The organism is Okeania sp. SIO1H4, from assembly GCF_010672695.1.
GTDB lineage: Bacteria > Cyanobacteriota > Cyanobacteriia > Cyanobacteriales > Microcoleaceae > Okeania > Okeania hirsuta.
The window spans coordinates 1-50035 of the sequence record NZ_JAAHGB010000055.1 but is presented as its reverse complement, the minus strand read 5'-3'; the positions used below and the strand labels follow the sequence as shown (position 1 = coordinate 50035).

Below are 50035 nucleotides of genomic sequence, written 5' to 3'. Positions count from 1 at the left end.
CCATTCTCTGTCTACAGTCTTTTTAGCAGATGTGATCAACTGTTTTTGAAGTTCAGCATTAGTGGGCTTCTTTTCTTCTGATTTATACTTTTGTTGGCAGCAAGCTAGGCTATCGTTCCAGACGACGTTGGGTTTTATTCTTCAACCCAACTTACACCTACATCCTCATAACTTCTGACTTGCGCGTAGCGCCATATCACCCCTTCATAGATATCGCTGACGATCTTTCTACAGAATACTCTGATTCCATCAAATCTTCCATAACAGCAGTTTCAAATTTAATTGGCCTCAACTGCACCGCACAAGCTTTTAACTCTGGTTGCCCAGACTCAGGACAAACTTGAGGATGAGTCAAAGCATTTGCCTCTGCTTGATTTGCCCATAGTGCCCCCCAGTGCATCGGCACAAATACAGTGCCTGGAGTAATAGCTTTAGTCACTTTTGCTGGAAATCTTGCTGCACCTCGTCGCGATCGCACCTCTACCCAATCATTTTCCTCAATCTCTAACTTCTGAGCATCCTTCGGATGAATTTCTATAAAAGGCATCGGGTGCATTTTTCTAATTTTATCAATGCGTCCTGTGCGTGTTTGAGTATGCCAATGACCATATAAGCGCCCTGTTGTCAACACAAAAGGATAATCAAAATTTGGTGGTTCTGCTAAACCTTGAGAGTAAAATGTAGCAAACCGTGCCCTGCCATCAGAAGTATTAAATCGGAAATCAGTATACAGACGCTCCTGAGATACTCCACTACTATCAGGGCAAGGCCACTGAATCGGACCTTTTTCCCGTAATTGGTCGTAGGTAATATCAGTTTGGTCGCAAGGGCGATCGCGTGTCAACTCAAGAAATTCAGCTCTCACTGCTTCCGAGTCAGCAAAATCAAACTGATTTGTAAATCCTAAACGGCGACCCACCTCTGCAAAAATTTCCCAATCTGCTTTTGCTTCTCCCAGGGGTTCGCGGAATGCAGTACACAAAGTTACCATTCGCTCCGAGTTTGTCATTGTGCCTGTTTTTTCTCCCCACTGAGCAGCAGGTAACAACAGATGAGCATATTCCGCTGTTTCAGTAGGATAATAAGCATCCTGATAAACAGTAAAAGGCGATCGTAACAAAGCTGCCTTAGTCCGCTCTAAATCTGGCATACTCACCGCTGGATTAGTCGCTGCAATCCACAAACAACCTAATTCTTGACGTTCTAAAGCCGTAATCATCTCCCAAGCAGTACGACCAGGAACAGCAGAAATTTGCCCAGGAGTCAATCCCCATAACTTTTCCAAATCAGCCCGATGTTGGGGATTTTTCACCACCCGATAACCAGGCAAAATATGAGCCAATCCTCCTGCTTCCCTACCACCCATAGCATTGGGTTGACCAGTCAGTGAAAACGGTCCTGCACCCGGTTTACCAATATTACCTGTCATCAAATGCAAATTAATCAGAGTACGGACTTTTGCCGTCCCCTCAGAGGACTGATTCATCCCCATTGACCACAAAGATAACACTTGCTTTGACTGACTCCAATAACGAGCTGCCGTTTCCAAATCATCCAAACGAATACCGCAGTGGCGTGCAACTAGATCGGGTGGGGAGTGACGAATCACATCAGTGTATTCAGGAAAACCAGTCGTACATTCATCAATGAATGTAGGATCGATCGCTCCCCAACGCATGAGTAGATGAGCAATACCGTTAAGTAGATCGATATCCGTACCTGGTCGAATAGCCAAATGCAAATCTGCTACTTCTGCTGTTTTAGTACGACGGGGGTCTACCACGATCATTTTCACTTTCCTATTTTTCTTGTGGTAAACCCGCAGACGATTAAATACAATGGGGTGACATTCAGCTGTATTAGTACCGATTAAAAATGCACAGTCTGTTTTTTCTAAATCGTCGTAGCAACAGGGGGGACCGTCAGAACCAAAACTTTGAATATATCCCGATACTGCCGAAGACATACACAGACGAGAGTTAGCGTCAAAGTTATTAGTTCCCAGACATCCTTTGAGCAATTTCTGAGCTACATAATAATCCTCTGTTTGAAACTGACCAGACCCGTACATACAAATTGCATCTGGTCCTTGGGTGAAGCGTACAGTTTGAATCCGATTAATAATCCGATTAAAAGCTTCCTCCCAAGTAACGCGACGGAAGGGTTCATCTAGAGTATCACGCATCATTGGATATTTGAGGCGACTTTTATCCAATGATTCAGCAACAGTGGCACCTTTTACACAAACTTTGCCTTGACTTGAGGGATGAGAGCGATCGCCCCGCACTTGCCAAATGGGATTACCTTTGCTATCTCGATTTGTTGCTTTTCCAGGAATTGCTGGCGGTAATACATCTAAGCCACAGCCAACTCCACAATAAGGGCAAAGAGTTTTGGTAGGTTCCATAGTTTACTTTAAGAATAATTTTATTGGCAGACGAACAAGTTAAATTCAAGCGAATATCATTTACATTTGGATGTTAAATAATTTAATTTTGTATTCCAGCAGAAGTTATTCTGCTGCTAAACTTTCCCTGATTTTTTGCTATTTATAATTAATATAATATAATACTTAATATCAATATTTAAGTTTTATGATTGTGAATTTAATTTTTGTTTATTATTGAAGACTTTATGAAAAATTATCTGTCACATTGGATACGTTTTAATACAGTTTTAAAATCGTAGGTTTTGTCATTGAACAAAGAGTCACAAAACGTTTACCCTACCTAAATTTTTTCATTGATAAATTTTAGTAAAAACCTTTAGTAAAAACCAAAATTTACTAATTCAGGCTGAAATAATATTATATTCAGTTGAATACCGGTACTTTGATATTCTTTACAGCGAAAATGCCTTCAAAGTTAGTAGGGGCAAGGGAAATACGTTGATCTGGCTAAAAATGGCTCAAACCTAGATATATCAGGAAAAAGGTTTTTTCAATGTAAAACCTAGACTATATAAGGGTTTGATGCTGTTATTAACATATTTTTTGCCAAAGTACCGATACTTATACATAATTAGGAATAGGGAGCATTTTATATTATTTGTCCCCTCTGGGCAGGGTCAATTTATTGTCACACTTAGAAAAATTGATGGGGAGATGGGGAGATGGGGACCCACCCCTAACCCCTTCTAGGAGGGGAATTTGGGGATATGGGGAGATTCTTAATATTTGCACAATTAAATGTATTTCATATCCATATAAATATTCTCTGACGAGAATGAATTAATCCTGCCCCCCTCCAGGGGAGCTACGCTAATAGATAATTACTTATAATAAAGTTTTTGTTTGTAGTTGGGCTTGAGCCTGTGCAATACTTAATATGAGAGCTAGAGCAAAACTACGAACTTGATGATAACTGTTCTACCGTAAGCATAGCTCCCCCGAAGGGGGCACATGATATTAACAGAAAATCAGGACAAGAGTAGGAAAAGTAATAAACCTGCCACATTCCCTAATCAGCAGAGCTTAACTGCAACTAAACTAAATGAAATAAGTGGGCATTAGTCTTCAGCAAACATAGGAACAGATTCTAGATTCACTTTCTCTTCATCCTCTTCATCCTTATGGTGCTCGGCAAATGAACCCTCTGGCTCTTTCAAGAAGAAAGCACACAGGAACGCCACAATTATTGACATTACACCAAGAACTTCAAAGAAAATTCGATTACCAACAGCACCTTCAGGCAACAGACTAAAAGTAGTCAGATAAACCACCGCACCTACGTTACCATAAGCACCAACATTACCAGCAATTTGACCTGTAACTCGGCGCTTAATTAAAGGAACTATAGCAAAAGTAGAACCTTCAGCAGCTTGCACAAAGAAAGAACACATCATAGTAAGTAACACAGCAGCAGGTAGCCACCAACCTCCAGTTACACGACCAAATGTGAGATAACCAATTCCCATCCCTGCGGTCAATACCGTCATTGTCAACTTGCGACTACCAAGTTTGTCTGAAATTAAACCACCACCAGGACGAGATGCCAAGTTCATAAAAGCATAGCTAGCTGCTATCATCCCTGCCACAGCTTTATCCAAGCCAAAAGTATTTTCAAAGAAAGCAGGAAGCATAGAAACTACTGCTAACTCAGAACCAAAGTTAACAAAATAAGTAAGTTCTAAAATTGCTACTTGAGAAAACTGATAGCGGTCAGCAGGAGGATAACGCTTATCACCTGCCATCAACTCTTTATTAGCTGCCCAACAGTTATAAGTTTGGAAACCATACAAACCTAAGAGCAATAGCCAGACAATAGAAAGTTGACCTTGAGATAGGAAACCAACTTTACTCAATCGCCAAGCTAGTAAACAAAGAACTCCTGTTAAAGGAAGATTCATCAAAATTAGGAAGATAAAATCTTTCTGGGTTGTAACTTCTAAACCTGTGGCACGCTTAGGCTTTTTATACACCTTACCAGGAGGAGTATCTTGAACATTGAAGAAATAAAACGCACCATAAAGTGCAGCTATAATACCTGTCAGAGCGATCGATAACCGCCAGTTTAATATCTCACCGCCACTAAAAGTTAACACAGCAGCTACAGTAGGAAGGGTAAAAGCAGAAGCAGCAGAACCAAAGTTACCCCAACCACCATAAATACCTTCTGCCAAACCTATTTCTTTAGGGGGAAACCATTCAGCGACCATGCGGATACCAATAACGAAACCAGCACCAACAATACTCAGTGCCAAACGACTGATAACTAACTGGCTGAAATTCTGTGCAAGGGCAAAGCCTATACAGGGAATAGCTGCATACATTAGTAGCAGCGAATAGGTAATTCTTGGTCCGTATTTATCTAACAACATCCCGATGATAATTCGGGCAGGTACTGTTAGTGCAACGTTACAGATAGCAATAGTTCTGATTTGAGAAGTTTCTAAACCAAAGTCTGCTTTTAATGATGTTGCTAATGGGGCTAAGTTAAACCAAACAACAAATGATAGAAAAAAAGCAAACCAAGTTAAATGGAGTATACGGTAACGGCCCCGAAAAGACCAAAGTTCTGTTAACATATTTTGTTGAATTACAATTATTAAGGCTATATAAGGTTACAAACAAAGATTAATTTCGCTGACAAGTGTAACTAAAAATAATCTGAGGCAGTTATGAAATTTGTGAATTAAATTAGTACCAGAGTGAGGTGTTAGTTTAAAGCGAACAATTAAATTTTTTTCTGATAACATAGTAGGTTGGCAAAAATTATAATTTATGTATTTTGCAGATTTTTCAGCACTTTAGCATCAAAAAGTTTCTTACTTTCATCGCTATCAGTGTAATTTTTAGTTAGTAGTGAATTATATATAAATTTCTACCTAACACCTACTATGTATTACCTCAAACCAAAGACCTATTTGGTTAACCATTGGTTAACTTGAACTACACCATTGGGAGTTAGTAGCACTAAATATTCTGCTGTTGGTTTGTTCTCATCAATAATACTAGAGTTAGCCAATTTGGCTAGAGGAGTTTCCCCAATGTACTCGGAAGCTGCTTTATTTATATGTTCATACTTGGCAACCATTCCTGCAGAGTTAATTGTGACTCGATAGGCTAAATTTTCAGAAAAAGTTGGATATTGTTTCCAAGCTTGGTCGATCTGGTTGTACAGCATTGAGTTTAATTTCTCAAGAGTATTTGAGTCAGTAATAACTTTTGGTGCTGCTTGAGTTTCTGGAACTGCTGCCATAGTTACTTGAGTTTCTATGGATGAAGTTTCTGCAACAGGTACTGTATTAACTGCTGAGACTGACTCGGTAGTATCAACCGCGGAAGAAACAACAGAAGTTGATGGAGCAATAGTAGGTTTTGATGTGGGTGCGCTGGCTACAATAGTAGGAGTATCAGTAGTGGATGTAACAACTATTGTTTCTTCTGCTTCTTGTTCTTGTTGTTGAGCATATTCTGCGAGAGAACTCTGCCAACTATTGACATAAGAACCAGCAAATAGTGTTAACCCGACTACAGACAGAATTTTCAGACCTAGAGACTTTGCAGTTTCGGATGAATTGTTAGAAGCATTAACTGTAGTAGACATTGTTGAGATTCTCCTTAATTGTTATTGTGCTTTGAGTGTAATAAATAAATTTTGGCTGTGAGACTAAATTTGAGAAACGCTATTTAAGCTTCTCCGGTCTTTATTTGTAAGATTTCTGATAGACTTTTGAAACACCCTTGATTGAAAACTTACTTTGGTTTAGCACCAAAATTTTCAATTAGTAAATTTCGTAAAATAGGTTTGAGGTCTTCACAGGGAATACCTTTTTGAACGCAACTGCCTAGTTTAGCATCTTTGCCAACTGTGCCTCCCATGTACAGGTCAACACTATCAACCATTTTGCCATTTTTGCGCGCTTTAGTACCCATTAAACCAATATCTGCAACCTGTGGCTGTCCACAAGAGTTGGGGCAACCAGTCCAGTGAATGCGTACTGGTTTTGGGATGAACAGTTCAGCCTCAACTTCCTTTGCCACTGCTAGGGCGCGACTTTTGGTTTCAATCATAGCAAAGTTACAAAACTGTGCCCCTGTGCATGAAACTACAGCCCGAGTTAATGGTTGAGGATTAATGGAAAATTTTTCTAGGAGTGGTTCCCCAAGGAATGGTTCTATTCTAGACTCAGGAACATTAGGAATAATAACATTTTGTTCCACAGTCAGCCGAATTTCTCCATTGCCATAAACCTCAGCTAGCCGTGCTAGGTCAAACATATTGTCAGCATACAGCCTACCAACCGGAATGTGCAACCCAATATAATTTAATCCTGGTTGTTTTTGTTTGTAAACCCCGATGTGGTCGCGTTTTTCCCAGATAATTTCGTCTTTTGGAGCTTCTGTCTCTAGAATTTGCCCCATTTGTTGCTGAACTTTTGAGCGGAATTCATCTAAACCCCACTCATCTATCAGCCACATTAGCCTTGATTTTTGGCGATTTCCTCGGGAGCCATTATCGCGAAATACTTCTAGAATAGCTCGACAGATGGCAACAACTTGATTTGGTTCTACCCAAGCATTAAGGGGTATAGCTGCTGCACAACGTTTGGCCGAGAAAAAGCCACCAACTAGAACATTAAAGCCAAATTTATCGTTTTTGTAGGCAGGAACAAAAGCAATATCATTTATTTCCGCATGGACAGAATTATCACGGCATCCGGCGATCGCTATATTGAATTTCCGTGGTAAATTGGTAAATTCTGGGTTGCCTTTGCTGTTGCCAGTAATCATGTCTTGGACTTGCTGAACTAACTCGCGGGTATCGTAGAGTTCATCAGCATCTATTCCGGCCACTGGGGAACCTGTGATGTTGCGTACATTATCCATGCCTGATTGAACGGTGGTTAAACCTACTTGTTCAAATCGATGGAAGATGTCTGGGATATCTTCTATCCTAATTCCCCGCAGTTGCAAGTTTTGTCTGGTGGTGATGTCGGCGCTGCCGTCTTCGCCGTACCGTTGGACTATTTCTGCCAAGACTCCCATTTGTTGACTGGTGATGAATCCATTTGGCATCCGCATCCGCAACATAAATTTGCCTGGAGTTACTGGTCGGAAGAATACACCTAACCATTTTAGTCTGTGGTCGCGGTCAGTTTTATCTATTGCTTCCCAGCCAATATTGGCAAATTTTTCTAGTTCTGTTTTCACTGCCAGACCATCTTTTTCTGCTTTAAATTTCTCAAATTTATTTAGTTTTTGTTGGCGTTCTACTGTGCCAGTCATCTATAACTATCCTCATTGGTAGGCAATCTCATAAATTTTCGGAAAATTAACTGTAAGATGCTTGAATTGACCCAATTACTGATTTTTTTGAGCCGACAACTAGAAAATCAAAATGTTTAAAATTTCTGCATCTGTTGTCACCATCTCATGTCAAATTTTTATTAATTTGTTGCTGACTAATGTAAATGAGTTTCAATTAAATATTCGTATTATTTGTTACAAAATATATACTTTTATGAATTTTATGTATTATTTAAATGCATTTATTGCATTTTAGCTGAAAAAGAGATATAGGGATAAAGCCTACTAACTGTTCCATGTTTTTTGTGCTGTAATTCAAGGATGTGGGTCAGCTTAGAAATCTAGAAACTACAAGTCAGTCGTCATTATTAATCAGACAAACAGCGAAATAGCCAAATTGTAAATATACAGAACTTTTTAGGGTGCTCAAGCGCACTTTAATAACAGTGGAAGGAAAGAGCGCGGACATAAAATATCTTTACCCCCAATATCTCCTGGTTGCAACAGATTGCAAGAAAAAGAACAACGCTTCCGTCTAGCTTTTGACGATGCACCTATTGGTATGGATCTGGTATCACTAGATGGAAATTTTTTCGAGGTTAACCATGCTTTGTGCGAAATGATAGGTTACAGTGAAGCTGAATTGATCCAGTTAACTTTCCAAAAAATTACTTATCCTGACGATCTAGCTGTTGACCTTGCCTTTGTGCAGGAACTCTTAGAAGGAAAAAAAAGCAAATATAATATGGAGAAGCGCTATATTAGCAACGAAGGTCATATTGTCTGGATAATTTTGAGTGTTTCTCTAGCAAAAGATCCATCAGACGAACCTCTGTATTTTATTGCTAAAATTCAAAATATTACTCCCCGCAAGCAAAATGAAGCTCAACAGCAAAGACTAATTACTCAGCTAAAAATCAGTAACCAAGAACTAGAAGATTTTCCTTATGTAGCTTCCCACGACTTGCAGGAACCACTACGGAAAATTCAGACCTTTGGCGATCGCCTCAAAGCTAAATATGGGGAAGTGTTGGATGAAAAAGGGCTAGACTATCTATAAAGAATGCAGAGTTCTGCCAACAGGATGCAAATTCTAATTAGGGATTTATTAGACTTCTCACGCATTACGACCAAAGGGCAACCCTATGTACCTGTAACCCTTTCTCAAATATTAGAAGAAGTGTAACTGCCTAGCTAGTAGTAATAGAGGTGAGAAAAAAAGATACATCACCAAGTAAGGCCCTAGTAATAACTTCCAACAAATTCAAACTATGGTTAGAAGCAGTAGAAAGAAAAGAACCGATATTGGCAAATGAAACCGCAAAATCAAAGGAGCGAAAGCCACCTGAATTTTTCTGCTTACACTTGATCATAGGCAAATCACGCTCTGCTTGATGATTGGTAAAGGGAACATCCGGTTCTGTCAGAAACCGTAAAACATCACCCTGAAAATTAGAAAGACGCAACAATTAAGTTATCACCAACACCTCGTTTCACCCGTCCTCGATTACCTTTGCTAGTCAGGGGTGATTCAGAGCAATGAAAACTCAGCCCTCGTTTGATGATTTGCTCATACAATTGAGTCAGACGAGAAACTATATTTTTAGGAATACCCTTGGGATAGCGATGTTTGTAATTACAAGCTAAACGTAACAACTTGTTGATTGACTTAGCCCAAGATTCTTGCTCTATTTCTTCTAGAGCTTTGAGTTATCGAAGATGATAGCCATTATACAAAGCGTGATTAACATCTTGGAGTTGATCATACGGCTTCCAGTGGTCATGGACTACTACACCTTTGATATCAGCCAATATTTCTATGTCTTTACGTTTACCACCAACTCGATACCAGGTTTCTGTTTCAGTTGAAACCACGTGTAACCAATTGGTTTTTCCTCCAATCCTGAATCCCGTCTCGTCTAGATGTTTAACTGATGCTGCTTTGAGTTGGGATGCAATCTCACTGACTACAGGTTCTATGATTTTGGCAAGTGTTTTTGTTGTCTTGGCTATTGTCCCTGGTGTGATTCGACAACCAAACAAATCCCACAGCACTTCACTCAATCTGTCTTCGGGAACAAAATGTTGATGATTTAGATACGCTGCAACTGCTTTAATTCTTACTCCATACTGTACTGGTGCTGTCACAGATTCTGGAAAACTTCCTTGTATCTGTGCCCCACATTCTAGACATTCTTTCACTGCTACTCTGTGTTCTGTGACAATTATTTCTGGCTCTGGTATATCAAATACTTGTCCCTTGATGATTTTTTTGACGGCTACAACCCCCAGTTCACATCCACATCTCTGACATGACCATGGTGTTGGATGTTCTACTATTTCCTTTGGTTCTAATACTTGCTCTAATCTCTGCCCTGGATGACCTTTGTGTCCTGCTGATGGTCGCTTCCCTTTTTCTGTTAAACTTTTTGTCCGTATTTTACTTGACTTTTTGAGTCCATAACTTGATGGTGGCTTTGAACTTGTTTGACTATCTAACCCCAAACGCCTCTCTAGCTCTGCTATCCTTTCGGGCAGTGCCAGATGTTCTTTCTCTAGGCTCTTGATTTTTTGATCTTTTTCTTCTGGACTCATAGTTCAAAAATACCATATTTTTTCCCTCATGTGAATATTCCTTGCTTTCCTACCTGGGCAGTTACGAAGAAGTTATTGAGGACTTAGAGAACCGCATTGAACAAACAAAAGCTCAGGTGGAAATAGAAGAATTACTTACTATTCAGGCCGACTCGATACAAATGCGACAATTTTTCCAAAACTTAATTGGCAATTCACTTAGAATTTAATATACCAGAAAATCACCCCATTGTCAAGGTAGAAGCAATTTTACAGTCGGAAACTAATCAAGTTCAAATTATGGTATCCGACAATGGAATTGGTTTTGAGGAAAAATATTTATACCTTTCCAACGCCTGCATAGCAAGCAAAAATATCAAGGCACTGGTATAGGACTGGCAATATGTCGTAAAATAATAGAAATACACAATGGTAATATTACTGCTCGTAGTATCCCTAATCAAGGAACTACTTTTGTGATTACTTTGCCTATTGAACAAAGTTTAGATAAGCAAAATGAGCATATCTAAGTTGAATAAAACACCAGTACCAATTCTCATGGCTGAAGATGATGAGGACGATCGTCTCTTGGCAATGGAAGCTTTTGAGGAAAGTAAATTACTTAATAAATTATATATTGTTGAGGATGGGGAAGAATTATGAGATTTTTTATATCATCGAGGTGCTTATACAGATATCACAACTTCACCTCAGCCAGGAATAATTTTTTAGACTTATATATGCCAAAATAAAGATGGCAGAGAAGCTCTCAAAGAAATTAAAGCTGACCCTAATTTACGTTTAATTCCTATTGTAGTTTTAACTACTTCTAAAGCAAAAGATATCTATACTTATTATCAATTAGGAATTAGTTCATTTATTGTCAAGCCAGTAACATTTGAGGGATTAATAGCAGTCATTCAAGGTTTGAGTAGATATTGGTTTGAAATTGTTGAACTCCCTGCTCGAAAATATTGAATCTGCTGGAGCAATTTTTCCGCCTAGTATTTCCTGGGAAAATTATATGTATTATAAATTGCTTTATGTTGGCTATAATGACAATTGTCTACCTGAATATAACGATAATTCAGAGTATATAAATTCAAGCAGATTTTTATGCAAAAATACACTATTAATCTTCTCTTAATAGAAGATAATAAAGATGATTTTATTGCCATCGATGACATCTTGTCAAAAGTAGAGTCATCAAACATATCCCTGGATTGGAAAAATACTTATGAAGAGGGATTAGCTGCAATAGAAACAGGAGAATATGACGTTTGTTTGCTTGACTATCGTTTAGGAGAAAAAGACGGGATAGAATTACTCAAAACAGCAATAGAACTTAATTGTCAGACACCAATTATATTCATCACAGGTCAAGGCGATCGAGAATTAGACCTACTGGCGATGAAAATTGGAGCAGCAGATTATTTGAATAAATTAGAAATTCGAGAATATACATTAGAGCGAGTAATTCGTTATACAATTGAAAGAAATAAAAATTTAATTGCCCTCCAAGAAAGTCAAGCAAAACTACAAGAAGCACAAAAAATTCCTCATTTAGGTAACTGGGAATTCAACCTAAAAACACAGAAAATAACTTGGTCTGATGAAGTATTTCGGATTTTTGGTCTGAGTGGGACTCAAAAGTCACTAACTTATGCAGAATTCCTCCAAATGTTCGTTCCCGAAAGTAGAAAGTTGTGGGAGGAAAATATGGCTTTAATATTAGAGAAAACACAAAAATGTGAATGTGAATATGAAATAATTCGCCCGGACGGAACACTGAGATATCTTTATACAAAGACGACTTTAATCACAAATAGTAACTTAGAATCAATCGGCATATTTGGCACAATTCTAGATATTACAAAGCGCCAACTGGCCGAATTAGAAGTCAAAAAAATCAGAAAACAAGAGCATTTATTAAGTCTGGTGATTGACAGAATTCATCAATCTTTAAACTTAGAGGAAATATTAGAAACGACAGTAGAGTCGGTGCGAGAGTTTTTGCAGTGCGACCGGGTACTAATTTACCGTTTCTTACCAAATGGTCATGGTGTGGTAGAAAAAGAATCTTTAGCACCAAATTGTCTTTCACTGTTAGGAATGACAATAGTCGATCCATGTTTTCGCAACAGCAATATTTTAGAACGTTACAAACAAGGATATTTTAGTATTATTCATAATATTAATCAATCGGGGATGCAACAATGTCATATTGATATGCTCAGGGAACTTCAGGTGAAAGCAAATATAGTGCTACCTATCCTAATTACAAACGAAACTAAAAACAAAAATCATACTGACAACTCAGAAATTAATGTCTGGGGATTATTAATAGCTCATCATTGTCGAGAAAATAGACAGTGGGAAATATCGGAAACCGATTTATTAAGACGCTTGGCAGCTCAGACAGCGATCACTATTCAACAAGCTCAACTTTATCAACGCTTAGAAAAACTTAATCAAGAATTAGAAGCAATTGCATATATTGATGATTTAACAGGAGTGTTTAACCGTCGTCATTTTGAGCAAAAATTTAAACAAGAATGGAAAAGGTTGGCGCGAGAACAAGGTCTCATCTCAATTATTATGTTAGATATAGACTACTTTAAACCTTATAACGATACCTACGGCCATCAACAGGGAGATAAATGTTTGCAACAAGTAGCTAAAGCTATTCAAACGACAGTGAAACGCCCTGGAGATTTTGTCGCCCGATATGGTGGAGAAGAGTTTGTAGTTGTGTTGCCAAATACTCCCATGGAAGGAGCACTTAAGGTGGCAGAAAATATCAGAACAGAAATTGAAGCTTTAAAAATTCCTCATCAAGCTTCAGCAACAAGTCAGTGGGTGACAAGTAGCTTAGGAGTTGCAGATACTAATTGCTCAAAAACATCTAATCCAGAGAGATTGCTAAAAGCAGCAGATACAGCTCTCTACAATGCTAAAACTTCTGGCAGAAACCGCATAGGGATTTATTATATATCCATGGAAAGTCTAGAGAAACAACAGCAAGAAATTAATTTAGTTACACAACTACGAGATGCTTTAAGAGAAAACGGTTTTTATCTGTTTTCACAAGCAATTGTCCCATTGCATGAAGGTGTACAAGCAAGACTTTATGAAGTTTTGCTTAGATTTAGATATCCTTCAGGTAAAATTGTTTCACCAGCTACTTTCCTACCAGTAGCGGAGCGCTATCATCTAATGCCAATAATTGACCGTTGGGTCGTAAAAAATCTACTATATTTCATGTCTTTGCATAAAATTGATAATTCACACCGAGATTGTATTTTTACTGTTAATCTTTCTGGTGCTAGCATCAACGATAGCCATTTTTTAGAATTTATCGAACATCAATTTGCCTGTTTTGAAGTGCCTCCCCAAAAAATTTGTTTTGAGATTACTGAGACCATAGCTATTACTAATTTAGATAAAGCAGCAAAATTTATTCAGTCTCTCAAACAAGTTGGTTGTAGTTTTGCTTTAGATGATTTTGGCAAAGGAATGTCTTCTTTTTCTGATCTCACAAACTTGCCAGTAGATTATCTCAAGATTAACGGGATGTTTATTAAGAAGATGGAAAAAGATACTGTCACTCAAGCAATAGTAGAAGGTATTCATCATATTGGCAGGGCAATGAATTTAAAAGTAATAGCTGAATATATAGAAACAGAGTCAATTCTCAACAAAGTCAATAGTTTAGGAATAGATTATGGTCAAGGCTTTTATCTTGACAAACCCAGCGCACTTTTGTTTTCTGTTTAAGAACTATTCAAGAATGATAAAAATTAGTTTTTCAGTTTGGTGTTCAAAGGAATTTATTTATAGAACCCATTTGGAATATTAGCCCGCGGTATGTGCTTTTGGCTGCCGTCCGACCCGAAGACCGAATCAGGTGGAACATTTTTTTAGACCGAATGGCAGCGGATTTGATATAATATCAAATACGTTTAATACCAATTTGATAAATGTTTGCTACAAATAGTTAGCCTATTTCTTAAGAGTCAGGAGTCAGAATGAATTGCTTCAATATACTTAAGGTAAAGTATAACAATAAATACTACTTATTGCAATAATTGTGACACGAACACTTTAACCAGAGCTTGTTGATTAAGTCTAAAACCTTGATATGTAGATGCTTTAGCCTTTTTTCACAACAAAAAGTGCAAGCTTATAGAGGCGAAAAGCTCAAAATGTGAAGATATTCAACAGACAAAGGCGAAAAAAATTCCGATAACTTTTCCTTCTAAATACTCTGTAATTATCATGTATACTGGCTTATAAATTCCGATTGCTAACTTCTTAACACCTGAATCTTGACTTCTACTTTCACCAAAATACTTTTTCAGTAAAGCCTAACTATTGTATTTTATCAAGATTTCTGCTATTGAATTACCAATATAAGCACCTCTTCCAAAAAATAGAAAATTAAAGCATAGTTCTCAGGGGACGAGGGTTTGAAGGATGAAAGTAGTCTTTTAGACTTTAGCTAAATTAGAAAAAAAGTAGTATAAAAATGAGAATAAGGAAAAAATACTATGAGTAAGCAACATTGGTTAGATATAAGTGAATATGTCTGCCTAGCAGGTTCAGTTTTAGGAACCATTGCTTCAGTTACTTCTGGACAGGCAATATACACAGCAGCACCTTTGACTTTGGCCTTGTCTGCAAGTGTAGCTAATAGAAAGCGGCTAGATAAATTGCAACAACAAGAACAAAGAGTGGCGCTTACAGATATTCAGAAAACCTTCTTAGAAGATGTGGATAGAGTTGATAGTCAGACATTTAAGTTGCAAGAAAAACTGAATCTTCAAACTGAGGACCAAGAAAAGAAATTAGAAGTAATAACAGAACAGCTGAATCAAAAATTAGTAGCTGAAAGGGAAACCTTAGAGCAGCAAACTCAGCAACAAAGGCATAAATTACAAGAAGCTATAGAGTCAATACCAACTGAACTACAACAACTCATTCAACGTTTAGAACCATTAGAACGTCAGCAGAAAGAAATAATCAGTCAACGCTTACCTTGGGCAGTTTCAGCCATTGAGGAGTTACAAGATAGAGCTGCTGCCATAGCACCCTTAGAAAGTAAATTTGGTCATATTAGTAGAAATCTGCAAATTTTGAATAATCGTGTTGAGAGTCTGCCTCAACCAGAGTTTTTTGGTAAAATTGAAACAGCTATTACTTCAGTACAAAAGCGACTTGATTTGAATCCTGTCAATTTTCAAGGTGCAGTGCTAACAGATGCAGATTTCAGTGGTATTTATCTCAAAAATGCAAAACTAATAGATGCTAACCTCAGTGGTATTAACTTGGGTGGTGCTTGTTTAAATAATGCCAATCTTACAGATGTTAACCTCAGCAACGCTAATTTAATAGGTGCAGATTTGGCAGTTGCTAATCTAGCCTATGCAAATTTGAATCATGCTGAACTTGGTCAAGTTGATTTGTCTGGTGCTAACCTCAGTGGAGTAGATTTATCCTCAGCTAACCTCAGTGGTGTTAATCTTTCGTCTGCGAATCTCACAGATGCAGATTTAAGTAATGCTAACCTCAGTGGTGCAAACCTAACTCACGCTAACCTCAGTGGAGTTATTCTCAGTGATGCAGATTTAAGTAATGCTAACCTAACTAATGCTAACTTGTCTCATGCAGGGTTAAATAATACTAATCTCAGTCATGCAAATCTTTGTGCTGCACAATTGTGGTGTGCTGATATAAGTGATGCTGACTTAACTGGTACATTCATAGATCAAAACACTAAATTAGACAAAGAAACTCAAGAGAAATTGCAAAGAGCAAGTCATAAAACAAAGAATCAAAATCTTCGTAGTTATGGCACGAAAGTAACTAATATTAATCATAATGGCGTTCATCTGATGGGTCCTAATTTTTTGGAAGGAAAATCAAATGATAGCATTGTTCAACCTTCAATTATTGATACAAAGTGAGTCCTCCGATATCATCTCTCTTTGAATAACCACAATCAGAAATTTAGGGAGTAGGGAACAGGGATAATTCGTGATCAAAAACCTTCTCCCTTTAAATCTTTAAGCGTTGAAATTTTACTATTCCCTATTCCCTTTTCAGAGCTTCCTACTGACCAATGTTAAATTAATTTTGCACAGGTACTTATAATCTTTAGACATCTCCAATAATAAAACATAAAATCAATTATCCCACTCTTACTCATCAATTATTTCTCCCTACTCCCTGCTCCCTACTCCCTACTCCCTCTTTTGGAGGAGATGTCTTTTATATCATGTCCGGTTGAATAGTGATAAATAAATAACTACGGAGCAGTCAGGAGTCAGGAGTCAGGAGTCAGGAGGGAAGAAAGAAGAAGAACAGGAGAAGAAGGAGAGAGTTTTCTTATCACTAATTATCCGGATATGATATTAGATATTAATACTCTGGGGAATTTGAGAAGGCAGCAAATACCTATACTGTGGGCGATTAAAATTGCGCTGCTCAATAGTTGCTTCAACCTGGTTCAGATTTTCCTGAAACTTCTCCAGTAGAGGTTTCACCTTGGAATCAGTAAAATGATTTTTTGAATACTCACCCAGTTTCGTGTAATAGACAGACCCCAGTAAATATGTGAGATTCAGTTGTCCTTGTGCCTGCTCTAGAGGTGGCAGCAGATCCAAATAATCTTGCTCGCTTACTTCACCTTTGAGAATTGAACTAGGCAAATAACCAGCTAATGGAACCGCCGGAGCATAAGACATTATATCTTTCTGGGGAAAATTAACAGCAGCGTGTTGAGCACTAGCAGTAAAAATAATTAACGTCACAGCATTAATCAAATACTCTAGTGTCCTAATACCTCCATCCTCACCAAAATCAGGTACACGAGCACCATCAAAAGCCATAACTTCACCTGCCCAAGCTTGTAGTCGCCGATCTGCCTGAACTTCTTCATCTCTGGAATAATAAAGACTCAGATAATCTGAAACCCATTGATGAATAGCATCCCACAGCAACAGAGCATCATCGCGATAAGGATAAACAGGAAGTAAATTAGAATCGTCAACGCCCCGCTGCTTCAGTTGCTCCGGTAACATAGCTCCATTAAAACCATAACTCTGTAACCCTAACACCGCCAAAACACGAGCGTTATCAATAGTAGATGACAGTAAACTATCAACTCCACCCTTGGGAGCAATTAAAATTCCCTGAGCACCATCGTTAATTGCTAAAGTACCTTCAAAGTGAGGACGCAACAGCAGACTTAAGCAATGATTTTGGGGGAGTTGGCGATGGGTAGGTGGAATAAATGATCCCACAAATAAATGAGTTCTCCCTAAATGACTGACTGCCTCGTGAAAGTTAGCATCTACTATCTCTACAACTGTTTTAGCAAATAACCAAGCATACTTAGAAGAGTTGGGGGTAAAGATGGGGTTATCTGCTCCTGGAGTTTGACCGCATTGAATAGCTACAGGACGTAATTTACGGTTTGGGTCTGAACCTTTTGGCACTGCGAATAAAGCTAGAGGAGCATAAATATACTTTTGGTATTTATTAGGATAAGTACCATTAAGAGCACCTGCCAAAATTTTATAGTCTGCTAGATAGAGTCGCCCTTCTTTTCCTGCTGCTGCTAATGAATCATCATTACCCATAACTTCCTGATATTGAGTCTCCGTCACCGGAAAACGTTCGTCAAGACTTGATACCTGCTCAATCATTAGGGGGTTATAACCTGCTACTCGCATATAAGCAAACACTTCATCTTCTTCAAAAGTATAAGCGATGCTTGGTATACCTCCTGTTTCTGGAAATAGCTCTTTATAGGAGAAGAGCTTTTGATAATCTTCAAGACTGGTTGCATGACCTTCTGGACTTCCTTCCTTTAATACTTTTACAGCTTCCTCCAAAATATCTTTAAGTACTGACAGACCATTTTCCCTGAGGATGGAAACAAACAGGTCATCTATTTCATGAAAATCGTCAGGTATTCCTTGACTCAACAATTGTTGAGTTAATAATAATTGTTGATTCAACAATAATTGGAAAAAAAATGGTATGATTTTATTATCCTCTCCAATTTTTATTGATTTTATTTGCTTATAGATTACTTCTAAGATATATTTAATTACATCGTCTCTTACCCCCTTATTTCCTTGGTTTCCTCGGTTTGTAATTACGATATTCACAAATAGAAGACGTATACTCTTTACCAATAATAAAAACCATTCTTTAGAAGGTTTTTCTCGTTCTGGTAATTCATTCACCATTGCCACAGGAGGAATGTGGTTATAGTTATATTGATATTCTTGTTTGGCTACTTCTAAATTATGATTTACTGATGAACTTGTGGTATCCGTCGGACAGTTAGTCATGTTTAATAAATGCCTTTTGGTAGAAATTAGGTATAGTTTATCAAAAAAGAAGTCAGGAGTTAGGACTCAGTAGCAAATAAAGATTCTGCTTCCGATAATACCATTAGAAGTAAATTTCTCACAATAATTCTGACTCCTAACCCCTCCCTTCAAAATTAGGTAGTAGTCTACAAGTAGTGATGTTTGCTCGAAAAAGTCAAGTAGTCTGAAAAACTATTCCTTGAAAACCTCTAATATCAAATCCGGTTAAACAACTCACTATCAATTGAGTAGTCGTAGGGGCAATTCGCGAATCGCCCCTACATTAGAAGATACTAAACCTATACATTCTACTATTGTCAAGAATTTAACACTCAACTGCCTACACACCTCATGTATAACCCTCTAGATGCTTAGATTGTTTGTGCAATTAAACGGACATGATATAAATTAGGGATATTTTCTGTTCCCTGTTCCCTTTCTCTACATAAAATCCATATATACAGGACTACCCAAAATTAAATATATTTCTGCAATAATAATCCCAACTTTTCTTTAGTTGTAGCAGGTACTTTATCCAAAGGAGTCAAAATAGCATTTTTCAACGCTGAATGAGAATCAGAAACAAACTGATTTTGACTCAATCTCCGGACAGTTTCCTGAATAACTTTTTGAGCATTCTCCCCATTCTTCTTTACATTATTAACCACCATTTCTATAGTTACGCTTTCATGTTCTTCATGCCAACAATCATAATCTGTAGACAGAGCTAAAGTTGCATAAGCTATTTCTGCTTCTCTTGCCAACTTTGCTTCTGGTAAATTTGTCATCCCAATAACTGTTGCGCCCCAACTACGATATAAATTTGATTCTGCTTTGGTAGAAAAAGCAGGTCCCTCCATACATAAATAAGTGCCACTACGATGCACATTTATATCCGATAAATTCAAACTTTCCGCAGCATCTGCCAGCATTTTTGCTAGTTGAGGACAAGTAGGATTTTCAAAAGTAATGTGCCCTGCTATTCCTTCACCGAAAAAAGTAGATATCCGACCTTTTGTCCGGTCAATGAACTGGTCTACTACTACTAAGTCTAGTGGTTTAACTTCTTCTTTGAGAGAACCAACTGCAGAAGCAGAGATTAAATATTCCACACCCAGACTTTTCATACCATAGATATTGGCGCGAAATGGTAATTCAGATGGTAATAAAGCGTGATTACGATCGTGTCTGGGGAGAAATGCTACTCGTGTTCCTTCCAAAGTACCAACAATAAAAGCATCAGAGGGAGACCCGAAGGGGGTATCTACCCGTATCTCCTCCACATCTGTGAGTGCCTCCATTTTGTACAAACCACTGCCGCCAATAATTCCTATTTTTACTTTGGTCATCCTGAGATTAGCTAATATGTTTAATTTCTCAGGTATTCTACCGAATTTCTGGTGAAATAATTTTGGATTGTATCCGTTTAAATACTGATGGAAGAAAGTAACCGATAATGCTGTTTACGGGGACTCTCACCCCACCAACGGCATTAATACCGCAGGTGATAGTGGGGTGAGTTATTAAACCCATTACAGACTAAAGATAAATAACTAGCAATACGCCACTATAGAGAAGAGGGCACAGAGTCAAGTAAGTGTTTATGACTAATACATAAGCATTAGACATACTATATATCTAAGTATTTTTAATCACCGAATGTATAAAAAAAAATTACTTTTTTCAAAATCTTCAATATTTATGCTTATATCATGTTCCCCCTCCGGGGGAGCTACGCTAATGGTTGAATACTTATAAATGACTGTTGTGAGTCCTCAGGAGTCAGGAGTCAGGAGTCAGGAGGAAATATTGGAGAAAAAGAACAAATATTGGTATTGGGGGTATTGATAATTTAAGTATTTATTTGGTACTGTCGATACCCGGAGTCCTTAAATTTTATTATAACTGACCCGTCCGAACATGATATTACTCCCTTTCCCCTAGAAGATTACCTATAATGTAATCATAAAGACTACATTAATATAATTCGGGTTGTATCATGGTCACGCTTTCACAAAATAGAACATTTCGACTAAGGTAATCTTCTGGTGGGAAGGGGGTAATCTTAACCAAATTTTCATAAAACAAACTATACTTTAATCGTATTGTAGGAAAATAAGAATTTATCAATTTTGTCTCGTGCCCTTTTTTGATACTCCTACCTAATTATCCTACCCAGATATTTTTTCAATTTTCTGTTCTGCAGGTAGCCAGTATTTTAGGAATATTTCTCTTTTATTGGACAATTATCTGATTTTTTAGAAAAATGAACAAATCTCAAGCTAAAGCTAGAACAACTTCCCTAGAATTAGTTGTCAGTAATATTTTTGTCGCTCGTAAAATTTCGGCTAGCGATCGCCAGTTTTTAAGAATGGCGTTATTTTCACCTCATTCTTTAAGTACCACAGAACAAAAACATATTAAACAGGTTTATGAAGAATTAATTGCTGGACGAATTAGTATTGTCAAATAGTGGGATTTAGTGAACTGTTTAAAATATCTCTGAATTATGACTTTTGAATATTACTTCAGAGTCTAGAGTCAATTTAATGATGATTTTCTTCTAATCCCTCATGATCTATCCATAAAATCTACCTGATTTATACTCAGGAGTTCAGACATTAAGTTTTGGTACAAATCTGGGCTGTAGTAGTTATATCATATTCACCTGAATACTTATAAATTAAGTGAGCAAGAATCGGGAGGAATAGAGATATTTGCCGTTGATAGTGAGAGGGTCAGTTTTTTTCAAGTGCGCTATTAAATGGACATGATATTACTTAATTTTTCCTAAAATTAGTTTTAATAGACTTGCCTACGGTTACAACCTATACAGATAAAAAATTGGAAAACCTTTAATTGTATTTCCTACCTTGGTCGTGGGTTATAGCAGTCACCATTACTATATTTGAAATATCAAAAGCTTAAAACTCTGACAACACAATATTTTTCGTTCTTACTTCTTCATTCTTGCTTCTGATATAAATTAATTGTTTTCTACTGTAAAAGCCAAAATCCACTATAAGTCATGCCAGAATCATCTGGTTGTACTAACAGAAAATGTAACCCCTGACTCTGTTGTTTTCTCTCTTCATAAACTTGAGCTGCTAATGACACTTCTCGGTCTGAAAAAGTAGCAACTACCCATCGATCTACTAATCCCGCCTCTAAAATTAACCCATCAGGATCACCAGAAATATACTTTAAAAAGTATGGTTGCGCTGCTTCTAACCATTTAGCTAATCTCATAGACTGACGACCTCCGTCTATAACAACTCCTGGTATAGGAAGTGTTGAAGACAATCCTAAATTTAAGGGTAAAAGAAATTCAGGTACTGACAAAATAGGAATTGGGCGCTCAATAATATCCTTAATATTACCCGCAGGTAATGTCGCAAATCTCCAGCGATCGCCCCAAAGATTTTCAGCTAATGGTACGGGTGGAGGAGAATCTAATTTTAAGGGATCGTAAGATTCCCCAGTATATGTTTCCATCCTCTGATATTGTTGCGCCCTATCTAGTAACCATTGTTTTAAAGCAGTAGTATGTCTAGTCGCTTCCACTTTTACCCCCAAAATTTGAGCTGCAGTTTCAATTAAACCCAAAGATTGAGGTCGAAATACTTGAATTGTACTTGGTAAATCCTGGCCTTGACCCACTTTTTGTAGTTGCTCCACTAGCCAATTGGCATTAACTTCTGACTGGGGACAAATAGCAGTAAATTCTAAGCTACGAGTGGGAGTACAAATTAATAATTCCCATAACTGTTGGCCTTGTTGATCCTTGAGTGGACGGCGATAATAATCTGCTTGCCAAATAGTTCTATTATTCATTTATTTTTGGAGTAAAGAAGGAAAATTGCCTGGTTGAATTACTCTTGGCTACAATTAAAAAATTGTCAATCTATTTATATTTGATTAGATGCTATGGTTAATCCTGCCCTGAGTGAATTTGGTGCAACTATGTCCCGCCTCACAGGTGTGCGGGCAATTATGGCAGATATTATTGCTACCCTACGAGCAGGCCAGGGTCAGGAGTTTCTCAACTTTAGTTCAGGAAATCCCCTGGTTTTGCCAGAAGTAGAAAAGTTGTGGCGGGATTGTACCACAAAATTATTGGCAAGTCCAGAATATGGGGAAGTTGTGGGGCGTTACGGTTCATCTCAGGGTTATCAACCGTTGATTGATGCAGTTATTAATGATTTTAACCGTCGCTATGGACTTAATTTAAGCGATCGCAATATTTTAATTACTCCTGGTTCTCAGTCTATATATTTCTATGCTGCTAATGCTTTTGGTGGATATACTAGCAGCCAAACTCTGAAAAAAATTGTTCTACCTCTGAGTCCAGATTATACAGGTTATGGGGGAGTGAGTTTAGTGCCAGATGCGGTGGTCGCTTATAAACCGACTCTGGAAATAGATGCTGAATCTCATCGCTTCAAATATTGTCCAGATTTTAGTCAGTTGGTCATTGATGAAAATACTGGCTGTGTCATTTTCTCACGCCCCTGTAATCCGACTGGTAATGTGATTAGTGCTGATGAGGTGAAGAAAATTGCAGATCGGGCCGCTGTTTATGATGTGCCAGTATTTGTGGATGCTGCTTATGCTCCTCCATATCCAGGATTAAATTTTGTGGAGATGGAGCCAATATTTGGGGACAATATCTGTCATTGTATGAGTTTATCGAAGGCTGGACTTCCTGGAGAAAGAATTGGTATTGCCATTGGGGACGAACGAATAATTGAGGTTTTGCAGGCTTTCCAGACTAATATGTGTATTCATTCTCCTCGTTATGGACAAGCGATCGCTACTTATGCAATTAATTCTGGGGCCTTGGCAGAAATTTCTACTGAAGTAATTCGGCCTTTTTACAAAAATAAGTTTTCAATTTTAGAATCAACTTTATCAAAAGCTTTACCAAAAAATTTGCCCTGGTTTCTCCATCGTTTTGAGGGAGCAATTTTTGCTTGGTTATGGTTGAAAGATTTACCGATGACTGACTGGGAGCTTTATCAAAAGTTGAAGGAGGTGGGGGTTATTGTGGTACCTGGGAGTTCTTTTTTCCCTGGTTTACGGGAAGAATGGCCTCATAAACAGGAGTGTATTCGGATTAGTTTAACTGCTTCTGATGAGGATATTCAAGAGGGAATGGAGCGTTTAGCTAAGATGGTGATTTCTATTTTTTAAAGCACGTCTACTAACCTTATTTAATATAGCTATTATCCAAGTTAGAGTTAACAATAATTTTGCAGTTGGAGAGATTATTTATAGTAGTCTGACTATTGTTGATAAGATTTACTTGGAAGTTTCTATAATGTAAGCATTCAGCTATCAGCTATTAGCTATTAATTCATTGCCTTTAGATCGTTGATTAATTGATAATTGATCATGGGTAATTGATAATTACCTCGGGTTTTAACCGTTACCGAATTGAATATAAGGAAATATCCTAGCACTTTTTTTTCCCTTAAAAGGAGAGGGTTCAAGGCGCGAATTATTTAATTATTAAGTAAGCATTCAGCGGTCAGCTATCAGCTATGAGTTATTCACTCATTATCTTGGAAGGAGGAATTAGTATTTAAGGAGTGAAATATGTTTGCGCAGCATTCCGCAGGAAATGAAATAGTCCTTTCAACTAACCTTGGTCATTACTTGATTATTTATTTCATTTCAAAAGCTGATAACTGAATGCTAATAGTTGAATGCTTAATTATTTTACTTGATTATTTATTTCAAAAGCTCAGGACTTACCTATAACCACCGTATATAGCAAACGGCCGTTTGCCCCTACAGATGGTGTATAATTTCGTATTTTGCGTAAGTCCTGAAGCTGATGGCTGAATGCTTACATTATTAATTATTAATTATTCGGTAATTAGTATTGAGAGATTTAAAGAGAATTAAAAGTATTGAAAAAAACTGCCCTCGAACGCGATAAGTCTATATTCATTCTATTTCCTAGTCCCTAAAATTATCAATATATGTACTTTCTCAAGTAGGAAACTTTTGTATAAGTTTGTTAAACACATTAAGCAAGTTGTCATAGTATAAACTTAAAAAAATACATACAGCAGTTTCCGAAGCTATGAGGTAGAGTTGTTTTGATTCTTTTGTGTTCCCTGTTCCCTATTCCTTGTTCCCTCTTAAGCAAGTTGTCATAGTATAAACTTAAAAAAATACATACAGCAATTTCCGAAGCTATGAGGTAGAGTTGTTTTGATTCTTTTGTGTTCCCTGTTCCCTATTCCTTGTTCCCTCTTAAGCAAGTTGTCATAGTATAAACTTAAAAAAATACATACAGCAATTTCCGAAGCTATGAGGTAGAGTTGTTTTGATTCTTTTGTGTTCCCTGTTCCCTATTCCTTGTTCCCTCAAACCTAAAATTTTGTACTTCATAAAAACGGTAAAAGCTTTATAAATAAAAGGAGTATAAAACGTATGAATTCCTCAATTTATAGTATTGCAATTGAATCCACTGCTGGAATTGCTAGACATTATTTTATTTCGTCTGACGGAACATTTGAAAATTCAATTGGATGGGGTCCTCTAGGAATTGAATATCAAGGAAAAGAGGCAGAATTAACAGTTGAACAAGAACAACGAGCTTGTGAATATTTACACAAATTTGGCAAGTACAATATTCATACTAATAATTGTGAAATGTTTGCTTGGTATGTGATTACTGGAAGACATTATTCTAGGCAAACTCAAGAAAAAATTCATACTGCAATTGGAGCTAAAATGGTTTCTCTTATACAACCTGTTTTGACAGCTAGAGAAATAGTTAATTATCAGTATGAACAAGCAATAGTTTGTAAATTTAATGAAGACCTGGAAAAAGCAAAACTTGCTCGCTTAAAATCAGAGCAAACTATGCGTGATGATTTTTGGAAAAAAAGAGATGCCAAGGAAAATTAGATTTGAGAATAAGTTAATTTCCTAAAGCTGATAGCTGACCGCTGAATGCTTAGATGCTAAGATAAATAAATATCCTACAGATAGAAAAAACACTATTTAAAAATGATAACTGTCAAATAAGCAAGAGAAAAAGCAATATCTTTTCTTAGTAACCAAGGACTTGAAAGAGAATTTATTGAAAATGCCTCAGTCAAACTTGATGATGCCGAAAAATTGATTAATATTAGCCGTCAAAAAAATCATCAAAAAATATTAGAAATTGGCACGTTTGTCGGAGTTTCCACTGCTGTATTAGGATTGTGTCTACCAGAGTCAAAAATTGTTTGTGTCGATGCCGATCTTCCTGTAGAACTTCTCAATCTTCTTTGCGTTAAACAATTTGAAATTAAAAATAAACAAACTCATTTATATTTTGTTGAAAAAGTGCTTAAACACTTTGAATTTTTGACAAGATTTACCTTAAAACGAGGTTTTTTTTCTTGCGGTTTTCCCAACCAAGAAGATTTAGATAAAGTTGTAAATTATGGGATTAACCTTGAAGACAGAGAAATTATTGGTCGAGAAGTATGTGAAGAATATGGACCATTCGATCTAGCATTTCTGGATGCAGATCATAGAACGGAGGCGGTCAAACAAGACCTAACACTACTTTCTAGTTATATTAAACCAGAAGGAACAATAATTCTTCATGATGTTGGTTTAGATTATTGGGGACAACAAGTACGACAAGGTGTGGAATTGTTCTTAAAAGAACATCCTCAAAAAAAATTTAATGTTGAAGGTGAAATTGGCTTTATCTCTTAACGTTTTGTCAGCAACGAATGATTCTTAAAACTTACAGCAGTTTTGGAGTTGATGAGGTACAAAATTTTAGGACTTTAGGTAGGGAGTAGGGAAAAAAATATTCATCTTAAAACTGTACCTCACGCTTCCTAAAAAGTGCTGTAAAATTGGGTCAAAAATTCCAGATACCGAGTATCAAGCATTGTTTTAGTCAGATACTCGGTTGATTTTTTATATCTTAATCTTTCTCAATATCAAATTTTATAGCAATGAGCGCTGGTATCTTTACAAATCGCAGGAGGGGCTAAATAGCTAAAAGTCTTATATTATCGGCAATTTACTCCCCCAGATGAGCTGTTGCCTGTTGCCTGTTGCCTGCGCACAGCGCTATAGAAGCTACATATAGCAAAGAACGAGTTGGTATTTGACTTATGCTAGTGTTTTTCCTAATATTTCCTATTCCCTTATTACAACTTTCAATAAATCATTTTTATTTGTAACTCAAATAAAGTCATAATCAGAAATGGTCAATCTTAGTCATCGATACAAACCGAAAATTCCCTTGCTCAAAGTGAAGTTCTAAAGAAAATGAAAACTTTCCTGATCAAAGCAAAGTTCTCAAGAATAAGCTATAAGTAATAATACAATGAGGGGTATAGCCCCTCGCTGCGATGACAAATTTATCAAGGATGTCCAATGCTAAAGACTTTTCCCATTGATACAACGCGAAATATCAATCCTCTCAGCAATAACTTCAGAGTCAACAATTTCAACAGATATACCGTAGCCATTCCTGACGATGAAATGACTGAATCAGAATTCTTACAACTCTCAACAATGCCTAGTTGTATTAGCCTTGACCTAGAAAATTTAAAATCCTTTGAAGTAGTAGACCATCAGTTTAAAAATTGGGGCCTAACTTTCTCTAATGCAATTGCGATTGAACCATCAAACCCTGCTTTTGCAGTGCCTCCAGGCGTCAAAGTCTTAATGGGAGCGCCAAAAAGTGGCCTAATAGAAATTCACTTTAAATCTCCAGTCAAGTTTGTCAGTGGAGTAGTCACCAGTTCTCGCCGAACAGTCTTATCAGCTTATAATCAAAATGAAGAACTTCTGGCCAAAGACGAAACCTCCGCCTCAAACTTACTTAACTCTAATTCACATATTTCCCCAAATGCTCAATTAACTGTGAATGCCCAGAACATTCACAAAGTTAGTTTCTACGCTTTTGAGGGTCAACTAATAGTTGTTGATTTGAAGTTTGGCTTCTGAAACTCCCCAAAAGTTCCATCGAGCTTCAAGATTTGAGAACTTGTCCTAACTTTTCTTAAAAGTGCTATGATTGACTAGTATCCTGGCTAAAGTGCAGGAAATTTTATATAGTGTCAAATCCCAATCCTCTGTCCATATTTGTCCCCTGGTTACATTTTCACCAACCTCCGATTTGGAATAATGGTCAACTACAGGGCAACTTAGAAAAAATGCTTGGCAGTGAAGAAAACTCTGAAGAGCATTGGAATGCTCAATGGTTTGCTCAAGCATACAAAAATCCTGCCCGTTATGCGAAACAACTCATACAAGAAGGTCATCAACCCCGGATGATGGTAGATTACTCTGGAGTATTGCTCGAAGAAATGGCCAAACTTTCTACCAATGGCATTTTTTCTCATCTTCACGTTGATAATGAACCAGTAGGAGATGTGATTAGTCTCTGGCGAGAAGTTCTCACAGAATATTCAGACACAATAGAATTTACTGGTAGTGCATATAGTCATTGCTATTTTCCGGCCACTCCTGAACGAGACCACGAAGCTCAAATTATGGAATGGCGACGAGTCTTTGCCGATTTATTTGGGACAGAGGCACTATCGCGGATAAGAGGGTTTTGGTTGCCAGAGATGGGTATGACAGGAGACCCTGCTGAAGCATTAAAATTTGTGCGTCTGTTGAAGAAGTGCGGTTATGAATGGATTATTTTACCTAATGCAGCGTTGGAACATCCTGAAGGTTGGAGTACGCCAGAGTTAGAAAATCGAGTGCATTGGTTGGTGGTAGAGTCAGGTGGTGAGTCGGAACGTATTCTCTGTGTGGTTAGGGATACGGATATGGGTATTCGACAGCAAAGTGGTCAAAATGCTGATGGTTGTATTAGTGATGTCCGATATCGTGGGCAAGAAGTGGGAATGAAATCGCCTGCTTTGGTAGTGCCGACTTCTGATGGGGAAAATGGTAATGTGATGATGTTTGAATATTTTAAGAATTCTTTTGCTCCTCTATTTCGGGAGAGCGATCGCTGGTCTGATGTAGGTTTTCTGACTGTAAGTCAATATATCGATACATATTTATCAGAGGGTTCAGTGACAGAGGTAAGACTTAAGTCAACCGGGGGTTCGTGGATCGGCGGTCATCAGCAATGGCAAGAGGGAGACCTTAGACAACAGGTATTGGCAGCAGTTGAAAAGTTGAGTCAAGATTATGCCAAGGTTGTAGAGTCTGGTAAGGGGTCTGCTGAAAAAACTAGAGCGTTATTGTTATGTGAAACCAGTTGTTTTGTTTATTGGGGTTCTGATTTTTGGGCAGAGCAGGCAAAGTTATTTATTGAGTGGGCAAGAGCAATGTTATAGAACCTGCTTGAGATATTTTTAATTTAAAAAGACAGAGCGAAGTTTGGGTAAGTTTAGTAGAACGGAGACCAGAATAGAATATTTCACAATTACTCCTGACTTCTGAGAACTGACTTCTGAGGACTAACTCCTGACTATTAGCTCAACTCAAGCAGATTTTTTTCAGTCCAACTGTGATTAAATATTAATTCATAAATGCGGTTATGAATTTTCAGCAAATCATTTTGCTTAATTACCAGTCCTGATAAACATAATTCTTTTTCTTCTGGAATGTTTGTTCTCATTATCTCTTTTTGCTCTAATAATTGTTGATAAATTTCGAGCATTTGTCTTCTATTTTTACTATGAAAAATACGATCGCGTATTGTTTTTAAATGTTCTGGTTCATCTTGACTTTCCCAATTTTTCAGGATTTTTTCTTGTACTAAGTTTTCTATCCACTTAGCTTCACCATTGACTGGAATTGGTATTTCTGAATTACGAATTAATTGACATAGTTTTTGAGTTAAAAAAGGTTGTCCTCCAGTCCAGTTTAATATTTCTTGCAGCATGGTTTGAGGATTACTAACTTTTTCTGTTATTCCATATAATAAAGGTTGTGCTTCATGTTTTTTGAAGCTTTCTAGTTCAATTGTTTGACCAATGTTAAAAGGGGTTCTTCTCATATCAGTCATTAATTCTGAAGGAGTTGCTACCCCAAAAAAAGCAAAGGCGAGATTCTGGTATATAGATTCTGGATGAATCATTCGTTTATTGTAGCAAGAGCGTATCAGGGCAAAAAAGTCATTTACTGGAAATTTCAAGCTTAAAATTGTATCAACTTCATCAAGAAAAATGAAGACTTTTTTGATAGATTCATCGTTTTCATTATTCAGTTCAACTAATAAAATATCTTCAATAAATTGACTTAATCTTTGTACCGGAGAAATATCTAATCTGTCATTCCACCAAGTTTTTAATTTGATTAAGTTAAATTTTTTCATTAAACGAAAACTTCGCAATAGATCCACTGCTAATCCTTTATACCATTGTTCTACGGTGACGTTTTCACTACCAATTTGAGTTAAATCTATTGCGGCACAATGATGTCCTTCATGGTTGAGATGGTGGATCATTCTGACCATCAGACTAGATTTTCCCATTTGTCGGGCATTCAAAATATAACAAAATTCACCCTGTTTTAAGGCTTGATAGAGGGAGCGATCGGCTTGCCGGACTACATAAGTAGGGGAATTATTGGGCAAACTTCCACCTACTTTATAATTAAAATCAGAGGTTGGTTTGCCAGTTTTTAGTAGTTCATTTTCAAAGATTAGTTCTGCTTGAGTTGCTTTGAGAACTTCTAAGGTTTGAGATAGTTCTTTTGTGCGTTCTTCTACTCTTTGTTCTAGGGTTTGATAAAGTCGGGAATTGTCGATAGAAATTGCTGCTTGAGCAGATAAAATGTTTAATAGTTCGACTCTTTCTGAGGTGAATGTATCTGTGGTTAAATTATTTTCTAAATAAACTATTCCGCTTAATTGACTTTGATTAATTAGGGGAGTGCAGAGAATTGATTTACTTTTTGTGGCGATAATATAGGGGTCATTAATAAATTGTCCTTGGTTAGCTGCGTCGTTGAGTGCAATATTTTCTTGAGTGCGAATTACATAGTTAATAATGGTAGTTGGTAATATGGGAATTGATGTTTGAGGGTCTGTAGATTCGATGGGAATTGATTGTAAAATTGTTACTTCGTCGCTGTTTATTTTTCCTTGAGCTTCTATAACCCAATTTCCTTGATGGTAGAGAATTAAAAATCCTGTTTGTGCTCCAGCATTTTCGATGGTAATTTTCATTAAATTGTGCAGGAGATTTTCCAGCTTAATTTCACCAGAAATTGCTTGAGATGCTTTCATTACTGTGGTTAAGTCGAGAATTTCTCCATGATTACCGGAGGTAGAAATAGTTGTACTAATACCTTTTGATTTATTTTTATTTGCTACTCCTAATAAATATTGGGGATATTCCTCTTCTAATTGTTTGACTTTAGCTTTTGCTCCCCAACGGATGTAACAATGATGGGCATTTCTGAGGTAAAATTGACCTATTTCTTGTCTGTAAAGGGCAAGATAAAATTCTGCTGCTCGTTCATAAACTAAAGCTTCTTCATGGATAAATTCATATTTTTTTGCTCCTTGAATGGCGCGATCGTACAGTTGTTGCGCTTGTAAAGTTTGTCCTAATACTCGTGCTTTTTCTGCTTCTACTAAATCGTATTTGTGCTGGAAGTTTTCTGAGCAATTTCCAGTCCACATTTTCATGCTTTCCTGATTTTTTTCTACTTGTTTGAGTAATTGTTTCTGTTTAATTGGATCTGAATTATGGTAATTAGCTAGGAAAGTAAGAGATGAATAGAAATTCTGCTGAGGTGCAGGCAAGTATTTGGAACAAGCATCAATATTTTTTTGAGCTTTGATTGGATAATTAAGGGCTTTATCGTATTGTTTGAAAAAGTAAAGTAGAAATATTTTTGCAAAATAAGCTATAAATAACAACCATGTATTTTTATTTTCACTCCAGTCATCTAAATACGATTCTTCTATTGATAAAGAATCACCAATAACAATAAAATCTTTTTGCTCATTAATTAAATTGTTTACTATTTGATTACAGATATGTTGAAAATTAATACAGTATTCTATTTGAAGTTTCTGAATCAAAGGAAAATATTCTTCATCTTTTTTCAAAATATTTTCTAAACTATATCCTCCAAATAAATTGATAAGATGATAACTAATGAAACAGTAAAAAGCAAAAAGATAATCTCCTACATCTATGCCTTTTTGAAAGCCATATAAGCATTTTTTATGGACTTCAATATTTCTCAAATATTCTTTCCAATGCCATGCACAGCCATAATACATATGGATTACCAGAGCATCTAGTGAGGGCATATAATACTTATCTTGCAACTTTAGAGACAGCTGTCCAAACTGATATGCTAAGTTAGTATCGTTAGTGGGAAGAAAACTGTAAAAAATATAGCTAGCAGCTGCTTGAGAAGGATTACCATATTCAATACAGAGATTAATTTGCTTGAATATACACCAATTTACTAGAGGTGAATTGGTAGTAGCTATAGAAGGTACTATCTTTTGTAAAATTAGTATCGCCGAAGTTTTATAAGGATTTGTAAGTTTTGGAAGATGAATTAAATCCTTAATCTGTTTATTGTTTAACAGACATTCTAAATGCTTAGATTCTTGATTGGTTCTTTTTATGATTTCATCACCATCTTGAGGCACATCAATGTCAATTTTGGGTAATGCCAATGCCTTACAAAAATTTTCTATTGCTTTTTGTTGCTTCAGTTCAGCAAAATAAGATAAACTCTTAATCTCATATATCTTTACTTTATCTAAAGTCTCGTAATTTTTACTTAGCAAAATCTCAGAGCAATCTTGAACTCTTAGATAATTAGCTGTTAAATAAAGAAGTTCTAATAATTCTAGATGAATTTCAAATATTAATGAACTTTGGTAATTCCATTGGTGAAAATCTAAAAGTTTTACCCCTGTTTCTAAATACTTTAATGCTATTTGATAAGCAGTCGATGCTTTAGCTTTTTTTCCAGCTTGAAAATTTAATTTAGCTAACTCATCTTTTTCTAATTGCTCATAAATTAAGTCTAAACCTTCGTTAAGTTGATTAACAATATCAAAAATATTATTCTGTAATTCATCTTCTTGAATATTTTTTAGTAGCAAACGACCTACTTGTAGATGAACCTGCTTTTTTTCTGCTTCTGGTATCAAATAATAAGCAGCTTGTTGTACTCGGTCATGTAAAAATTTGTAGGAAATATATGTAGAATGTTGAGATGAGATGTCTGAGCTATTTGATAATTCTTCTGAACTCCAAAGCAAAGGAACTTTATAATTATTGTCTAGAGGAATTATTAAACTTTCATCTAGAGCTGACTGTATTTCTTTAGCTGTGACTGTTTGAGATTTATTATTAACGATCGCCAGAATTTCTAAATTAAAATTATTGCCGATACAAGCAGCTAATTTAAGAACTTGTTGAGTTTTTTCATCCAATTTTTCAATTTTATTTACCATCAATTCAACTACATTATCGGTAATCGATACACTTTCAATTTCTTCTATATCCCATTGCCAGTAACTAGGAGATTGAGCTGGTTTAAATGCTAAGAAACTTTCTTGATATAAATAATTAAGCAGTTGAGTGATAAAAAATGGATTGCCTCCTGTTTTTTTGGCAACTAATTCCGCTAAAGGTTTGGTGATTTCTGTGGAGCAATTTAGAGTTTCAGCGGTTAATTGATTAATATGATGAATTTTTAATGGTTCGAGGGTAATCTCCGATACTGCTACTTGTGCAGTCTGAATTTTCTCTAAAGTGTTGACTAGGGGATGAGTAGAATTAACTTCATTATCTCGATATGCTCCAATTAACAGAAAATATTGGTTGTCAGGATCTACAATTAGTTGCTCAATTAAGTTCAGAGATGGTAAATCTGCCCATTGTAAATCGTCAATAAAGATTACTAAAGGATGTTCTTTTTGACAAAAGACACTCAGAAATCTTTGAAAGAATAAATTAAATCTATTTTGATTTTCGCTAGCTCCTAATTGTTCTACTGCTGGTTGTTGAGCGATGATTTTTTCTAGCTCAGGAATTACATCAATAATAATTTGACCGTTATTTCCTAGAGCTTCTAGGATTTGATTTTTCCAATTTTGTAGGGTAGTTTCTGGTTCACTTAGTAGTTTACGGATTAATTCTTGAAATCCTTGAGAAATTGCTGAATAAGGAATATCTCTCTGGAGTTGGTCAAATTTTCCACTAATAAATTTTCCTCGTTTTTTTGTAATGGGTTTGTGAATTTCATTGACTAATGCTGATTTGCCTATTCCTGAATAACCAGAAATTAGAATCATTCCTGTGGTTCCCAGACTAACTTGCTCGAATACTGTTAACAGTTGCTCGACTTCTTGTTCTCTACCATAGAGTTTTTGAGGAATCTGAAATTTATCACAAATATCTTGAGTTGCTAAAGGAAAGTCTGAAATTTCTCCTAAAGTTTTTAATTGCTCTAGACAGGTTTGTAGGTCTGCTTTGATTCCCTGAGTACTTTGATATCTTTCTTCTGGGGTTTTTGCTAATAGTTTGTTGATGATGTTAGAGATAGAATTAGGAATATCGGGAATTAGTTGATGTAGTGGTAATGGTTGTTGGGCAATATGACAATGAACTAACTCCATGAGGTCAGTTGTTTCAAAAGGTAGTTTATTGGTTAAAAGTTCATAGAAAGTTACCCCGAGAGAATAAAAGTCGCTACGATAATCTATACCTCGGTTCATTCTACCTGTTTGTTCTGGGGCGATATATGCTAAGGTTCCTTCTAGTTGGTTGGGGGGAACGACTGTGAGAAATTCTTGGGATAAACGGGTAGATATGCCAAAGTCAATGATTTTTAGTTGTTCTGTTTGGGGGTTATAGACAATATTTGAGGGGTTAATGTCTTTGTGGATAATATTAGACTTATGAATTGCTGCTAGACTTTCTGTTGTTTTGATGGCGATGGTTAGAAAGTTTTCTAAGTTTAATTGAGATTGGGATAGTAATGATTTTAGAGATTGACCGCCGAAGTCTTCTAGAAGTATTACTAAACTATTTTCATATCTTTGTAAGTCGTAAGCTTTAATAATACTATCTGCATTTAAAGAACGAGTAATTTTATATTCTTGTTTGTAACGGGTGAGTTCAGAAGCAGTAGGGTAGTTTTCTTTCAGGATTTTCAGAATAATAGATTGATTATCTGGCTTTAGGGTGGCTCTATAAACTAAGGAGTTAGAACTTTCATAGATTTTTTTGATGATTTCATAGTCTTTCATCATATTTTATCAAGTAAGTAAGGTTTTGAGGTAGTTATTTTTACCAGTGAAGGAGTGGCTCTTCGTACTTAATTGTACCCATAAAAAAATCCCGCACTTGTTACGAGGCGGGTGAAGTCTATCCTAAATGTCAAGATTTTTAAAGATGTAATTAGCAACAACTAACTACAGGTTGTTGGAATATAAGGATTTTCTGAAAAATATGTATCTTCTTCTCTGTTAGCTATCCAATTATCCAAATCTTCTATTGTCACTGTTGAATTTCCGATTGGGGGGCATGGAGGATAGGGAATTTCAAATGTAAACAGGTATGCAGAATTGATATCTGGATCTTTCATCACTCCATTAAAAGAATTAATGTTGACATTAAATAAGTAACCAAGGAACTCAGTATCGCTTTCACCCAGTTCAAATTCGTCAAAGATAGGAAAAATATATTTTTCATTTATCTCTGGACCAAAAACAGCTTGCAGCAAGTCCCATTCTTTACCTGGACATTGAGGACTAGCTCTGAACAATTTTTTTAAATTTTCACCGACTTCATCACCTGTAGTTGGTTTCATAAAGTAAGCTTTTAATTCATTAGCAGTATTTTTTTTATCTGCATTTTCCGGACTCTCTTCATCAGCCCATCGCCAAATATAGGTAATGATTTGAGAAATTTGCTTTGCTTGCTGATAAAGACGCGTGAGAAACTCTACCGAATGAGAATTTATATTTTTTTCTCTCGATAGTTTACTAATTTTACTAGCCTTATGAAATAAATTACGACCTCCAAACATAAGTTCTCTCCTTTTTTTTATTAATTAAATCAAACCATAAAAATATCTGGGATTATCCCAAACAATTTTGTTCACCATATTCTTGAGATAACTTTTCCTTAAGCTCTACAACACTTTTAACAGTATATGACTGACAATCCATTTGTGGATAATCTGAGCCAAAAGTTAAATTTTCAGAGCCAAGTAAATCAACTATTTGAGAAATACAAGGTACTTATGGATCAACCGCAATATATTGACGACAAAGATACTCTATACATCAGTATAGATAGCATATCTTGAGACTTCCCAATGTTAATTTTTGTATTTTTCATTCAACCGTCACCAGACTCTAAAAGGCCCACCTGCAGTTAAGGATGAAACTTTATTAAACTTGAGAATAAATTTCTGTGACTGTAGTACTCAGAACTTGACATTCATCTTTTGTTTCTCTATTAATAACTTGTGACATCCACATATCACAATCTTTACAAGCTGTTCTTTTTTCTAATTCATTCAATATTAAATCTCGTCGCAGTTGCTTAAATAATTCTCCAGACCAAATTTCTTGTAATGTTTGTTGATGATAATCTCCTAAACTTTCAATATCTTTGTCAAAGCCTAATCTAAATAAAGTTTCTATACAATAATATATTCTGCCATCGGGCAAGACTGCCATTTCTATAAAAGGAAATAAACAAGGCCACCTTTCTTGAGCTTTTTGTTGATAATATTGGAGAGATTTTTGTACTGCTTGATTAGTTTTTTTGAGTCGCATATTGGTTTGTTGATATTCGGCGACATTTAAAATAAAAATACTATTTACTTTCGATAACCAACGATTAAAAAATAGTTGTTCTTCTGCTTCTGTTACATCTTGATTTCTGACAAAGGATGTTCTGACTTCACAGGAAATTCCTAATTTATCTCTAATTTTCAGGAAATTAATTACATTAGATTCTACTCGGTTAAAATCAGCTCCTCTAACTTTTAAATAAGTTTCTGGAGTTGCTGCATCAATACTAATATCAATACTGGTTAATCCGGCTTTTAATAATGCTGTAGCTCTAGTCTCATCCAGCAGTTGACCATTAGTTGTCAGATGAACTTTAGGAACTCCTTGCTGTCTACAGAGTTGAATAAAATCTATAATTTGAGGATGTAGAAGAGGTTCTTCAACACTGCCAATAAAAATGGTAATTCCGGCTTTGCCACAGTCTTGTGCTAGTCGTTCCATCATTTGCCAAGACATCTGTTTTTTCCCTTGAAAAAAGTCTGTGGTATGAGTTGGTTTTAACAGAGAACTGTGATAGGGACACATGACACATTTGAGATTGCAGGTATTACCGACAATTACTCTGACATAAGAGGGATTAATTGCTTTTCCATAATGGTCAGTAAAGTAATGTAGTTGTTCATCAATATCAATTTCAGATATTAAGGTCAAAGGAATGCGATCGTTTTTTTTACCTGTTAAGAAATCTTCAATTTGTGGCTGTAATTTATGCCAGATGTTACTGAATTGTTGGGGATATAAATAGGCTAATATCGGATAAGTGGGTAAACCTAATTCTGAGAGAATAGGCAAAGTTGGTTGAAAAACAATTATGGAATTATCTTCTTTGGCTGTAAGTAATAATTTTTCTAGGCTTTTTGGATGTAAAGGAATACCATGAGGGGGAATTTCTAGTACCCTATTTGGTATTTTCCAGTTATCATCGATTGGGGTAGTTAATAGTTTTTGAGGATCGTTGATCATCATTTTTTTGTTACTTGATTAAGATATGTTTATGGAGTCTGTTAGTATTTTAGTTATTGTTTTTCAAAAAAACATCCCGCATTTGTGATGAGGCTGGTACAGTCTATCCTAAATTTCAAGATTTTTAAAGATGTAACTAGTAACAACTTGCTGTTAGTTGTTGGAATATAAGGATTTTCCGAGTTCTAACTGTGGTCATGTAGTAGAAAAATTACCTCTAAAGATTAGAGAGTGGGATTGTCACTCCTGTGGTAGTCACCATGATAGGGATATAAATGCAAGTATAAATATTTTGGCTGCTGGGCTAGCAGTGTCAGTCTGCGGAGCGACCGTAAGATCTGAAGGGAACAAATCCCAGAGGACAGGTGCGATGAGGCAGAAAACCCCTAACAGCAATGCTAGGGAATCCCGCGCTGTCTCGTAAGAGCAGCGTCGGGAGGATGTCAACACTCTACTTTGTGTAAGTCCCATTATTGAATTCTCATTCCTGACTTCAGCGATCGCTATTTGAAAAGTTTTAATTATCAATTTCAGCTTCTAATTTTAAATTTTTCAACTTTGTCATCAACCTCTGACAAAAAACATCAAAAAAAGCCTCAATTAGCTAACGGAGTTTCAATAGTTTCAGCTTTCCCATGATAAAATTAATAGATAATAATCCAAGGGTATTTGTGACTTGATAAGATTTTTAAGCCCAAAACCATGATTATTTCGTTGTTTTTCAAGAAATTACCTGATATTTATTCAACAAAGATTGACTAATTTTCATCAGTTGCTCTAACAATGGTTTGACGTAGTTACAAATATATGGTAATGGCTAAATATCTTCCAAACTATAGCACTACATCTTTTAGTGAGGACGATAAATTTTAGTTATAGCAGTACGCAAATAGGTTAGGGCAATTGTAAACACTCAAACTCAATCAGGGATTACTTCTGACTTCTGACTTCTGACTTGCGCGTAGCGCTATAGAGCAACATATGATAATATCCATATCTGAAACTATTAATTTACTAAATAAGTATGTTGCTTCAAAATACACAAATGACTGCACAAGATTTCCTTGCACAACTTGATGAGATTATTGAAAAACAACATTTACTTAAGCATTCTTTCTACCAAATGTGGAATGAAGGAAAACTTTCTCTAGAAATGTTGCAAGAGTATGCTCAAGAGTATTATCTACAAGTTCATTATTTCCCCACTTATGTTAGTGCTACTCATGCAGCTTGTGATGATTTAGAAACTCGTAAAATGCTCTTGGAAAATCTCATGGAAGAGGAAATGGGAGCAGCAAATCATCCGGAATTATGGTTACGTTTTGCGGAAGGTTTGGGTGTAAAACGAGAGGCAGTTAAGAATAGGCAACATTTAGCAAAAACCAAGGAATCTGTAAGTATTCTCAAAGAGTTATCCCGCAGTGAAAATCCGGCAAAAGGTTTAGCTGCTCTTTATGCTTATGAGTCTCAAATTCCTGAAGTAGCTACTACTAAAATTGCTGGTTTGAAAGAATTTTATGGCATTAATTCTGAATCAGCTTTAGCCTTTTTTCAAGTACATGAAAAAGCTGATGAAATTCACAGCCAAGTTACAAGAGAAGCATTAGTAAAAATGTGCGAAACTGATGTTGAAAAACAGGAAGCATTATCAGCAGCAGCTAAGGCAGTAGATGCTTTAAATTTATTGCTTGATGGTGTTTATGAAGAATATTGTCAAGCTGTAAATTAACTAAATTTACAATCAAAAGTTTTAAATAATTAGGTTACTGATGAGAGACTAGGGGTTTTACATATCTGCCTCTAGTCTTTTGAATAGTAATTATTCAAATTGATTCTATATTATAGCTTATTAATTGCTCCTTGAGGCATATTTCCTGATAAAACTTGAATAATATTTTTAGCTGCTTCAAGAGCAATATCATGGCGAATTTCATCAACAGCGGAACCTATATGAGGTGTAAAAAAAGTCTGATTTTTCTCGGTTATTAATGCCTCACAAATGTCTTGAGGACGATGAGGAATTGCCCAATCTTCCATCTCAAATACATCAGCAGCATATCCAGCTAAATGTCCTGATTGAATTGCTGAGGCGATCGCTGTCTCATCTACAACTGACCCCCGACAAGGATTAATTAGGAAACTGTTTGGTTTCATCTGAGCTAAGGTATCTTGATTAATCAGATGATAGGTATTAGGAATTAAGGGTACCATTAATACTACATAATCACTAATTGTTAAGAGTTCTTCTAAAGACACTCTAGAGATTTTCCAGACAGTTTCTTGTTCTACAGATAAGGGAATAGGATCGCTGTAGAGTAAATTCATTTCAAATCCTACTAATCTTTGAGCTAAAGCTTTTCCTAATTTTCCCATCCCTACAATTCCTAGGGTTTTATGTAATAATCCGGTACTATAAAGTTGTGGTTTCCATCCTTGAAAGTTAGTATCACGAATTAGGCGATCGCCTTCTAACATTCGACGACCTAATCCAATTAGTAAACCAATGGTTAATTCTGCTGTGGGTGCTGCTAATAAATCGGGAACAATTGTGAACCAAATACCTCGTTTTGTACAAGCATCTATATCAAAATTATCATAACCTCTTAAAGCTCCTGCAATAACTTTTAATTGGGGACAAGCATCTAAAAAACTCGATTCAATATAGTCAGGCATAAATACCATTAAACCTTCAGCTTCTTTAGTTCGTTTGATAATTTCTTCACGAGATAATGTGTCTTGAGTTTGATTGAGAATAACATCACAACTTTGACTCAAATAATCAATAACTTCAGGATGAATCCAATGGGTAATAACAACTTTAGGTTTTTTATTCATAATGAGGAAGGAGGAAGGAAGAAGGAGGAAGGAAGAGGGAAGAAGGAAGAAGGAGGAAGGAAAAAGGAAGAAGGAAGAAGGAGGAAGGAAAAAGGAAGAAGGTTGATTTTTAATAGTAAACATCAAAAACCGAGTTTCTGGCTTCGCCAGCGTAATACCACATTAAAAAAAATGCTACAAAAAGATAGCTGCTCTAATTAATTTTAGATAGTTATATCTATCGTTTGGGTGCATCTCAATGCAAGAATAAAGCCAAAAATTTATAGTTTTTAGGCAACAGGCAACAGGGAATAGAGAATAGGGAATATATAGGAAAAAAGTATTTTTGCAAATATGAGATGCACCCTATAGTTTTTCCCTTTTTTTCAATATTTACTCCTTCTTCCTTCTTCTTTGTTCCCTCTTCCTTCTTCCTTCTTTCTTTGACTAGAATTAAATAAATTTTTGACGTAAATAATTACTTAAACTATCAACTAAAGTAACCATTATTAACACAACCAATAAAAGTGCGGAAACTTCCTCATATTTGAGTAAACGTAAGGCTCCAATAATCTCAAACCCAATGCCACCAGCTCCCACAGCACCTAATACCATTGAAGCTCGAAAATTGTATTCCCAACGGTAAAAAGTCACATCAGCAATTTGAGGAAAAATTTGAGGAAAAATGCTATGAAAAATAATTTGTAAATGATTAGCACCTGCAGATTTTGCAGCTTCAATCGGAGAATTATCTGTATGTTCTATAGCTTCAGCAAAAAATTTTCCCACCATACCAATTGAATGAAATCCTAATGCTAATACCCCAGGAAGTGTGCCAAATCCAACTGCTGCCACAAAAAGAATTCCTAGAATTAATTCAGGAATTGCCCTGGCTATATTTAGAATCATTCTTGATAGGAAATAAACAAAAGGATGAGGTGTAGTATTACGAGCAGCTCCTAAAGAAAGGGGAAGAGAAAGAGCAATAGCCATACCTGTTCCAGCAATACTCATAGCAATAGTATCAACTAAAGGTTTAATCCAGTCTAGAGCGCGACTAAAATCTGGCGGAAACATTTCTCCAACCATGCCAATTAAGTCAGGAACCCCCTCAGATAACCGTTGTCCATCAAGTAATCCCACACTCCCAAAGCTCACTAAAATAATGCCTAACAAAGTCAATGTTTTAGTCAAAGAAATATACCAACTTCTTTGTTGTTGACGGAGCAAACTATCAAATTTATTAGAAGTAACCATTATTTCAGTTATCAGTTATCATTTATCAGTTGTCAGTAAAGATAATTTTTAGAAGAAAATTGACTAATTTTTGTAAACATTCAGCGGTCAGCGGTCAGCCATCAGCCATTAGTTATTGCTTTTCGTTTTACATAAAAGCTTCATTGAAACTTGAGCTGCTTAAGAGCAGGGTTTAGAATTAAATATTACTATACTAATCCGGGTCTTATAGCTGATAGCTGATAGCTGACAGCTTATTTATTATTTACTCAATTCAGCAAAATCAAGATCGAGTAATTTTCCTAAGTCTCTCACCACATTATAATCTTCATCTGTAATTGATTGAAATCCATCTGCTTTAAATGGTTTTAGTATCGCTTCATCTTCTAATTCTAAAAATGCCTGTTGAATTTGTGCTTTAAGTTCAGGTTCTAAATCAGAACGCATTGTCCAAGGATATTGAGGAAAAGGTTTAGATTCAGCAATAATAATTACCTTATTTTTATCAATTGTTCCCCTCTCAACTAAGGCAGTGAAAATGGGTTTGCTCAACCCTCCCGCTTGTGCTTTTCCATTAGCAACAGCAACAGCAACAGCATCATGGGCACCCGCAAAAACTTCTTCATAATTTTCCCCTGGTTTTAATCCTTTTTCCATTAACATTGACTTGGGAATTAAGTGACTAGAAGTAGAAGCTTGATCGCCATAGGCCATAACTTTTCCTTCTATTTTTTCATAGGAATCAATTCCTGATTCTGCATTACCAATAACTAGAGCTTGATAAGTGGTTTTTCCATCTTTTTCTAAAGCAGCAAAGGGTTCAATATTACTTTTAGTTTTGGCTAAAACGTAAGATAATGGACCAAAATAGGCTAAATCTAAACGTCCTTTGCTAGCCACTTCAATCATAGAAGAATAATCAGTGCTGACAAATAATTCAATATCTTTACTTAGTTTATTTTCTAAATAAGTCTCAAGTCCTTTATTATTTTGAATGACAGTAGCTGCAGATTCATCTGGTAATAAAGCAACAACTAATTTATCAGGGTTAGCTTTTATATCTGCTTGTGTAGGCTGATTTTCTGTACTTGATGTTTGAGTATTAGAATTACTACAACTCACTAAACCTAACCAAGCCAAAAAAACCACTATCAAAAAATTTTTTTTGAGGATTAAACTTAACATAATCTGTCTTGACTAAACAATTAATGAAATAATTATAAATCTTGTCTATCAAAAGTCAATCCCTTTTTTTTCTAATGTGTTATAAATAACATTTATGCAGTTTTACTTAAAGGTAGAGTTAGATATATAGCAATTTCCAAAGTTATGAGGTAAAGTTGTTTTTCTTCTTTTCTATTCCCTATTCCCTGTTCCCTGTTCCCTTTGATAAATTTCTTCAAGTTGTTGGTTTTTAATCTCTGAAGGACTACCATCAAAGAGAATAGTCCCTTTACCTAATCCAATAATACGATCAGCATATTCTAAAGCTAAATCAACTTGGTGTAAACTAACTAAAGCTCCAATTCCATCTTCCTGACAAATATTTCGTAAATTGGATAAAACTTGATGAGAACTGGCAGGATCTAAACTAGCGATCGGTTCATCAGCTAAGAGAAATTTAGGTTTTTGGGCCAAAGCACGAGCAATTCCTACTCGTTGTTGTTGTCCTCCACTTAAAGCTTTCACAGGTGTTAAAGCTTTGTCTAATAAACCTACTCTTTCTAGACAGTTTAAGGCAATATATTGATCTTTTTTAGGAAGAGGGAATAAACTTCTCAGGGTAGAATGATAAGCTAAACGACCTACTAGAACATTTTTCAGAGCTGTTTGTCGAGGAATTAATTGATGTTGTTGAAAAATCATTCCTGTCCTTTGACGATGTTTTTGTAATATTTTGGGGTGATGTAAATTACTGTTACCTTCAGTAATGACTTGACCACTTGTAGGATGAGTAAGAAAGTTTATACAGCGTAAGAGGGTAGATTTTCCCGCCCCAGAAGACCCTAAAATTACCGTGAATTCCCCTTGAGTAAATTCAACAGAAATGTTCTGTAAAGCTATTGTGCCATCTTGGTAAGTTACCCCCAGATTATTCAGAGAAATCATAATGTTTGATTAGTTAAATGATTAATTAATTTTTCCTAGAGTTTACTTTTTATATCAATATTTGGTCAAGTATATAGCAATTCCCAAAAAGCGTGAGGTACAAAATTCCTTGGTTTTAGGGAGTAGGGAGTAGGGAGTATTCAATAATTAATAATTAATCATTAATAATTACCTCTTCTTTTCAAGGAGAGGATTGACTCAAAGGAAATTTTTTTCTTGTTTCTCCTTTAAAGGAGAGGCTTTAAACCTTAATTATTCGGTAACTCTGGTTTTGTAGGAATCGATAAATAAGAAAAAAAACTGTACCTCATTAGCTTGGGAAACGCTATATTTTGTGAAATTTTTGTCTAAATATCCCCAAGTTAAGTATCTATATTAAACTTCTCCATAAAATAGGGAGTAGGAATAAATAATTGATGTATCTAGTGTCGCTACGCGGAAGTTAAAAGTTAAAAGTCAAAAGTATTGATATATTGAAAAAGTTTAGGCAAGCTATAACCTTCAAAAATTGATGAAAAAATAAACCTCAGTATTTCAAGGTTATAGCTTTAACTGGAGGTATACCAATTTGATAAATGTTTGCTACAAATAGCTAGGGGAATTTTTTAGGTGTCAACCCACCCCTAACCTCTCCCAGGAGGGGAATTCAGGAGTCAGAATGAATAGCTTCGATACCATTTATTAGTTAAAAACTTATCTTATTAGTCAAAGAGACATCTCCTTTCAACAATTAATAATTACCTCTCCTTGAAAAGAAGATAATTGACGCAAAAGGGAAAATTTTTTCTTCTCTTGGTCGATTGGATATGGCGAGGAAACCCGCTCTTGACAGAGCCGCTCCGCTAACGCCATCCCACCCTTCGGGAAGCTGCGAAGATCGACCGCTTTTTTCTCCTTTAAAGGAGAGGTTTTAAACCTTAATTATTCGGTAAAATATTTTGACTGCCCTTATTATTAGTAATATTCTTTTTTCAAATTTATAGTACTAATAACTGATAACTGAAATAACATGAACGAAATTAAAATTCAAAGGCAATACGATGAACTTGCTAATATTTACGATTTACGCTGGCGTAATTATATAATTAATACTCTTACCTTTCTACATAATTGGGAGCAAATTGAGCCACAAGCAAGTATTTTAGATGTTGCTTGTGGCACTGGGGAATTTGAAAGACTTTTGCTTGACAAAAATCTAAAACAAGAAATTATAGGAGTTGATATATCTGAAAATATGTTAAATGTAGCTAGGAAAAAATATCAGGCTTATTCTAACGTTAAGTTTCAACAAGCATCTGTTCATTCATTGCCATTTAACAGTCATTCTTTTGATGTAGTTGTATGTGCTAATTCTTTTCATTTTTTTGACAAACCTCAAGTAGCATTAGGAGAAATGAAACGGGTGCTTAAACCAAATGGTAAAGTAATAATTATTGACTGGAATAAAGATTATTTTGTCTGTAGAATTTGTGACTGGTTCTTACAAATTTTCGACCCTGCTCATCAACAATGTTATACCCAAGCAGAATTACATCAGTTATTAGTATCTGCTCAATTTGAAGTACATTCTGCAACTAAATTTCGTTTAGGAGTTATTTGGGGAATGATGGCTGTAACTGCATTTTTTAGGAGTCAGGAGTCAGGAGTCAGGAGTCAATAGAAATAGCCTATATATCATTTATTAGAGTTATTAGAATAAAACTCTGTTTTTAGTAAAATAGACATTTCTAGGTAAATTTTTCTAACCATTGACGAAATTCACGGAGTAAAGCATTCTCTCCTTTTTCTCCTCGCCTAATGAGAAAGTTTAAAATAACTGACTTGGATAAAATTGGCAAAACATTTGACTTTTCTCGCTCCTGATAACTCCCATTTTCCAAACAATAAATAAATAATTTTTCTCCATCAAATCTCCATATTTCTCGGATACCTAAAGCAGCATAAATTGTTAAACGGTCTAAAGAACTGCTGGTAATATAAATCTCAATTGCTAAATCTGGAGGTGGGTCGCGATCTAAATCAAATTTAATTTTACCTCGTACTAATTCCTCATTGGTGATGTAATAACATTCATCTGGTTCAACCCCTTTTTGCAAATCTTTTCGACTTAATGTTGTCGAACCAAGACTCGATATTTCTAATCCTAATACTTCTGTAGTTGTTTGTACCAGTCGTCCTAAAAAACCTTTATTAATTTCATGTTCTGGTAAGGGAGTCATAATTTCTAATGTACCTTGGTCGTAGGTCAATTTTTTACCAGGATTTTCTGCTAAATCTAACAATAATGCTTGATAGGTTTCCCATTTAATTCCTGTTAATAGAGTTGAATTTTCTGGTTTTAATAGAGTTTTAGTCATGGTAATTTCAGTGAGGGGAGCCTTCAAAATCCCCCTTTCCAAGGGGGATTTAGGGGGATTTTAAATGTACTTTGTAACTGTGGGATTTGCTATAGTATCTAATATTCAAATAATTCTCTCTGCTCAAAATTACCTTGAGAATATCTAACAAAAGTTTCATCTTGGATACTGCCATAAGTGTTTTCAATAAATTCATGCCAAGACTGATTTTCAGGTTGGTTATTATCTTGAATTAAATTAATCATTGTCCCCAAAACCTGTTTTTCTTCTGGGGTTAAGTTATTAATAATTTATGCTAGGGATTTAACTAATTTTAAATTCATAAAAACCTCTAATAATTACTTTGGAAGGATATGGCAGTTTGTAGGTTGGGTTGAGGTAACGTTAGCGCAGCTTATCCGAAGGATAAACCCAACTCTAACTGCTTGTTTTAAATTTGGTATTGTTTGTTGGGTTTCACTTCGTTCTACCCAACCTACTGTTACTCAAATTAATTAATGTCACTTATCGCTACATTTGTCAAAGGAAAATCTAAGAGGTTGAATAGAAAAGTATAAGTACCTCACAACAAGAGGTGGCAATGCAATTTTTTAATGATGTGTAGAGGGAGAAATGGGTTATAAAAAACTGATAACTGATAACTGAACTGTACCAAGTATCAAAAATGCTGAAATAGAGAAAACTCACGAAATTGAGTTTCAAAAATTTTTTTATCTTAACGGTTCTAGCTTAGTATACACAAGGCCCCTGTAGAAGGGAAGGTGCCAATCCAAATGTGTATTCACCAGAAGTTAGGTCAGAGTCATCCAACCATTCCACTTCACGCCATCCGACTTCGTTACAGAACGCTTCCCATACTTGTTCATTACATTCTCTCGTACTAACCAAATTCTGATAAGTTCCCTCTAGGACAGAAAAGCCAAACTTACCTTTACTATATTTTACCCAAATTTGGTCTATTTTTCTAAGTATTGAAAGTGGAATCTCCTCATGAATATCTTCTTTGTGAATATTGTTTAATGCCATTACTTGATACAAAATAAATGCTGTCTCTTCATCAGCTTTTATCCATTCATCTTGACACAAATATTCTTCTAATTTAACATAAAAATTATCCTCTGATAGTTCAGTTTTGCTTTGCCTAAGTTCAGACTCATAAGCTTCATCAACTTCAGAAAAATCAGCATCAAGCATTTGATAAAACCCCCGTCGAAATCTCTGAGAATTTTCTTTGTTAGCAAACATTAAACGGAAAATCTCACGCCATTTTTCCTGACTTCTATTGTCTCTCCTGCCCCATACCTCAAACAACTTTTTCAAACCTTTTTCATACAAAGAATAAACATCAGGAACTCCCGGCAATTTAATACTCGAAATAATACGAGGTAAAATCCGCGAAACTCGATAAAGACGCTCAGATTCTTCTACTTCCGAACTAACCTCTATCAAACCTAAATCAATCCCTCTATTTAGTTGTTCTTTATAACCAGAAATAGACTCACAAACCGCCTCTAAAGCTAACATCGGTACAGGAATTTCAAACACCAAACAATGACTCAATACCCGCACAATTTTTTTATCAACTTGTGCATAAAGTTCAGACAAAATAATCTTTCCTTGCCAATCTTCAGAACCAGATTCAAGCTGACTTAACTTCTCCTCAATATCCTCACAACCAAGCACATCTTTATCCAACCATTCCAATAAACGAGCATTTCCATCTGCAAGTTTTAACGCTCTTGCGATTAACTTTTCATCAACTTTTCCCGACTTAAAATTCTCCAGACGTTTCAACTTTTTCTCTAAGTCAGCTTTTCTAAATGCGTCTAAACCTTGTACCCAAAACTCATTTAATAAATCAGATTGAAACTCATAACGACAAGTAATAATAATTTTTTCCCTCGCACCTACTTCTCGAATTGCAAAAACCAAAGCATTTAAAACTTCTGCCGCTTCAGGTTTCAAAACATATCCGCCTTCACGAGGTTCGAGATTCCATTCAAAGTCATCGAAAAGAAAAAGAAAAGGTTTTTCTCCAGCTTCAATCAAATTTTCAAACAAATCTCGCAACCTATATTTAAGTTCATCTTGGTTATTCTTTAAGGCAAAACGTAGGTCAGCATCTCTCAATTTATCCGCCAATTTTTCCACTAAATTAGAATTATCAATTTGTCGCCACCATAAAACATTTTCATATTCCGATAAACGTTCCCAAAGTCGAGAAGCAATGGTACTTTTTCCCAAACCTCCCATACCATGAATTAATACTCCCAACTTCTCATCCAACTTAAAAGCACGGAGACAATTTTGTAACTGACGACGACGGCCAACAAAATCTTGACGAGTAGCAACCCTAAGTTTGCCTTCTGGATCTCTAAATTCAATAGTTTTCTGGTAACGGGGTGCAGGTTTTCTACCTGGTTTTCTCAAGGGAGTTACTAACGCTCCCGGTAAACTACCCGCCACATAAAGTCGTAATTTATGCCAGTCTCTAGCATTAACCTTAATTAATTCTTGGTAAGTTTCCGCTAATGCTACCGTTACTCCCTTACCAGAAGACAATCCCTGATATAGTTTTGCTGCTGCTGTCGTTGCGTCTGTATCTAATACCCGATCGCCCCATCCTAAAACTGCTGTTGCACCTTGACTTAATAAAGATTCTGCCATTGACGGAATATTTTCCCGATGTGAATATCCACTCCCACAACCGGATAAAAAAATCAGTTTTGGGTGCTGAAATTGTAACTCTGTAGCAATATCTTCGGCACTACTATATTCTGCTTCTCCATATTCTGTCTCAGTAACAAAGCAAGGTTTATTGTTCCGAAGTTTTGCATGGCCTGTGAGATGAACAACATCAAAAAAATTCTCTTCCTGACTTTCCACTAGATAACCTAACTCAGTCAAACAACCACTTTCTTCTACTTCTAAATATAGAGGCGATCGCTTAGTTGCCTCTAAAATACTTCCCTCCTCCGCTTCAAAATCAAGTTCAGAAAAATCGTCTCTCGTATTGCGGGGGGAACTTGCAATAAACACAACATTTAATGCTCGGTTATGAGGTTGATTTTGAAAAAAAAGTTGTTGATTATCTGTCATCCAACGAACAGGAATAATGGCAGGTTTACGCTGAACTAAAAATCCATTATCATCATGGAGCAACTCCCAAGGTAAATGAGCTAATCTTTCGGAAGTAGAAATTGCTAAAACAATTCCTTCCCGTTGATTTTTATCTAATTCTCTTTGCAAAATACGGTCATTTCCATCTAACCAATTATAAAGTCTTTGACCAGTTTTGGCGTATTCGTCTGGCAGTCTAGTGTAATAACCTCTCTCTAACTTTTCAATTAGAGCAGAAATTTCTGTCAGAGATAATTGATAAGATTGGTAATCATTGGGATTATTCCAAAAGTATCGGAATTGGGCATAATCATCCCCTATTAATTTCAAGTTTAAGTGGAGAATTTGCATAGCTATTTTATCCGAAACTTTCCAAAATATCTTTGATTTGTTCTACAGTTGCATCTTTCAGTAAAAGTCGCTTTTCTCCAGAAACAATTTCGACCTTCTCTAGTTTTTTCTCATGTTTTTTGAAACACTGAAAAATCTTCTCTGCAATGGTTAAAGTATTATTAATAATAACAGAAGTTCCTGAACCAATTCCAACTATTGTCAGAATGGTTGCTAAATCAATCCCTTTTTGATTGCCATCTGCATCTATTTTATAACTACCTTCTATACCTTCAATTTCCAGAATTTCTTCTGTAGCTTGGACAGCATCTAAACCATCAATAGCTATTTTAAGCATTATTCAACTCACCAACTTTTTTGATTTGATTATAACAGATACAGGACTTATACCAATTTTCTCCTTCTTATATCATGTCCGTTTAATTAGTGATCAAAAAATCATCTTCTCACTTCTACGGCCAGGGAAAACGCATCTAATTTTTTTGACAAATGACCAAAAATAAAATTTCAAATGGAGAATATGCGATCGCGTTGCGGACTGGCAGTCTATCGCTTCTCAAATCACTGTCAAAAATACCAAAATTTT

The 50035-nt window shown here is 35.9% G+C and carries 39 protein-coding genes; 18 read left to right on the top strand and 21 right to left on the bottom strand.

What is annotated here, in order from left to right; all coding sequences use genetic code 11:
• Nucleotides 1-196 precede the first annotated feature (196 nt).
• The 4 genes from F6K06_RS25680 to F6K06_RS25665 all read right to left on the bottom strand — a co-directional run bounded on the left by F6K06_RS25680 (nucleotide 197) and on the right by F6K06_RS25665 (nucleotide 7729).
• Nucleotides 197-2407 (bottom strand): molybdopterin oxidoreductase family protein, encoded by a 2211-nt coding sequence (locus F6K06_RS25680; protein WP_287243478.1) that lies wholly within the window; start codon nucleotides 2405-2407, stop codon nucleotides 197-199.
• Between the two features lie 1100 nt (nucleotides 2408-3507).
• Nucleotides 3508-5025, bottom strand: a complete 1518-nt coding sequence (locus tag F6K06_RS25675) for an MFS transporter (RefSeq protein WP_124144095.1) — start codon at nucleotides 5023-5025, stop codon at nucleotides 3508-3510.
• Between the two features lie 335 nt (nucleotides 5026-5360).
• Complete coding sequence (locus tag F6K06_RS25670) at nucleotides 5361-6047, bottom strand: hypothetical protein (protein WP_287243480.1); 687 nt, start codon at nucleotides 6045-6047, stop codon at nucleotides 5361-5363.
• A 149-nt stretch (nucleotides 6048-6196) separates the two neighbouring features.
• Nucleotides 6197-7729: a ferredoxin--nitrite reductase gene (locus F6K06_RS25665; RefSeq protein ID WP_124154442.1), complete on the bottom strand. Its 1533-nt coding sequence runs from the start codon at nucleotides 7727-7729 to the stop codon at nucleotides 6197-6199.
• A 529-nt stretch (nucleotides 7730-8258) separates the two neighbouring features.
• On the opposite strand from F6K06_RS25665, the gene F6K06_RS25660 reads away from it, so the two are divergent.
• Complete coding sequence (locus F6K06_RS25660; protein ID WP_124144092.1) at nucleotides 8259-8810, top strand: PAS domain S-box protein; 552 nt, start codon at nucleotides 8259-8261, stop codon at nucleotides 8808-8810.
• A 130-nt stretch (nucleotides 8811-8940) separates the two neighbouring features.
• Here F6K06_RS25660 and F6K06_RS25655 read toward each other — a convergent pair whose 3' ends face one another.
• From F6K06_RS25655 to F6K06_RS25645, 3 genes are read right to left on the bottom strand one after another with little or no spacing between them, the layout of a single operon-like run.
• On the bottom strand, nucleotides 8941-9219 hold the full coding sequence (locus F6K06_RS25655; RefSeq protein WP_287243482.1) for a transposase: 279 nt from the start codon (nucleotides 9217-9219) through the stop codon (nucleotides 8941-8943).
• Nucleotides 9203-9406, bottom strand: coding sequence for a hypothetical protein (locus tag F6K06_RS25650; RefSeq protein ID WP_205127298.1), 204 nt, complete (start codon nucleotides 9404-9406; stop codon nucleotides 9203-9205). Before F6K06_RS25650 ends, F6K06_RS25655 begins: the two co-directional genes overlap by 17 nt.
• 54 nt (nucleotides 9407-9460) lie before the next feature.
• Complete coding sequence (locus F6K06_RS25645) at nucleotides 9461-10345, bottom strand: transposase (RefSeq protein ID WP_287243484.1); 885 nt, start codon at nucleotides 10343-10345, stop codon at nucleotides 9461-9463.
• A gap of 41 nt (nucleotides 10346-10386) precedes the next feature.
• On the opposite strand from F6K06_RS25645, the gene F6K06_RS25640 reads away from it, so the two are divergent.
• The 6 genes from F6K06_RS25640 to F6K06_RS25620 all read left to right on the top strand — a co-directional run bounded on the left by F6K06_RS25640 (nucleotide 10387) and on the right by F6K06_RS25620 (nucleotide 16290).
• A complete protein-coding gene (locus F6K06_RS25640; RefSeq protein WP_205127296.1) occupies nucleotides 10387-10554 on the top strand; it encodes a hypothetical protein in 168 nt (55 codons plus the stop codon).
• Nucleotides 10532-10717 carry a hypothetical protein gene (locus F6K06_RS25635; protein WP_205127295.1) on the top strand — a complete coding sequence of 62 codons (186 nt, stop codon included), beginning with the start codon at nucleotides 10532-10534 and terminating at the stop codon, nucleotides 10715-10717. The genes F6K06_RS25640 and F6K06_RS25635 overlap by 23 nt, the downstream gene beginning before the upstream one ends.
• Nucleotides 10660-10854 (top strand): ATP-binding protein, encoded by a 195-nt coding sequence (locus tag F6K06_RS34275; RefSeq protein WP_205127301.1) that lies wholly within the window; start codon nucleotides 10660-10662, stop codon nucleotides 10852-10854. Before F6K06_RS25635 ends, F6K06_RS34275 begins: the two co-directional genes overlap by 58 nt.
• Nucleotides 10841-10987, top strand: a complete 147-nt coding sequence (locus tag F6K06_RS25630) for a hypothetical protein (RefSeq protein ID WP_240038859.1) — start codon at nucleotides 10841-10843, stop codon at nucleotides 10985-10987. The genes F6K06_RS34275 and F6K06_RS25630 overlap by 14 nt, the downstream gene beginning before the upstream one ends.
• A 453-nt stretch (nucleotides 10988-11440) precedes the next feature.
• A complete protein-coding gene (locus F6K06_RS25625; protein WP_287243487.1) occupies nucleotides 11441-14101 on the top strand; it encodes a GGDEF domain-containing response regulator in 2661 nt (886 codons plus the stop codon).
• A gap of 773 nt (nucleotides 14102-14874) precedes the next feature.
• Nucleotides 14875-16290, top strand: coding sequence for a pentapeptide repeat-containing protein (locus F6K06_RS25620; protein WP_124144090.1), 1416 nt, complete (start codon nucleotides 14875-14877; stop codon nucleotides 16288-16290).
• A 447-nt stretch (nucleotides 16291-16737) separates the two neighbouring features.
• On the opposite strand, the gene F6K06_RS25615 is transcribed toward F6K06_RS25620, so the two are convergent.
• Both F6K06_RS25615 and F6K06_RS25610 read right to left on the bottom strand, forming a co-directional pair.
• Entirely contained in the window at nucleotides 16738-18687 is a 1950-nt protein-coding gene (locus tag F6K06_RS25615) for a lipoxygenase family protein (protein ID WP_287243489.1), read from the bottom strand.
• Between the two features lie 497 nt (nucleotides 18688-19184).
• Nucleotides 19185-20057, bottom strand: a complete 873-nt coding sequence (locus F6K06_RS25610) for an S-methyl-5'-thioadenosine phosphorylase (protein ID WP_287243490.1) — start codon at nucleotides 20055-20057, stop codon at nucleotides 19185-19187.
• Nucleotides 20058-20974: 917 nt separating this feature from the next.
• Between F6K06_RS25610 and F6K06_RS25605 the strand changes: the two genes are divergently transcribed.
• The gene (locus tag F6K06_RS25605; protein WP_287243491.1) at nucleotides 20975-21181 is read left to right on the top strand and encodes a hypothetical protein; all 207 of its coding nucleotides are present in this window, start codon (nucleotides 20975-20977) and stop codon (nucleotides 21179-21181) included.
• A 524-nt stretch (nucleotides 21182-21705) separates the two neighbouring features.
• On the opposite strand, the gene F6K06_RS25600 is transcribed toward F6K06_RS25605, so the two are convergent.
• Nucleotides 21706-22542: a Tab2/Atab2 family RNA-binding protein gene (locus F6K06_RS25600; RefSeq protein WP_287243492.1), complete on the bottom strand. Its 837-nt coding sequence runs from the start codon at nucleotides 22540-22542 to the stop codon at nucleotides 21706-21708.
• A gap of 93 nt (nucleotides 22543-22635) precedes the next feature.
• Between F6K06_RS25600 and F6K06_RS25595 the strand changes: the two genes are divergently transcribed.
• The 5 genes from F6K06_RS25595 to F6K06_RS25575 all read left to right on the top strand — a co-directional run bounded on the left by F6K06_RS25595 (nucleotide 22636) and on the right by F6K06_RS25575 (nucleotide 29039).
• Nucleotides 22636-23901, top strand: a complete 1266-nt coding sequence (locus F6K06_RS25595; protein ID WP_124144085.1) for a valine--pyruvate transaminase — start codon at nucleotides 22636-22638, stop codon at nucleotides 23899-23901.
• 1251 nt (nucleotides 23902-25152) lie between these two features.
• Entirely contained in the window at nucleotides 25153-25632 is a 480-nt protein-coding gene (locus F6K06_RS25590) for an NC domain-containing protein (RefSeq protein ID WP_124144084.1), read from the top strand.
• A 213-nt stretch (nucleotides 25633-25845) separates the two neighbouring features.
• The gene (locus F6K06_RS25585) at nucleotides 25846-26436 is read left to right on the top strand and encodes a class I SAM-dependent methyltransferase (RefSeq protein ID WP_287243494.1); all 591 of its coding nucleotides are present in this window, start codon (nucleotides 25846-25848) and stop codon (nucleotides 26434-26436) included.
• A gap of 675 nt (nucleotides 26437-27111) precedes the next feature.
• Nucleotides 27112-27687 (top strand): hypothetical protein, encoded by a 576-nt coding sequence (locus F6K06_RS25580; protein WP_124144082.1) that lies wholly within the window; start codon nucleotides 27112-27114, stop codon nucleotides 27685-27687.
• Between the two features lie 110 nt (nucleotides 27688-27797).
• Nucleotides 27798-29039 carry a glycoside hydrolase gene (locus F6K06_RS25575; RefSeq protein ID WP_240038858.1) on the top strand — a complete coding sequence of 414 codons (1242 nt, stop codon included), beginning with the start codon at nucleotides 27798-27800 and terminating at the stop codon, nucleotides 29037-29039.
• 137 nt (nucleotides 29040-29176) lie between these two features.
• Here the strand turns inward: F6K06_RS25575 and F6K06_RS25570 are convergent, their stop codons facing one another.
• Together F6K06_RS25570 and F6K06_RS25565 are read right to left on the bottom strand one after the other, a co-directional pair.
• Nucleotides 29177-34945, bottom strand: a complete 5769-nt coding sequence (locus F6K06_RS25570) for an AAA family ATPase (protein ID WP_287243496.1) — start codon at nucleotides 34943-34945, stop codon at nucleotides 29177-29179.
• Nucleotides 34946-35103: 158 nt separating this feature from the next.
• On the bottom strand, nucleotides 35104-35724 hold the full coding sequence (locus F6K06_RS25565) for a hypothetical protein (protein ID WP_205127293.1): 621 nt from the start codon (nucleotides 35722-35724) through the stop codon (nucleotides 35104-35106).
• 126 nt (nucleotides 35725-35850) lie between these two features.
• On the opposite strand from F6K06_RS25565, the gene F6K06_RS25560 reads away from it, so the two are divergent.
• Complete coding sequence (locus F6K06_RS25560; RefSeq protein ID WP_161564407.1) at nucleotides 35851-36006, top strand: hypothetical protein; 156 nt, start codon at nucleotides 35851-35853, stop codon at nucleotides 36004-36006.
• Between the two features lie 85 nt (nucleotides 36007-36091).
• Here the strand turns inward: F6K06_RS25560 and F6K06_RS25555 are convergent, their stop codons facing one another.
• A complete protein-coding gene (locus F6K06_RS25555; RefSeq protein ID WP_124144081.1) occupies nucleotides 36092-37465 on the bottom strand; it encodes a radical SAM/SPASM domain-containing protein in 1374 nt (457 codons plus the stop codon).
• Between the two features lie 154 nt (nucleotides 37466-37619).
• Here F6K06_RS25555 and F6K06_RS25550 point away from each other — a divergent pair, with 154 nt between their 5' ends.
• Both F6K06_RS25550 and F6K06_RS25545 read left to right on the top strand, forming a co-directional pair.
• Nucleotides 37620-37886 (top strand): zinc ribbon domain-containing protein, encoded by a 267-nt coding sequence (locus F6K06_RS25550; protein ID WP_375339373.1) that lies wholly within the window; start codon nucleotides 37620-37622, stop codon nucleotides 37884-37886.
• A 621-nt stretch (nucleotides 37887-38507) separates the two neighbouring features.
• Nucleotides 38508-39191, top strand: coding sequence for a CADD family putative folate metabolism protein (locus F6K06_RS25545; protein ID WP_192901082.1), 684 nt, complete (start codon nucleotides 38508-38510; stop codon nucleotides 39189-39191).
• Between the two features lie 110 nt (nucleotides 39192-39301).
• Here the strand turns inward: F6K06_RS25545 and F6K06_RS25540 are convergent, their stop codons facing one another.
• Nucleotides 39302-40297: a phosphonate dehydrogenase gene (locus tag F6K06_RS25540; RefSeq protein ID WP_124144079.1), complete on the bottom strand. Its 996-nt coding sequence runs from the start codon at nucleotides 40295-40297 to the stop codon at nucleotides 39302-39304.
• Between F6K06_RS25540 and F6K06_RS25535 the strand changes: the two genes are divergently transcribed.
• A complete protein-coding gene (locus F6K06_RS25535) occupies nucleotides 40265-40498 on the top strand; it encodes a hypothetical protein (protein WP_192901081.1) in 234 nt (77 codons plus the stop codon). The two genes, F6K06_RS25540 and F6K06_RS25535, sit on opposite strands and share 33 nt — an antisense overlap.
• Before the next feature lie 231 nt (nucleotides 40499-40729).
• Here F6K06_RS25535 and phnE read toward each other — a convergent pair whose 3' ends face one another.
• The 3 genes from phnE to phnC all read right to left on the bottom strand — a co-directional run bounded on the left by phnE (nucleotide 40730) and on the right by phnC (nucleotide 43621).
• Nucleotides 40730-41533, bottom strand: coding sequence for a phosphonate ABC transporter, permease protein PhnE (gene phnE / locus F6K06_RS25530; protein WP_192901080.1), 804 nt, complete (start codon nucleotides 41531-41533; stop codon nucleotides 40730-40732).
• A 240-nt stretch (nucleotides 41534-41773) separates the two neighbouring features.
• Nucleotides 41774-42697: a phosphate/phosphite/phosphonate ABC transporter substrate-binding protein gene (phnD, locus tag F6K06_RS25525; RefSeq protein ID WP_287243500.1), complete on the bottom strand. Its 924-nt coding sequence runs from the start codon at nucleotides 42695-42697 to the stop codon at nucleotides 41774-41776.
• 171 nt (nucleotides 42698-42868) lie between these two features.
• On the bottom strand, nucleotides 42869-43621 hold the full coding sequence (gene phnC, locus F6K06_RS25520) for a phosphonate ABC transporter ATP-binding protein (protein WP_287243502.1): 753 nt from the start codon (nucleotides 43619-43621) through the stop codon (nucleotides 42869-42871).
• A 1009-nt stretch (nucleotides 43622-44630) separates the two neighbouring features.
• Between phnC and F6K06_RS25515 the strand changes: the two genes are divergently transcribed.
• Nucleotides 44631-45281: a class I SAM-dependent methyltransferase gene (locus tag F6K06_RS25515; protein WP_124144075.1), complete on the top strand. Its 651-nt coding sequence runs from the start codon at nucleotides 44631-44633 to the stop codon at nucleotides 45279-45281.
• 67 nt (nucleotides 45282-45348) lie between these two features.
• Here F6K06_RS25515 and F6K06_RS25510 read toward each other — a convergent pair whose 3' ends face one another.
• The 4 genes from F6K06_RS25510 to F6K06_RS25495 all read right to left on the bottom strand — a co-directional run bounded on the left by F6K06_RS25510 (nucleotide 45349) and on the right by F6K06_RS25495 (nucleotide 49786).
• Nucleotides 45349-45978, bottom strand: coding sequence for a Uma2 family endonuclease (locus tag F6K06_RS25510; RefSeq protein WP_287243504.1), 630 nt, complete (start codon nucleotides 45976-45978; stop codon nucleotides 45349-45351).
• 98 nt (nucleotides 45979-46076) lie between these two features.
• Nucleotides 46077-46223 (bottom strand): hypothetical protein, encoded by a 147-nt coding sequence (locus F6K06_RS25505; protein WP_161564406.1) that lies wholly within the window; start codon nucleotides 46221-46223, stop codon nucleotides 46077-46079.
• 484 nt (nucleotides 46224-46707) lie between these two features.
• Complete coding sequence (locus F6K06_RS25500; RefSeq protein WP_124154439.1) at nucleotides 46708-49449, bottom strand: CHAT domain-containing protein; 2742 nt, start codon at nucleotides 49447-49449, stop codon at nucleotides 46708-46710.
• Nucleotides 49450-49456: 7 nt separating this feature from the next.
• Nucleotides 49457-49786: a hypothetical protein gene (locus F6K06_RS25495; RefSeq protein ID WP_124144073.1), complete on the bottom strand. Its 330-nt coding sequence runs from the start codon at nucleotides 49784-49786 to the stop codon at nucleotides 49457-49459.
• Between the last annotated feature and the right edge of the window lie 249 nt (nucleotides 49787-50035).

Bases quoted from the DNA above. Each gene is read 5' to 3' on its own strand.
- F6K06_RS25680 (WP_287243478.1), bottom strand. From the start codon at position 2,407: ATGGAACCTACCAAAACTCTTTGCCCTTATTGTGGAGTTGGCTGTGGC.
- F6K06_RS25675 (WP_124144095.1), bottom strand. From the start codon at position 5,025: ATGTTAACAGAACTTTGGTCTTTTCGGGGCCGTTACCGTATACTCCAT.
- F6K06_RS25670 (WP_287243480.1), bottom strand. From the start codon at position 6,047: ATGTCTACTACAGTTAATGCTTCTAACAATTCATCCGAAACTGCAAAG.
- F6K06_RS25665 (WP_124154442.1), bottom strand. From the start codon at position 7,729: ATGACTGGCACAGTAGAACGCCAACAAAAACTAAATAAATTTGAGAAA.
- F6K06_RS25645 (WP_287243484.1), bottom strand. From the start codon at position 10,345: ATGAGTCCAGAAGAAAAAGATCAAAAAATCAAGAGCCTAGAGAAAGAA.
- F6K06_RS25630 (WP_240038859.1), top strand. From the start codon at position 10,841: ATGAGCATATCTAAGTTGAATAAAACACCAGTACCAATTCTCATGGCT.
- F6K06_RS25625 (WP_287243487.1), top strand. From the start codon at position 11,441: ATGCAAAAATACACTATTAATCTTCTCTTAATAGAAGATAATAAAGAT.
- F6K06_RS25620 (WP_124144090.1), top strand. From the start codon at position 14,875: ATGAGTAAGCAACATTGGTTAGATATAAGTGAATATGTCTGCCTAGCA.
- F6K06_RS25615 (WP_287243489.1), bottom strand. From the start codon at position 18,687: ATGACTAACTGTCCGACGGATACCACAAGTTCATCAGTAAATCATAAT.
- F6K06_RS25610 (WP_287243490.1), bottom strand. From the start codon at position 20,057: ATGACCAAAGTAAAAATAGGAATTATTGGCGGCAGTGGTTTGTACAAA.
- F6K06_RS25605 (WP_287243491.1), top strand. From the start codon at position 20,975: ATGAACAAATCTCAAGCTAAAGCTAGAACAACTTCCCTAGAATTAGTT.
- F6K06_RS25600 (WP_287243492.1), bottom strand. From the start codon at position 22,542: ATGAATAATAGAACTATTTGGCAAGCAGATTATTATCGCCGTCCACTC.
- F6K06_RS25595 (WP_124144085.1), top strand. From the start codon at position 22,636: ATGGTTAATCCTGCCCTGAGTGAATTTGGTGCAACTATGTCCCGCCTC.
- F6K06_RS25590 (WP_124144084.1), top strand. From the start codon at position 25,153: ATGAATTCCTCAATTTATAGTATTGCAATTGAATCCACTGCTGGAATT.
- F6K06_RS25580 (WP_124144082.1), top strand. From the start codon at position 27,112: ATGCTAAAGACTTTTCCCATTGATACAACGCGAAATATCAATCCTCTC.
- F6K06_RS25570 (WP_287243496.1), bottom strand. From the start codon at position 34,945: ATGATGAAAGACTATGAAATCATCAAAAAAATCTATGAAAGTTCTAAC.
- F6K06_RS25565 (WP_205127293.1), bottom strand. From the start codon at position 35,724: ATGTTTGGAGGTCGTAATTTATTTCATAAGGCTAGTAAAATTAGTAAA.
- F6K06_RS25560 (WP_161564407.1), top strand. From the start codon at position 35,851: ATGACTGACAATCCATTTGTGGATAATCTGAGCCAAAAGTTAAATTTT.
- F6K06_RS25555 (WP_124144081.1), bottom strand. From the start codon at position 37,465: ATGATGATCAACGATCCTCAAAAACTATTAACTACCCCAATCGATGAT.
- F6K06_RS25545 (WP_192901082.1), top strand. From the start codon at position 38,508: ATGACTGCACAAGATTTCCTTGCACAACTTGATGAGATTATTGAAAAA.
- F6K06_RS25535 (WP_192901081.1), top strand. From the start codon at position 40,265: ATGGGTAATAACAACTTTAGGTTTTTTATTCATAATGAGGAAGGAGGA.
- F6K06_RS25540 (WP_124144079.1), bottom strand. From the start codon at position 40,297: ATGAATAAAAAACCTAAAGTTGTTATTACCCATTGGATTCATCCTGAA.
- phnE (WP_192901080.1), bottom strand. From the start codon at position 41,533: ATGGTTACTTCTAATAAATTTGATAGTTTGCTCCGTCAACAACAAAGA.
- phnD (WP_287243500.1), bottom strand. From the start codon at position 42,697: ATGTTAAGTTTAATCCTCAAAAAAAATTTTTTGATAGTGGTTTTTTTG.
- phnC (WP_287243502.1), bottom strand. From the start codon at position 43,621: ATGATTTCTCTGAATAATCTGGGGGTAACTTACCAAGATGGCACAATA.
- F6K06_RS25515 (WP_124144075.1), top strand. From the start codon at position 44,631: ATGAACGAAATTAAAATTCAAAGGCAATACGATGAACTTGCTAATATT.
- F6K06_RS25510 (WP_287243504.1), bottom strand. From the start codon at position 45,978: ATGACTAAAACTCTATTAAAACCAGAAAATTCAACTCTATTAACAGGA.
- F6K06_RS25505 (WP_161564406.1), bottom strand. From the start codon at position 46,223: ATGATTAATTTAATTCAAGATAATAACCAACCTGAAAATCAGTCTTGG.
- F6K06_RS25500 (WP_124154439.1), bottom strand. From the start codon at position 49,449: ATGCAAATTCTCCACTTAAACTTGAAATTAATAGGGGATGATTATGCC.
- F6K06_RS25495 (WP_124144073.1), bottom strand. From the start codon at position 49,786: ATGCTTAAAATAGCTATTGATGGTTTAGATGCTGTCCAAGCTACAGAA.